Genomic DNA, 55,643 nt, shown 5'->3' with positions numbered 1-55,643 from the left:
CGGATTGGCCCCCGCCACCTTGCGCATCAGGCGCCGCAACGCCGTCGCATCCTGGTAGCCGACCGCCTCGGCCACCTGCTCCACCGTCATCCGGCTGCCCTCCAGCAACGCCCTGGCGCGCCGCAGCCTGACGCTCTGCACCAGCGCCAGCGTGCTCTTGCCGGTGGCCTTCTGCACATGGCGCGCCAGCGTGCGCTCGGACATGCAGAAGGCCCGCGCCAGTTCCGCCACCGATGGCGGCGCCGGCAGCGCCGCCTCGACCCTGGCCGCCAGGCGCGCCACCAGGTCGTTGCCGCTGGCCATCGCCTCCGGCACGATGAAGGGCGCCTGTGCCTGGCGGCCGTCGACCAGCAGCATGCGCGCGACCTGCTCGGCCAGCGCGCTGCCGCAGCGCTCGCGCAGCAGGTGCAGCATCAGGTCGGTCTGGGCGAAGGCCGCGCCGGCGGTGGTCACCGGACCGTCGGCGCACACCATGCGGTCGGCATCGACGCGGCACGCCGGCGCCATCGCCTGCAGCAGCGGCGCCAGCCACCACGAGGTGGTGGCGCGCCGCCCCTGCAGCAGGCCGGCATCGCGCAGCAGGAACACCGCCGAGCAGGCGGCGGCCACGGTGCCGCCGGCCGCGGCGTGGCGCGCCAGCGCGGCCGCCACCGCACCCGCCTCGGCGCTGGCCAGGCGCGCCCGCAGCGCCGCCGGCGTGGCCAGCCCGAGCCCGGGCAGCACCCACAGCGAGCGGTCCCGGCCCGCGCGCGCCGGCAGCCGCGCGGTCTGCACCGACAGCCCGCCCTGCAGCCGCACCGGCCCGCCGGCGAGCGAGCACAGGCGCCAGCGCGGCGCGGCCACGCCCGCCCGGGGGGCCAGCGCCGCGGCCGCCGCCAGCATGTCCTGCGTCACCGCGACGCTGCTGGCATAGGCCCCTTCGAGGATCACGACGGTGAAATCGTGCATGTCGGATTTCGCTTGAAACGAGTCATTTCAGACGCTGCCATTCTGCCCCTGCGAACGCTCCAATACAAGCAGCGCGCCAGCCGGCGCGCCCATGCCATCCACCAGGAGACAGACCGATGGAAACGCCCCGAGACCCGCAGGCCGACGATCCGCTCGACGACTTCGAACCGCGCCGCATCACGCTGGACGGCGTGAGCAAGGTCGTGCACGTGACCGGCAGTGGACCCGCCGTGATCGTGATGACCGAGATGCCGGGCATCAGCCCGCAGGTGGCGCGCTTCAGCCGCTGGGTGCGCGCGGCCGGCTTCACCGTCTACATGCCCTCGCTGTTCGGGCGCGACGGCGCGCTGCCGCAGGTCGAGGAGGGCATCGCCACCTTCCGCCGGGCCTGCGTCAGCGCCGAGTTCCGCGCCCTGGCGGGCGGCGCGCCGAGCCCGGCCATGCAGTGGCTGCGCGCGCTGGCGCGGCTGGCGCACGCGCAATGCGGCGGCCCCGGGGTCGGCGCCATCGGCATGTGCTTCACTGGGAATTTCGCCTTGTCGATGATGCTGGAGCCGGCCATGCTGGCGCCGGTGATGTGCCAGCCCTCGCTGCCGCTCGACGACCCGGCCGGCACCGGCATGGCGCCGGACGAACTGGCGGCGGTGCGGAAGCGCCTGGAGCGCGAGGACCTGACCGTGCTGGCCTACCGCTTCGACGGCGACCGCCACTGCCGGGCCCAGCGCTTCGCCGCCTTCCGCGAGGCGCTGGGCGAGCGCTTCGTCGCGCGCGTGCTGCCGGACAGCGCCGCCCATCCGGCCCCGCCGCCTTTCTTCGCCCAGGTGGTGGGCAGCCCGCACAGCGTGGTGACCGCCCACCTGATCGACGAAGCGGGACAGCCGACGCTGCGCGCGCGCGACGAGATCCTGTCGTTCTTCGCACGCCGCCTCGGCGGCTGAGCCGGCGGTGGCGCCCCGGACCCGCCAGCGCTCAGGGCACCGCCGCGGCCTGCCCGGTCGGCCCCGGCAGCTGCGCAAGGAAATCGAGGAAAGCCGCGATGCGGCGCGAGCCGCGCTGGCTGGGCAGGTAAAGCGCAGTGATGGCGGAGGTGGCCTGGTTCGGATTGACCGTCCAGTCCGCGAACAGCGTGCTGAGCCGCCCGGCCTCGATGTCGCCGTCCACCATCCAGTCCGGCAGCAGGGCGATGCCGCTGCCGGCCAGGGCGAGTTCGTGCAGCACCTCGGCATTGTTGCTGCGCGAGCGCCCGCCGACCGGCACCTGGATGGCCTCGTCGCCGCGCCCGAAGGTCCACACCTGCTGGCTGGCCCCATAGCTGAAGCGCAGGCACTCGCGACCGGCGTCGGCCAGGTCGGCGGGCGCCGCCGGGATGCCGTAGCGCGCCAGGTAGGCCGGACTCGCCACCACGCGCCGGCGGAACACGCCGATCTCGCGCGCGACCACGTCGTCGTAGGAGGCCGCGCTGCCCAGGCGGATCGACACGTCGATACGCTCGCGCAGCAGGTCGACGATCTCATCGGTCATGGTCACCTCCAGTTCGAGCTGGGGGTAGCGCGCCATGAACCCGGCCAGGAAGGGCGCGATGCAACGCCGGCCGAAGGCCACCGGCAGCGAAACGCGCAACTGCCCCACCGGGGCATCGCCGCGGTCGGCGACCAGCGCGTCGGCCTCGGCCACCGCCTCCAGGATGCCGCGCGCACGCTGGTAGTAGGCCGCGCCGGCCTCGGACAGCGTGACCTGGCGCGTCGAACGGTTGAGCAGCACCGCGCCGAGTTCCGCCTCCAGTCCGTCGAGCGTGCGGGTGACGGAGGAGGTGGCCACCTCCAGGCGCCGTGCCGCCGCGGAAAAGCCGCGCGCGTCCACGGTTTCGACGAACATCTTCAGGGCCAGCAGTTTGTCCATGTGCGGTAAGGGGGAGGAAAGAAATGCCACCAGGCAGGCGCCTCAGCGGCGGCCGACCAGGGACTGCACGCCCTGCACGCCCTGCGCGCCATAGCGCTCGGCATGCGGCTGGCCGGCCGCGAGGTGGAACACGTCGCCGGCACGGTACAGCCGCTCCTCGCCGGCGGCAAGGAGTTCGATCTCGCCCGACAGGATCAGCGCCTTGGCCTCGAAGGGGTGGCTGTGCTCTGCCAGCGCGCCGGCCTCGCGCGTGACCAGCACGAATTCGCTGTAGCCCTCCTGCGTCAGGGCCTGGACAAAGGCTTCACGTTCCATGGCGATGTCCTCGGACAATGGCGGCGCGCCATCATGGGCGACAGTCTGACAGGTTTCCCTGACCGGTGTCTCAGCCACGTCCTAGGCAAGCTGCTTGTGGAAAAAGGTGGTGCCGCACAAGCTGCCGTCCGGCATCAGCGCGTAGTTCGGCACCGTGCCGACACGCTGCCAGCCGGCGCGCTCGTAGAGCCGCTCGGCATCGCCGCCGGTGACGGTATCGAGCACCAGCACCGACTTGCCGGCCGCGCGGGCCGCCGCGTCGAGCGCCGCCATCAGGCGCCGGGCCACGCCGCGGCGCCGCGCCCGGCGGCACACCAGCATCTTCGCCACGTCAGCGCGGTGGGGCTGGTTCTCCGGCTGCGCGGTGATCAGCTGCACGGTGCCGAGGATCTCGCCCTGCGCGTCCTCGGCCACCAGCAGGATGCGCTCGCCACGCGCCACGCCCTGCGCCACGCCTTGCCAGAAGGCCTGCGCGGTGGCGCGGGAGAGCGGCAGCATGAAGCTGACCGAGGCGCCACCTTCGACGCAATCGATCAGCACGTCGGCCAGCGCGCCGGCGCGGCCGGCTGCCTCCTCGGCGCCGAGCCGGCGCAGGACGATGGATTCCATGGCGGGTTCCCTGGTGGTGTCCATAGTGGGGTCCATAGTGGGTCCGTGGTGGATGCGCAGGCATGGCCGGGGCGATGTGTTGGCGCCGGGTTCTCGCCGGCGCGCCCTCAGCGGCCGCGCGGATCGTGGAAGGGTTGCTTGCTCAGCGCCACCAGGTAGCGCGCCGCCCTGCGCCCGGGATTGTGGAAAACGATGGGACGGTCCAGCCGCATCGCCAGGCAGTCGCCCGCCTCGAGCCGCCACGGCGCGTCGCCGACCCGCAACTCCATCACCCCTTCCAGCATCCAGAGCTGCTGGTGCAGATCGCTGTCACGCATGCCGGTGTCGTAGGCCACGCGCTGCCCCGGCGGGAACTGCACCTCGACCAGCTGGATCGGCGACGGCACGGCAGGCGACAGGTTGCGCCGCACATAGCCGGATTCCGGGTCGGTCCAGAGCGCCTGTTCGCGCGAGCGGGACAGCGGCGACGGCTCGGCCGCCCCATCGTCCGGCGCCGGCTCGAACAACGACGCCAGCGCAACGCCGAGCGCCGTGGCCAGCCGCTCCAGCACCACGGCGGTGGGGCTGCTGGCGCCGCGCTCGATCAGCGAGATGGTGGAGCGGCTTACCTTGCTGCGCTCGGCGAGCGCCTCCAGCGACCAGCCCTGCGCCTCGCGCAGCGCGCGTACGCGGGACGCGATGGTGGCATTGATATCCATGGTTTCCAGTTTATTGGAATAATTATCCAATAAACTAGATGAACTGCCGCTCCGCTGTCAAGATGCCGGGCTCCGTCCGCCCCATGCCATGCCATGCCTGCCCGCGCGCGCAGGACGGGGCCGGCGGGATCGCGGGCGGGCGTGGCGCTACCATGGTACGCCAGCGCCACGCCCGCCTGGCCGCGTGCCATGGCCACGACAGGCGGCGGCAGGCGGCGGCAGGCGGCGGCAGGCAAGAGTTGCCTTCGACGCGTCCTCACCCATACGGACCCTCATGCCCATCGACATCTCCACCGACCGGGATCGCCTCGACATCCCGATGATCCATGACTTCCTGTCGAACCGCTCGACCTGGGCGCGCGGCATCGACCTGGACACCGTGCAACGGTCCATCCGCCACGGGCCGGCAGGTCGGCTTCGCCCGCGTCATCACCGACCAGGCCACCTTCGCCTACCTGGTCGACGTATTCGTGCTCGAAACCCACCGCGGCCAGGGCGTGTCGCGCCGGCTGATGGAGGCCGTGATGGCCTGCCCGGCGCTGGCGCGGCTGCGCCGCTTCACCCTGGTCACGTCGACCGCGGCGGGGCTCTACGCCCGCTTCGGCTTCACGCCGCTGCACGCGCCCCAGGCGCATATGGAGATCCTGCGGCCGGACGTGTACCGCCAGGGCTGAGCCAGGCGTTCAGGGCCAGGCGCGGCAGATCCCCTGCGGCAGGCCGGCCACGGGTGCCCGGAACGCGAACAGGCCGCCGGCCAGCGGCTGCCGCTGCAGGGCCTCGGCGCCAAGTCCCTTGCGCGCGGTGGTGACGTAGACGGTCCGGAGGTCGTCTCCGCCGAAGGCCAGCTTGGTGACCTGGTCGCAAGGCAGGCGCACGGTGCCGGCCAGGCGGCCATCGGCGGACCAGCGCTCGATCCGCGCCCCGCCGAAGATGGCGATCCACAGGCAGCCATCGGCATCGACCGCCATGCCGTCCGGATACCCCTCGCCGCAAGGCCGGGCAAATACCCGCCTGCGCGACAGGGCGCCATCCGGCCCGACGTCGAAGGCATAGACCTGGCGCGCAACGGTGTCGCCGTGGTACAGCGTGCGCCCGTCGGGGCTCATGGCGGGGCCGTTGGTGATGACATAGCCCTGGTCGCGGCACATCAGCCTGGCGTCGTCGCCGAGCTGGTAGAGGGACCCGCTCGCGGCCGACTCGCCATCGTCCATGGTGCCGAACCAGAGCCGCCCGGCGGGATCGACGAAACCGTCGTTGATGCGGTTCCCCGGCAGCTCCGGCTCGACTTCCAGCAGCTTGCGGCACGAGCCGTCGGCCGGATCGAAGCGGTAGAGCCCATGCTGCATGCCGCACAGGAACGAGCCGTCGGCGAACGGCAGCAGAAAGCCCGGCCGGCCGGCGAGCGGCCAGGTCGTGGTGACGCCCGTCGCCACGGCCAGGCGATGGATGCTGCCGCCCAGGATGTCGACGAAGTAGAGCGCGCCGGACTCACGGTGCCAGACCGGGCCCTCGCCGAGGCCGGCAGCGAGCGGCCACAGGCAGGTGGGATGGATGCCGCTCATAGGCCGAATGTCCCTGCGTCGACGAAGTACTCCCGTCCCGAGCAGCAGCCGGCATCGTCCGACGCCAGGAACAGCGCCATGGCCGCCACATGCCGCGGTTCGATGCGCACCGGCAGGCACTGGCCCTGCATCAGCCGCGCCTCGCTCTCCGGCGTCTGCCACAGCTGCATCTGGCGCGGCGTGCGCACCGCGCCGGGGACGATGCAGTTGACGCGGATGCCATCACGGCCGAGGTCGCGCGCCAGCCCGCGCGTCAGGCCCTCGATGCCGGCCTTCGCCGTCATGTAGGCGGCAAGGTCCGGCACGGCCACATGCCAGGAAGCCGATCCCATATTGAGGATGACGCCGGCCTGCGCCGTGCGCATGCTGGCCGCCGCCAGCTGGGCGCAGAAGAACTGGTGGCGCAGGTTGACGGCCATGCAGTCCTCCCAGACGGCGGGCGTGATGGCCTCGACCCGATGCCGGTCGTCCCGGCCGGCGTTGTTGACCAGCACGCCGATCGGCGCGCCGTCGCGCGCGATGCGGGCGAAAACCGCCGCGGTGGCGTCCAGGTCGCGCAGGTCGCAGACGTGGCAGGTGATAGGCAGGCCCTCGGCGGCCAGTGCCTGCCGCAGGCGCGCGGTGTCCGCCTCGCTGATATCGATGCAGTGGACGCGCGCGCCCTGCTGCGCGAAGGCGCTCACCATTTCCGCCCCGATGCCGCTGCCGCCGCCCGTGACGACGACGGTCTTGTCCCGCAGGCCGGGGTAAATCGCATAAGACATCCGACTCTCCACTCTCTCCATGTTTTTCAGGCTCTCCATGCATCGATGCGGCGCAAGCGCAGGCCGGACGCCCGGGGGCGTCCGGCGCACCGGCGCACCGCGCACCGGCGATCCGCCGGCACGCCTCAGTCCTGCCCGGGCGCCGACGTCTTGCCGTCGACGTAGTCGATGCGCGCCGGCGCATAGCCGATGCGCATCGCGTTGACGTGCAGGATCTCGCCCGGCTTCAGCGCGATGACTTCGTTGTCGTAGACGGTCCATGCCTGCGGCACCGGCCGCATGTCGCCGACCTTGGCGAAGCCCTTGCCGAGCATCTCGGCGGCGAGGCGCTCGTAGTCCCAGCTCTGCACCACATGCCGGGGCGGAACCTGCGCGGCGCCCGGGCGTTCGATCCAGTAGCCGATGGATGCCCCCGGCGTGGCGCAGGCGATCCGCACGCCGCCGCCCGCCTCGGCCACCTCGCGGACCTCTGGCAGCGCGGTGGCGGGCGGCTTGTCGCCGCCCAGCCACATCTGCTTGAGCATGTCGCGCTCGGGAATGCCGCCCATGTCGCCATAGCGGGCCGTCCAGTCATGGAAGGCTTGCCGCAGTTCCTCCAGCTTGGCCCGGTAGCGCGGATCGTCCGCCAGGTTGTGCAGTTCCCACGGATCGCGCTCGGCGTCGTAGAGCTCTTCCACCGGCTTGGGCCCGAACCACGCCGCGGTGGCGGCCGGCAGCGTGCCGTCCGCCTTGCGCTGCAGGATGTCGCGCATCATGGGCAGCATCAGGCGGAACTTGAGGTCCTGGTAGTAGGGCCGCTCCGGCATGTAGTTGTAGAGATAGCGGTAACGTCCGTCGCGCACCATCCGCACCCGGTCGTACTCAGTATCCATGCGGTCGCGCGCGGCGAACACGTAGCGGCGCGCCACCTTGGCCCGCTGCGCGCCGAGGAAGGCCTGGCCCTGCATATAGGCCGGGACCGGCACGCCGGCGAGAGAGAGCACCGTGGGCGCGAGATCGACCCCGCTGACCAGCTCGCGGGCGCGCGTGCCGGCGTGCGCGCCGCCGGGAAAGCGCACGATGAGCGGCACATGCGTGCCGCGCTCCAGGATCTCGCGCTTCATCCACGGCAGGTTGCCGCCGTTGTCGGAGAAGAAAAAGATGATGGTGTTGTCGTACAGGCCATCTTCCTTGAGCATCCGGATCAACTCGCCGACCTGGTCGTCCATCATCCGGATATTCGTGTACATGCGGGCGATGTCGCCCCGCACCGCAGGCGAGTCCGGAAAGATCGGCGGCACGGCGACCTGGGCGGGATCCACGCGCAGCGGATCCTTGCGCAGTGCCACCATGGACTCGTGGGTCAGGAAGAAGTTGAAGACGGAGAAGAACGGCTTTCCGGCCGGGCGGTTGCGGAAGGAGGCGGCGGGGCCGTTCTCGTCCCACACCGTGACCGGCGCTTCGAACTGGTAGTCCTGCTTCTGATTGTTGGAGGTGTAGTAGCCCGCCTTGCGCAGGTACTCGGGGAAGGCCTTGACCTGCTCGGGCAGCACCACGGAATAGGTCGCCGGTATGCCGTCCGGCTTCGGCGCCATGGCGCGCCCGGGAATCTGGATTTCACCGGGGCCCGTGCGCATGTGCTGCGCGCCCACCGAGGTCGGGTACATGCCGGTGATCAGGGCGGCGCGCGCGGGCGCGCACACCCCCGCGGCCTGGTAGGCGCGGGTGTACAGCACGCCCTCCCTGGCGAGCCGGTCGATGTTCGGCGTCATCGCTTCCCGGTCGCCGTAGGCGCCGAGGAAAGTGGTGATGTCTTCCACCGTGATCCACACAATGTTCGGCCGGGCTGGCTGCGGGCCTGGCTGCGCGGGCAGCGTGCCGGCATGCGCGGCGGGCAGCAGCATGCTGCCCAGGGCCAGGACCAGGCGCAGGACGCCCTGGTGCGTTCGTTTCGGTAAGGGCATAGCGCCTCCTCGAGATTGAGACGGTGCGGCGGGCGGGGCCCTGCCGCGTTGATGCGGGGGTTGATGCGGGGACTGATGCGGGCTCAGGGCATCGCGGCGGCCAGCACGGCGGGCGCTGCGGGCGCGCTGGCCGGCCGCGCCGGATGCCAGGCCTGCTGGTCCATCACCAGCCGGAAGCCCAGGTGCGACATGCTGCTGTACGGGTCGGTCCCGCGCCGGGCACTCGGGCGATAGCTCAGGCAATAGTCCTGGTTGCACAGGAAGGAGCCGCCGCGGATCACCCGCCGGGGCGCGTGCTCGGGCACGCCGGGCTCGGAAGGATCCCAGCTGTCGCCGGGGCCGTGCGGATCGACCGCGGCCGCAGCGTCCGCCGCGGCCCGCGCGAACTGGTCGGCGCGGTACCAGTCGGCCACCCATTGCCAGGCGTTCCCCGTCATGTCGTAGAGTCCATAGCCGTTGGCGGGGAACGTGCCGGCGGCGCTGGTGCCGGCGGCGCCGCCGGCCTTGGGACTGATCACGGGAAAGGGCTGCGCCTGCTGCCCTTGCCAGACGTTGGCCATCTGCCTGCCGTCCGGGGCGAAGCTGTCGCCCCAGGCGTAGTTCGCCTGCTCCAGGCCTCCGCGCGCCGCGAACTCCCATTCCGCCTCGGTCGGCAAGCGCTTGCCCGCCCACCTGGCATAGGCCTCGGCGTCCTCATAAGACACCTGCACGACGGGGTGGTCGCCCTTGCCCTCGATCGAGCTGCCCGGTCCCTGCGGATGGCGCCAGTCCGCGCCTGGCACGTAGCGCCACCAGCGCGAGTAGTCCTGCAGCGGCACCGGGTGCTCCGTGCCGACGAAGACGAGGCCGCCGGGCACCAGCGCACCGGTGGGCGGAGGCGGCGTGCCCGGCGGCAGCTGTACCTTGATCGTGTCCCAGTCCGGTGTCCTCTGCGCGGTGGTGACATAGCCGGTGGCCGCCACGAAGGCACTGAACTCGTCGTTGGTCACGTGGTGCCGGTCCATCCAGAATCCGTGCACGCGCACCGTGTGCGCCGGACGCTCGTTGTCCTGCGCGAGCGGGCTGTCGCTGCCCATGCGGTAGGCGCCGCCGGGTACCCAGGCCATCCCGCGCGGGCCATGGACGCCATCGCCGAGGATGACCTGGGGCGCGGCCCCGGCCGCGGCGGGCGCCGCCGTGCCGGCTCGCGTGGCGAACATGGCGGCGGCCGCGCCGGCCGCTGCCAAGACGATGGCGGCGCCGATCCATCGCGCCGGGCGTAGCTGCCTGGAGAACATAACGTTGCGGTTTCCGTGTTGCATGATGTCTATCCTCGCGGCGCCCGGCCTGCCGCGTCAATCGAGCCGATCGAGCCCGCCGCGCGAGCGATGGCCCGCATACCATGTCCTTCCCCGCCCATTTCAATGATTCAGTGGACTAGAACTTGTGGCGGATACCCATGGCCGCGCCGATCTGGCTGTTGCTGCCCGGCGTCAGGTAAGCGCCGTTGGCAAAGCTGATTGCCGCCGAATCGAAGTTCAGGCCGGAGTTCTTCACATAAGCGACCGTCAGATAGACGTCGGTGCGCTTGGAGAAGGCGTAGTCCGCAATCAGGTTCACCTGCCACGGGTTGACCGGATTGAGCGCCGGCTGCACCGCGTTCGTGCGCAGGATCTTCTGATTGTCGTAGTAGTACGCAAGGCTCAGCGACAGCGCCGAAGTCAGGTCGTGGTTGACACCGACCCACCAGAAATCGTCGCGCAGCAGCGTGTTGCCGCCCGCGTCCTTGTTCTGGCCCCAGCGGTAGCCTGCCACGAACTTCGTGCGCGGCAGGTAGTAGGCGAAGGCCAGCGCCGCCTTCTTCACCGTGCCGGGGCTGCCGGCCGTTGCGGCGGGGTTCCACTGGTCATAGCTGGCCGTCACGCCGAAGCGGTTGTCCAGGTACATCGCGCCCGCGCCGTAGGCGGTGTTGTCCCTGGCGTGGCCCGGCGTCTCGCCCGCGCCCTGCCCCGCGAGCGGCGTCAGCCCGAAGGCCGGTGTGCCGACGCCGAAGCTGTAGTGGGCCTTGACCGTCACCGGCCCCTTGACCGCCTGGTAGCTGATCACGTTGTCCTGCCCGTAGGTCGTGCCCAGCAGCGCAACGATCGGCTCGAACAGCAGGGCATACTTGCTCGGCGAGAAGTTGCCCAGCATGGTGAACATGGTCGTGTCCTGCCGGCCGAGCGCGATCTGGCCGAGACGGTCGCTCTGCAGGCCGACATAGGCCTTGCGCCCGAACAGGCGCCCGCCCTGCAGCGACTGGCCGGTGTCGGCACCGAAGCCGCTCTCGAGCACGAACAGCCCCTGCAGGCCGCCCCCGAGATCTTCGACGCCGCGCAGGCCCCAGCGCGACCCCGACAGCCCGCCGTTGGTCTCCATGCCGAACTTGTTCCCGCCCGGCTTCGATGTCACGGCGCCGGTGACCGGGTTGATCGTCGGTGCGCTGCCGGCCAGGTGATTGATGTATTCGATCGGCACGTCGATCACACCGTACAGGGTCACGCCGGACTGCGCGTGCGCGACGCCGGCGGCCGATGCCAGCAAGGCCGCGCCGGCCAGGGACTTGGGCCACTTGCGCGATGCGGGCGATGCGGGCGATGCGGGCGATGCGGGCGACTTCGTGGACTGGGGAAACCTGATGATCGTCTTCTGCATGATTCTCCTCCTCTTGCTTTGTTCTGGTATGTGCGGGCCCGGCGTGGCGGCGGCGCGCAGGGCGCGGCACCGCCGCCATGGGACTCAACGGCCGAAGGTCCGCCCCTCGAGCTCGGCATCGCCATGCAGGACGAGCTCCCCGGCCGAGCGCCCGAGCGCGAGGCGGTAGCGGCCGGCGTCGATGCGCCAGTGCGCCTCGGCGGCCTGGAAGCGCGCGAGCAGGCGCGCATCGGCGCGCACGCTGACGCGCGCGGACTCCCCCGGACGGAGGAAGACGCGCTGGAAGCCGAGCAAGCGCATGCGCACGTCGCCGGCCGCTTCCGTCAGGTACAGCTGAGGCACGTCCGCACCCTCGTGCGCCCCGGTGTTGGTCACCGTGAATGTCGCCGTGACGGTCTCGCCGGCATCGATGCGCAGGTCGGCGTAGGCGAACCGGGTGTAGCTCAGTCCATGGCCGAAGGCGAACAGCGCCTGCCTGTCCGTGCGGGCGAACCAGCGGTACCCGACCTCGGCGCCCTCGTGGTAGTGCACGCGGATGGGCGTGCCCAGTTCGACGTCGGCACCCGGCAGGCGCGGATGGGGGGTCTGCTCGACGCTGGCCGGGAACGTGACCGGCAGGCGCCCGGACGGGTTGACGTCGCCCGCCAGCACCTCGGTCATGGCCTGCGCTCCCGCCTGCCCCGGATACCAGGCCTGCACGATGGCCCGTACCTTGGCGTGCCACGGCATCGCCACCGGATTGCCGGTCTGCAGCACGACGATGACGTTGTCATGGACGCTCGCGAGCGCGTCGATCAGGGCGTCCTGCCCGAACGGCAGGGTCATGTCCGGGCTGTCGAAGCGCTCACCCTCGTGCCGGATCGCATGCACGATGACGGTGTCGCAACGCCTGGCCAGCGCCACCGCCTCGGCGATATGCGCGCCGCTGTCGTAGGAGACGGCCGCTTCCGGGAAGCGCTGGCGCAGCGCCGCCAGTGGCGACGGCCCGAACAGCCGCATGGTGGTGGGCCCCAGCAAGGGATGGCTGCGTGCGGGGATCTGCGCCGCATAACCGGCGGGCGGCATGACCTGGCTCGAGCCGTCGCCGGACAGCACGCCGGCCTGGGCATAGCCGCCGATCACGGCGATCCTGCCCTTGCCCGGCGCCAGCGGCAGCGCCTCCCGCTCGTTCTTCAGCAGCACGATGCCCTGGCGCGCCGCTTCCAGCGCCACGCCGTGATGCGCGGCGAAGTCGACCGGCCCGCAGGGGCGTTCCTGGTCGATGCCCACCGCATAGTAAGAGCGCAGCATGCGCCGGACCATCTCGCTGATGCGCGCCTTGGGCACCTTGCCATCCTCGTACGCTTGCCGCAGCGGCCCGTTGAACCATTCCTGCGCATCGAGCTGCGCGCCGGAATGCTGGTCGAGCCCGTTCAGGGCGAACTCCCAGCCGTACACGGCCAGCCAGTCCGACATCACCCAGCCCTTGAAGCCCATCGCGTCCTTGAGCGTCTCCTGCAGGAGGGCGCGGTTGCCGCAGGCATAGGCGCCGTTGACGAGGTTGTACGCCCCCATCAAGGCACCCGGCTCGCTTTGCTCGATGGCGATCTGGAAGGCCAGCAGGTCGCTCTCGCGATGCGCGGCCGGATCGATGACGGCATCCAGGAAGAACTTGTTGGTTTCGCTGGCGTTGAGCGAGACGTGCTTGAGCACCGCGAGCACGCCTTCCTCCTGCGTGCCGCGGACCATGCCGGCCCCCACCAGGCCGGACAGCAGGGGATCTTCGGAGACGTATTCGAAGTTCCTGCCGTTGCGCACCTCGCGCACCAGGTTGATGCCGCCGCCCAGCGCCACGTTGAAGCCGCGCGCACGCGCCTCCTTGCCGATCACGCAGCCGATGGTCCGCGCCAGCGCCGGATTGAAGCTCGCGCCCAGCGCGAGACCGGCGGGAAAGGCGGTGGCACCGTCGCCCTGGCCGCCGGTGTGGCGCAGCCCCAGGCTCGCATCCGCCATCTTCAGGGACGGGATGCCGAGACGAGGCACGCCGCTGGTGTAGCCCGCGATGACGGGCAGTTCCGCCGGCACGCGCGGCTCCCTCTCGGTGCGGCCGAAGACCCGCACCATCAGGCTGTACAGCAGCGAGAAGCGTTCGTCGTCGGTCATGCGCGACTCGGTCTCGCTGGCGCGCAGGTCGGGATCGGCGCGGGAGGAGCAGGAAGCCGCGGCAGGCGGGGACGACGGCATGGCTTCCCTGCCGGGAGGATGAAGTTCGGGCATCGGGTGGTTCCGGGTTGGAATGGCTGCGCCAAGGGCGCGAGAGTCCGAGCGCGCGGCGGGGACCGCGCGGTCAACGAAGAAACGGAGGTTCAGGGGAAGCTCGCGGCGATCAGGGCGCGGCGCCGGCAGCGGCCCGGCGCCGCCCCAGTTCGTGCAGCAGATCCCGATGCATGCCCGGCGTCACCGGGTAGAAGTAGGCGAACACCATGCCCACCACGAGCAGCGCCATCGGCCCCTGCCACAGCATGGCCCAGATGCCGTCGAGGGTCGCCGGCGCCTGGGCCTGGTTGGCGGCGAAGCCGAGCGCGCCGAGCAGGTGGCCGACGCCGCCGACGGCGATGGCGAGCGCGCCCTTCTGCGCGAAGGCGATCACGCCGAAGATCGTGCCTTCGCCGCGGATGCCGGTGCGCCACTCCCCGTACTCCACGGTGTCGGGAATCATGGCCCACGACGCCAGCAGGGTGGCGGCGCTGGCGAAGCCGATCACGCCCAGCAGCAGCAGCAAGGCGGGAACACCCGGCGTGCCGAGCGCGCCGAGCACGGCATAGGCGCCGATGGCAAGCCCGCCGCCGGCCAGGGCCACCAATCGCTTCGACGTGCGCCGCATCAGCCATGCCCACAGCGGCACGGCGATGAAGACCTGGAGTGCGACCACGCCGAGCGCGGTGCCGATCAGGTCTTCCCGGTGCAGGGCGTACTTCAGCACATAGGGCAGTGTCTTGGACAGGAAGGTACCGGCGGCCATGAGCGCGACCGACATGCCGCAGACCAGCAGGAAGGCGCGGTTGCGCAGCACCACCGCCAGGGCGTCGCGCACGGAGAGGGTGTGCGCATCGGCTTGCACGCGCTCCTCGGTGGAAAGGAAGGTCAGCAGGAAGACCGGCAGCGACACCACCGCGTACAGGGTCATCACCGCCAGGAAGCCCTGCTTCTCGTCGCCCGCGCCGAACCCATGCACCAGCTTCAGTGTCAGCAGCGCCACCAGCAGGCCGGCGCTGCTGGCGCAGACCATGCGGGCGGCGGCCAGGCCGCCGCGCTCCTGGCTGCTGCGCGTCAGCGTCGCCATCAGCGAGTTATAGGGCATCGACAGGACGGTGTAGGCGGTGCGGAACAGCATGTGCGTGCCCAGCACCAAGGCGAGCAGGCGATCGCCGGTGGCCGCGCTCGGATAGAACATCGCGATGAAACTGAGCGCGAGCGGGATGCAGCCGAACAGCAGGTAAGGCCGATAGCGGCCCCAGCGGGTGCGCGTGCGGTTGGCGAGGAAGCCTGCCACCGGATCGCACAGCGCGTCCCACAGCATGGCGGCGCCGAAGATCCACCCCGCCGTGGCCGCGGACAGCCCGACGACGTCCGTGTAGTAGTACAGGAGGTACAGGGTGGTCGCCTGCCAGTACAGGTTGAAGGCGAAATCGCCGATGCCGAAGCCGAGCTTCGCGCGCAGCGTGAGCCTGTCGCCGCCGGCCGGCACGGCGGCCGGGGCCTCCGGCCGGGCCGGCGACGTTACCGAGTCGAGATTTGCAGCCATCGTTCCACGCCCCTCGCCCGCAAGCGATCCCGGCGAGCAGCGTCTCCCCCTGGAAACCGCTGCGCCATCCGCCGTAAAATTATCCACTCGGATAATTTATCAACGGCGCGCCGGAAGCGTCAAGCGAGCGCGGCTCAGTACAATCCCTGAAACGACGCCGTGCGGCGCCACGCGATACGCTCCAGGCCGCGGCGCAGATCGCCTGGACGATCGCGCCATCCGGCGTGAACCCCTGAGGAATCTGTAGATGCGCACTGCCAGGCAGGCACAACAGGAACGAAGTGAACAGACGCGAGCCCAGATACTCGGCATCGCCCTGGAGCAGTTCTCGACACGTGGTTTCGATGCAGTCAGCCTGCGCGAGATCGCGGAGATGGCCGGCGTCAACCACGCCATGATCCGCTACTACTTCGGCGACAAGGAAAGCCTCTGGCGCGAGAGCGTCACCTACCTGTTCGAGCGCTTCGCGCAGGAACTGGAACCGCCCCGGCCCGGTCCGCAGGGCTACGCCCTGGAGGCGGTGCAGGAGTACATCCGCAACTATGTGCGGTATTGCGCGCGCCATCCCGAGCACGCGCGCCTGATGATGCAGGAGGCCAATCGCGACTCCGAGCGCTTGCAGTGGATGGCGCAGGCCTTCATCCGCCCGCGCCACGACCTGACCGTGCCGCTGATCGAGGTCGTCAGCCGGCAGACCGGCGGACTCGCGCGGATCGATCCGGTGATGCTGCTGTACATGGTGACCGCCATCGCCCAGGTTCCCTACCTGCTCACCGCCGAAATGAAATATGCGCACGGCATCGACGCCTTGCGCGAGAAGACCATCGAGGCGCATTGCGAGGCCGTGCTGGCCTTCATCTTCCGCTGAAGGCCGGCGCGCACCGGCGCGGGCCGGCGCGGGCTCAGGCGCGGCTGCCCGCCGCCGGCGCCGCCGGGGAGGCGCCGGCATCGATACCCAGCGCGGCGATCTTCTTGTACAGGGTGGCGCGCCCGATGCCGAGCGCACGGGCGGCTTCCGCCACGCGGCCGCCGGCGGCGCGCAGCGCCTCGGCCAGCAATTGCCGCTCGAAGGCTTGCATCGCCGCCTCGTAGCGCAGCGGCGCGGCCTCGGCGGGCGGCGCCGGTTCGTCCTCCATGGCGGCTTGCGGCAACACCTCGCTGCCGCGCCCGTCGCCGACGAAGCGCGCCAGCGCGCGCGCGTCGATGCGCTCGCTGTCGGACAGCATCACGGCACGCTCCAGCGTATTGCGCAGCTCGCGCACATTGCCCGGCCAGCGATAGGCGCACAGCAGCCGCAACGCGGCCTCGTCCAGTTCCAGGTGGCCGGCCTCGCGCTGGGTGGCGAGCTTGTCGAGGATGGCATAGGACAGCGCCTCGATATCGCCCGGACGCTCGCGCAGGGGCGGCACGTGGATGGTCAGCACGTTGAGGCGGTAGTACAGGTCGGCGCGGAACCTGCCCTGTGCCACCAGCGCCGGCAGGTCGGCCGAGGTGGCGGCGATGATGCGCGCATCGGCGCGCACGATGCGGTTCGAACCCAGCGGCTCGAACTCCTTGTCCTGCAGCACGCGCAGCAGCTTGCCCTGCAGCGGCAGCGGCATGTCGCCGATCTCGTCGAGGAAGAGCGTGCCGCCGTGCGCCAGCTCGAACTTGCCGACCCGCCCCTTGCGGTCGGCGCCGGTATAGGCGCCGGCGGCCGCGCCGAAGAACTCCACTTCGAGCAGCGCGTCGGGGATGGCGGCGACGTTGACGGTGACCAGCGGCTGGTCGGCGCGCGCCGAGGCGCCGTGGATCGCATGCGCCAGCAGTTCCTTGCCGGTGCCGGTCTCGCCCAGCAGCAGCACCGGCGAGTCGAGCTGCGCGGCGCGCCGGGCCAGGCGCTTGGTCTCCAGGCTGGCGGCGCTGGTACCGACGAAGCTGGAGAAGGTGTACTTGGCGCGACGCGCCTGCGCCAGCGACTGCCGCGTGGCGATCAGCTCGGCCTGCAGGCGCGAGTACTGGCTGAACAGCGGCGTCAGCGCACGCAGCTCGTCGAACAGAGCGAAGCCGACCGCACCGATGGTCTGGCCCTGGCCGTCCTTGATCGGCAGGCGCGTGACCACCAGCGGATCGCGGCCGCTCTCCAGGATGTCGAGCAGGATGGGCTCGCCGCTGGTCACGACCTCGCGCATCAGGCTGTTGGGGATGACCGCCTCGCAGTCGCGGCCGATGGCGTCGCGCGGGTCGGTAAAGCCGAAGCGTGCGGCGTAGAGCCGGTTGATCCAGACGATGCGCGCGTCGCGGTCGACCACCACGGTGCCCTCGCTGGAACGGTCGAGCGTGTCGAACAGCGTCTGCATGGCCAGCTTCCTGACGTGGCCGTAGTCGGCCAGCAGCGTGCCGCTGTCACCGCCGGGGTCGATGCCGATGCTGCCGTCGGCGCCGCTGGCGGCGTCGTTGCGCGGAAGATCCATTGTTTTGTCTCGAAGGGGGTCGCGTATCGCTGGCGACCTCGAATTCTCTGGTTGGAGACAATGCGGTCTCGATAGCGAGACAGCATTGCAGCCCTGTCATGCGGGAGACATGGCGGGCTTTTAGGCTTCATCGCGTGCTTCGCGGCGGGGCCCCGCCGCGCGGCGGGGCTGCGGGTGCGCCGGTGGACGTCTCCATTTGGAGACAAATTGTACCTGCCGCCGGCCCGCGCCCCGCGCGCGCGGCCGCCGGCAGGCGCCGAGACACCGCCCCGATGCCTGCCAGGCCGCGCCAGGCAAGGCTTTGCGGGCAAGTGGCACGCTTCGTGCGATGCCACGCCGCCGCACGGCGCGACGTACGCCGCGTGCCATCCCTTCCCCCGACAACGTGTCCGCACGGACCATCCGATTGGAGACAAGATGTCCTTCATCATCGTGATCGCCGCCCTGGCGTTCCTGATGCTGGTCGCCTACCGCGGCTATAGCGTGATCCTGTTCGCCCCCGTCGCCGCCCTCGGCGCCGTCCTGCTGATCGACCCCGGCGCCGTGGCACCGGTGTTCTCCGGCATCTTCATGGAGAAGCTGGTCGGCTTCGTCAAGCTGTACTTCCCGGTGTTCCTGCTGGGCGCGGTGTTCGGCAAGGTGATCGAACTGTCCGGCTTCTCCGAGTCGATCGTCGCCGCGGCGATCAAGTACATCGGCCGTTCGCGCGCCAACGCGGTCATCGTGGCCGTGTGCGCGCTGCTGACCTATGGCGGCGTGTCGCTGTTCGTGGTGGTGTTCGCGGTCTATCCCTTCGCCGCGGAACTGTACCGGCAGAGCAATATCCCCAAGCGGCTGATGCCGGGCGCGATCGCCCTCGGCGCCTTCAGCTTCACCATGGATTCGCTGCCGGGCACGCCGCAGATCCAGAACATCATCCCCACCACCTTCTTCAAGACCACCGCCTGGGCGGCGCCCCTGCTGGGCACCATCGGCGCGGCCTTCATCGTGGTGGTCGGCCTGTCCTACCTGGAATGGCGCCGCCGCGCGGCGGCCGCGCGCGGCGAAGGCTATGGCGATTCGCTGCTGAATGAACCGGAGCGGGTCGATTCGACCGACCTGCCCAATCCGGTGCTGGCGATCGCTCCGCTGATCCTGGTCGGCGTGGCCAACTTCGCGCTGACCAAGCTGATCCCGCAGTGGTACGGCGACCAGTACACGGTGGATCCGTCGATACTGCCGGGCGTGCACGCTCCGCTGAACGTGTCGATCAAGGGCGTGGTGGCGATCTGGGCCGTCGAGGGCGCGCTGCTGCTCGGCATCCTGCTGGTGATGCTGACCGCCTTCGGCCGCGTGCGCGACCGCTTCGCCAACGGCACCAAGACCGCCGTCTCCGGCGCCCTGCTGGCCACGCTGAACACCGCGTCCGAATACGGCTTCGGCGGTGTCATCGCGGCGCTGCCGGGCTTCCTGGTGGTCGGTGACGCATTGAAGAGCATCCCGAACCCGCTGGTCAACGCCGCCGTCTCCGTCTCGACCCTGGCCGGCATCACCGGCTCGGCGTCGGGCGGCATGAGCATCGCGCTGGCCGCGATGTCGGACACCTTCATCAAGACCGCGCAGGAAATGCAGATTCCGCTGGAGGTCCTGCACCGCGTGGTCGCCATGGCCAGCGGCGGCATGGATACGCTGCCGCACAACGGCGCGGTCATCACCCTGCTGGCGGTGACCGGCCTGTCGCACCGCGAGTCCTATCGCGACATCTTCGCGGTCACGCTGATCAAGACGCTCGCCGTGTTCTTCGTCATCGCCACCTTCTATGTGACCGGCCTGGTCTGATCACGCACAGGATCCCCACCCTCATGACTACCTCCCCCTCTTCCGCCCCGCTCGCGGGCAAGACCGCCCTCGTCACCGGCTCCACCAGCGGCATCGGCCTCGGCATCGCCAAGGCGCTGGCGCAGGCCGGCGCCAACCTCGTGCTGAACGGCTTCGGCGACGCCGCCGGCGCACTGGCGCAGATCGAGGCGCTGGGCGTGCGCGCCGCGCACCACGGCGCCGACATGAGCCGCCCCGCCGAGATCGAGGCCATGCTGGCCTTCGCGGCGCAACGCTTCGGCGCCGTCGACATCCTCGTCAACAACGCCGGCATCCAGTTCGTCGCCCCCATCGAGGACTTCCCCGCCGAGCGCTGGGACGCCGTCATCGCCATCAACCTGAGCGCCACCTTCCACGCCATGCGCGCCGCGCTGCCGGCGATGCGCCAGCGCGGCTGGGGCCGCGTGATCAACATCGCCTCGGTGCACGGCGTGATCGCTTCGGCCGGCAAGTCCGCCTACGTGGCGGCCAAGCACGGCGTGATCGGCTTGACCAAGGTGGCCGCGCTGGAAACCGCGCGCACCGGCATCACCGTCAACGCGATCTGCCCCGGCTGGGTGCTGACGCCGCTGGTGCAGCAGCAGATCGACGCCCTCGCCGCGCGCGAGGGCCTGACAGTGGAAGCAGCCTCGGTGAAGCTGCTGGGCGAGAAGCAGCCTTCGGCGCAGTTCGTCACGCCCGCGCAGATCGGCGCGCTGGCGGTGTTCCTGTGCTCCGACGCCGCCAGCGAGATGCGCGGCGCGGAACTGAAGATCGACGGCGGCTGGACCGCGCAGTAAGGCAGGCGGCTGCAGCAGGCGGGCGCGCGCCGCGCGCTCCCTGCCTGCCGCGCACGCCACCCGGCAGGCGCATGCGCTCGGTGCAGTTGATGTAGCCCTCGATGCACACCGGCGCTTCCCCCCGCGCTTGCGCGACCTGATCCTCTCTCCCCGCCCGCCGGGCGCACACTGCGCCCGCGCAGGCATCCTCGGCGCACCTCGCCTCCCTCCCCGAGTGCATGAAAAAAACGGCGCCCCCGACCCGGGGGCGCCGTAAAGCGGTGCGGGGAAGCACTTACGCTATGCCGGCCAGGCCGGCACCCGTGCAATAACGGCCGGCACCGGGCCGCATTGAGCGCCGAGGCGGCGCCACAGGCCCGCCTGCGGCACGATGTCGCAGGCTGCCGCCACACGAATGCGGCGAGAACGCCGCAATCGCGGCACCGCTTGCCGGAAATTGCCACGGCACCCCGCATCCGCCGTAAATCCCGCCACCCCCCGACCGTTAACCGATGACGACCCTCGCCGCGCAACGCGGCCCGGATCGTCCGCGGGCAGGCCCGTCCGCCCCGCCATCGACAGGACATCGACAGGAGCATCCCCCATGAAGATCCGCGACATGAAGATCGGAACACGCCTTGCCTTCGGCTTCGCGGTCATCCTGGCACTGCTGGTCCTGAACACCGCGTTCAGCGTCTACCGCATGCGCGAACTCTCGCAGCAGACGCGCGCCATGATGAGCGAGCCGCTCGCCAAGGAACGGCTGGTGGCCGACTGGACCTCGCTGGTCGCGGTCGGCATCGTGCGCACCTCGGCCATCGCGCGCAGCAGCGATCCCGCGCTGGCGGGCTTCTTCGCGGAGCAGACCAAGGCCTCCTCGGCACGCGGCGCCGCGCTGATGAAACAGATCGAAGCGCAGGCCGACGAGACCGACAAGCCGGTGCTGCGCCAGGCCGCCGAGGTGCGCCAGGCCTACATCGCCGCGCGCGACGAGATCATGAAGATCAAGGGCAGCGCCAGCGAGGCCGAGATCGAGCGCCTGATGCAGGAGCGCTACCTGCCCAGCGCGAAGGGCTACGAAGAGGCGCTGCGCTCGCTGCTGGACCTGCAGCGGCAATCGATCAACGCCACCGCGCAGCGCATCGACGCGCTGGCCGAACGCACCCGCACGGTGCTGATCGTCACGGCGGCACTGGTGGCGGCCTTCGCCATCGGCTTCGCCTGGTGGCTGACGGTGGGTATCACGCAACCGATGCGGCACGCGGTGCAGGCGGCCCAGCGCGTCGCGCAGGGCGACCTCTCCGGCCAGGCCGGCGCGCAGGGCGGGCCCTATGCGCGCGACGAGTCGGGCCAGCTGCTGCAGGCGCTGGCCGAGATGCGCGGCAGCCTGAACGGCATCGTGCACGAAGTGCATCGCGGCACGCAGACCATCGGCGGGGCCTCCCGGCAGATCGCCGCCGGCAACCTGGACCTGTCCTCGCGCACCGAGCAGCAGGCCAGTTCGCTGCAGGAGACCGCGGCGTCGATGGAGGAACTGACCTCCACGGTGCGGCAGAACGCCGACAACGCGCGCCAGGCCAACCAGCTCGCCGTGTCCGCCTCGGCCGTCGCCAACCACGGCGGCGAGGTGGTGGCGCGCGTGGTGCAGACCATGGAGTCGATCCACACCTCGTCGCACAAGATCGTCGAGATCATCGGCGTGATCGAAGGCATCGCCTTCCAGACCAATATCCTGGCGCTCAATGCCGCGGTGGAAGCCGCCCGCGCCGGCGAACAGGGCCGCGGCTTCGCCGTGGTGGCCGGCGAAGTGCGCGCGCTGGCGCAGCGCTCGGCCAGCGCGGCCAAGGAGATCAAGAGCCTGATCGACGCCTCGGTGGCGCAGGTCGGCGAAGGCAGCGCGCTGGTCGGCCAGGCCGGCAGCACCATGGCCGAGATCGTCGAGAGCGTGAAGCGCGTCACCGACATCATGGGCGAAATCACCGCCGCCACCCAGGAACAGACCACCGGCATCGAGCAGGTCAACCAGGCCATCACGCAGATCGACGAGACCACGCAGCAGAACGCCGCCCTGGTGGAACAGGCCTCGGCCGCCACCCAGGCGCTGGAAGACCAGGCACGCCTGCTGCTGCAGGCGGTCGGCACCTTCCGGCTGGACGCGGGCGCTGGCATCGAGGCCGCGCCGCCGGCGTCCGCGCAGCCAGTACAAGCCGCCCGCGCCGGCAAACCCGAGGCCGGCGCGGGCGCCACGCAGGGCACGGCGCCGCGCTCCCCCCGGCAGCCGGCGCGTCCGGCCCGGCTGCCGGCGCAGCGCCTGGAGCCGGCGATGGCACAGCCGCAACGGCAGGCCGCGGCGGCGCGCGCGGCCGCGGCATCGTCGGACGATTGGGAGCAGTTCTGAGCCGCGCTTCGCCGCGCGACGGACCCGCTCAGCGCATCGCTTCCACCTCCACCTGGGAGCGCGGTATCCCGGTCGACGGCGACGGATCGTCGGCGAAGGGCTTGCAGCCGGCCTGGCGGCCGTCCTCGACGAGCCAGCCAGTCATCGATGATGCCCGTCTTCGTTCTCCATGCAGGCCGCCGGCACGGCGCCGGCCGACGATCGTTGCGGTACGCACGGTGCATGCGGCACACCATCGCCGAGCGCGGCGAAACCGCGCGCCAGGTCGGTGATCAGGTCCTCCACGCCTTCCAGTCCGATATGCAGGCGGACCAGCGGCGTGCTGCCGGACCAGTCGCCGACCGAGCGCGCGCGGGCCATGTCGGCCACCGTGGCCAGGCTCTCGAAGCCGCCCCAGCTGGCGCCGATGCCGAACAGCGACAGGCTGTCGACGAAGCGCTCGGCCGCGGCCAGGCCGCCGCTGCGCAGCGCGAACGACAGCAGGCCGTTGGTGCCGCGGCAGTCGCGCCGCCACAGCGCGTGGCCGGGGTCGCCGGGCAGCGCCGGGCAGTACACGCGCGCCACCTCGGGCCGCGCCTGCAGCCACTGCGCCACCGCCAGCGCGCCGGCCTGGTGCTGGGCCAGACGCGCGCCCAGCGAGCGCATGCCGCGCTGCACCAGGTAGGCATCGTCGGCGCTGACCGCCATGCCGAAGGCGTCGGCCAGCGCGGCCAGCCGCGGCCAGGCGGCCTCAGTGGTGCAGACGGTGCCCATCATCACGTCGGAATGGCCGCCCAGGTACTTGGTGGCGGCCATCAGCGAGATGTCGGCCCCCAGCGCGAGCGGCTGGTACAGCAGGCCTGAACCCCAGGTGTTGTCGGCCGCCACCAGCGCGCCGTGCGCGTGCGCCAATGCGGCGATGGCGGGCAGGTCGCACATCTCGTAGGCCAGCGAGCCCGGCGCTTCCACGTAGACCAGCCGCGTCTCGGGCCGCAGGCGGCGCGCGAGGTCGCTGCCGTCGGCGGCATAGAAGCCGGCCGTCACGCCATGCTCGCGCAGGAAGCCGCCGGCCAGGTTGCGCACCGGCTCGTAGACGCAGTCGGGCAGCAGCACGTGCTCGCCGGGACGCAGGCAGGCGAGCAAGGTCATGGCGGCGGCGGCCAGGCCGCTGGGAAAGAGGCGGGTGCGGTAGCCGCCTTCGAGTTCGGTGACCATGTCCTCGAGCGCGAAGGCGGTGGGATTGCCGCGCGCGCCGTAGGTGAAGAGGCGTTCGCTGGCGCGGCGCGCGCGCATCTCGCGCATCTCGGCGGTGGAGGCGAACAGCACCGTGCTGGCGCGGACCACCGGCGGGTTGACCGGCTGCCCGCCCGGCACGTCGGCATGGCGGCCTGCTCGGGCAAGGCGGGTCGGAAGGGTGTGCTTCATGGTTGGCCTTCGGAATGGACGGGCGGAAGTGGTGGGCGGAGGCGGCCGGCGCAAGTGCGGACAGGCGGGGCGCGGCGCGGCCCCGGCGATCGCCTCGCAAGGGCCGTGCCGCCGCGGGGTCTTCAATCCAGGTGCGCGCCCGACAGCTTGACGATCTGCGACCAGCGCGAGATATCGCTCTTGAGCTGCGCGCCGAAGGCCTCGGGCGAACTGGCCACCACGTCGCTGCCGCCTTCGTTGATCTGGCGCACCACGTCGGGCTGGTGCAACACCTGCACCAGCGCGCGGTTCAGGTGCGCCACGCGCTCCGGCGGCGTGCCGGCGGGCACGAAGATGCCGTACCAGTCCTCGAAACGCAGGTTGCGGTAGCCCAGTTCCTCCAGCGTCGGCACCTTGGCGAACACGCCCAGCCGGCGCGGGCTGGTCACTGCCAGCGCGCGCATGCGCCCGGCCTGCACGAAGCCGGCCACCGACGAGGTCGAGGTGATCAGCACGTTCACCTGGCCGCCCAGCAGGTCGTTGATGGCCGGGCCCGCCCCCTTGTAGGGCACGTGCTGCAGCGAGACGCCGGCATCCTTGTCCAGCACCACGCCGACCAGGTGCGACAGCGTGCCGTTGCCCGGCGTGGCAAAGGTGATGCGCTGCGGCTGCGCCTTGGCCTGTGCGGCCAGCTCGGCGAAGGTCTGCCAGGGCGCGTTGGCCGCCACCACGATGGCCAGCGGCGCGGCGTTGATCTGCGTGACGGGCTTGAACTGCTTGACAGGATCGAAGCCCGGCGCGGCGTACAGCGTCGGGTTGACCGCCATCACCGAGACCTGCGAGGTCAGCAGGGTGTAGCCGTCGGCCTTGGACTCGGCCACCGAGCGCGTGCCGATATTGCCGCCGGCACCGCCGCGGTTGTCGACCACCGCCGACTGCCCCAGCACCTCGGCCAGGCGGCTGGAGACGATGCGCGAGACGGCATCGTTGCCGCCGCCCGCCGGGAATGGCGAGACGATGCGCAACGGCTGCGCCGGGTAACCGCTCACCGGTGGCAGCGGCGCCAGCGGCTGCGCGACCGCGGCCAGCGCCACGCTGCCGGCGGCGCCGCACGCCCCGGCCAGCGCCGCCAGGCGCGCCAGCGTGGTGCGCGCACGGCGCCGGACCGGCTGGCAGTGCGCGGGCGGGCCGCCGGACCCGGGGGTATGCAGCGGCGCGCGCAGGGACAGCGGCCGCGCGGCGAGCACGTGCGGCGCCGGCTTCCGGGCGGGCTTCAGGGCGGGCTTCAGGGCCGACGACAGCGCGCGCAGCAAGCGGGCGGAACGGCCTGGCGAGGGAAAGCGGAACATGAGACCTCCTGGGGGCGGATGGGTGAGTCCTGGCAAGGCGCGGGCCAAGGCCCGGCCGCGTGTCTGCACCTTCGAGCAAGGCGGGGAATCGTGGCCGCGCGACTCTGTCCGGCCCGGCGCGTCCGGCGTTGCCACGAGGGCGACGGCGCGGACAGCGGGCTCGGCCTGGCGGGGTCGCTTGCGGCGGTTCATGTCAGGCGGGTGGCGGATGGATGCCGGGTCGACGGCCGGTGGATCGCAGGTCGAAGGCCGGACGGCGGTGGTTCAGGCCGCCGGCAGGAAGCGGAACAGCGCCAGTTCCTGCGCATCGAGCTGGGCCACCAGCCCGGTTTCCCAGGCCAGGTAGCGGCGCGCCGCCTCCTTGTTGCCGTCATGCCGGTCGTGCACGAAGAACAGGAAGTCGATGCAGCGCGCGTCGGGCAGTGCCTCCGGTGCGCCGTTGCCGCGCCGCAGCGGCAGGCCGGCGGCCTCCCAGGCCTCGATGCCGCCGGCCAGGCGGCGCACGTCGCCATAGCCGAGCGCGGCGAGGTCGGCCGCCGCCAGCGCGGCGAGGTCGGCCTCGCCCACGATCACCAGCGTGGTGTCGCGCGGCACGCCGGCCAGGTCGGCCGCCAGGCGCGGCCGGATCGACCACAGGCTGCCCGGCACGCGCGCGGCGCGGAAGGCCATGCCGGGGCGCAGGTCGAGCGCGGCCATCTGCTGCGCGGCGAGGCCGTCGCGCAGCTCGCCCGGCGCCACCTCGGCCAGTGCGTTGCCGGCACCGGCGGCCAGCGGTGCCGGCGCCGCCAGTCCGGCGGCGCGTCCGGCCTCGAGGCCGCCCGCCAGCACCACCGCGTCGTGGCCCATCTGGCGCAGCCAGCTCGCCACCACCAGCGCGCGCACGCCTTCCGCGTCGAACAGCACCAGGCGCGCGCGGCGCACGCCGAGATACTGGTCGGTGGCCTGGATCAGCTGGCCGCCGGGCGTGTGCTGCGCGCCGGGCAGCGAACCGGCGGCGAATTCCTCGGGCGTGCGCACGTCGCACAGGAAGGTGCTGCGGTCCGCATCGGCCAGCCATTGCGCGGCGGTGGCGGCATCGATGCGCGGCACGCCGGCGCGGCCGGCCAGCGCCTCGGCGGCCTGCCGCGCGGCCTCCTGCCCGGCCGGCCGGGTGTGCTCGGGATAGTGGGCGGTGCCGCCATGCTCCAGCGTGAAATCGTTCAGGTACCAGCCCTGCGTGCCGTTCTCCAGCGCGTAGACCGGGTTGGGCACGCCGAGGTTGATCAGGGTCTGCGCGCCGATGATGCTGCGCGTGCGGCCGGCGCAGTTGATCACGATCGGCGTGGACGGATCGGGCACCAGGTCGCGCAGGCGCCAGGCCAGCTCGCCGTTGGGGCAGCAGCGCGCGCCGGGAATGTTCATCTTGCGGAATTCGCCGAGCGGACGGCCGTCGAGCACCACCGGCGCTGCCGCGCCCGCCTGCAGCGCGGCCAGCTCGGCGGCGCTGACGCGCGGCGTGCCGTAGTGGTGCTCGGCCAGCTCGCCGAAGGTCTTGGACGGCACGTTGACGCCGGCGAACAGCACGTAGCCGGCGGCCTGCCAGGCGGGCACGCCCCCGGCCAGCGTGAAGACGCGGCGGTAGCCCAGGGCCGCCGCGGCGCGCGCGGCCAGCGCGGCCACGCCGTCGCCGTCGTCGGCCAGCACGATGCGCGTGGCCAGGCTGGGCGCGAGGCGGCCGAGGTCGAGCTCGAAGCGGCTGTAGGGCAGCGGCACGGCGAGGAAGGGATGCCCCTCGCCGTACTGGCCGTGCTCGCGCACGTCGAACAAGGCGATCTCCTCGTCGTCGTGCAGCCAGGCCTTCAGGGTGCGGGCATCGATGGTTTCCGCCGCGGGGCGGTTAGCGGGCGTGGACATAGGGTGTGTCGGGCAAGGTTCGGGCAGGTCGCCGGCCAGCACGAGAGGGACGACGCTGGAGGCAACCGGCAGAAAACGGGCAAGAAAGCAGGCAAAAGGAGAAAAAACGGGCAAAAGCGGGCCCCGACTCTCCGCGCGGGGAGGCTCGATCCGCAAAGGTCCGATCAGGCGTGTGGCGATGGCGGCGGCGTGCCGGCACGGCAGTCCGTGCCGGCACGCCGCTCAGGCGCGCGGCAGGTTCAGCGCCGCGTCTGCACGCCGACCTGCATCACCTGGCAGGTGCCTTGCTCCAGGTCGAAGCTGAGGCGCTCGGTCAGCGTCTCCAGCGCGCGGCCGTACATATGCAGGTGGCGGATGACGTCGTCGCCGCGGATCTCCACCGAGTGGATGTCGTCCGGCAGCAGGGCGATGCCGGTGCCGGGACCGACCTCGACGGTATGCGAGTGCGCCAGCGTGCCGAAGCCGGGACGGCTGCCGTCGTCGGTGCGCCGGTAGACGTCGTTGTATTCGATGCCGCTGACCCCGGCCACGCAGGCCCAGGTGGTGTGGTTGTGCGGCGGGATGCGCTTGCCGGGGCGCATCACGTTCAGGTAGAGCGCGTAGGTCTGGTCGGGATCCTCGGCGATCAGGTAGCGCGCCTGGCGCTCGCCCGCCTCGGGCGGCGGATAGTCGCCCTCCGACCACAGTTCGGGCCGCGCGGCGAGGTCCTGCACGCGCGCCAGCACCTGGGCCAGCGCGGGACGCGTGACGCCCGCCATCTCTACAATATTCCTGATGGATTGAAGGGTCTCATCCACCGTCGACTTGCGTTGCTGTGCCACCGACATGTCTCTAGAATCCTTATATGGATATGATTTTTTCGTGCGATTTTTCGCATCGGTCATCTCACTGTAAAGAAATCCCTGTGGCGATACCACTTAGCCACCCAAGAAAATCCATTAGCAAACCTGATGAATGGAAACCTTCGATCTTGATCTGCTGCGCACCCTGGTGACCATCGCCGACTGCGAGACATTCGGCGCCGCCGCGGTCAAGCTCGACCGCACCCAGTCGGCGGTCACGCAGCAGATGCAGCGGCTGGAGGAGCAACTCGGCCTGAACCTGTTCGAGCGCCAGGGCCGCAACAAGCAGCTCAGCCGGCACGGCGACAAGCTATTGGAATACGCGCGCCAGTTGCTGGCACTCAACGATGAGGCGCTGCGGGTGATGCGCGAGGGTGACCTGACCGGCTCGCTGCGCATCGGCGCGCCGCACGACGTGGCCGATACGCTGCTGCCGGGCCTGCTGTCGCATATCGCGCGCGCCTCGCCCGCACTGCGGCTGGAGATCCACGTGGGACGCAGCCCCTTCCTGATGGAATCGCTGCGCCGCGGCGAGATCGACCTGACCCTGTCGACGCGCGAGGACAGCGCGCTGGACGGCTTCCCGCTGCGCACCTCGCCCACCATCTGGGTCTGCGCGGCGGACTTCGCCTACGAACGCGGCGCACCGGTGCCGCTGATCCTGGCCGACGAACCCAGCCTGTTCCGCCGGCTGGCGCTGGACGCGCTCAAGGAAAGCGGTGTGCCGTGGCGCGCGGCCTACCTCGCGCCCAGCCTGATCGGCATCAAGGCCGCCATCCGCGCAGGGCTGGGCGTGACCGCGCGCAGCATCGACCTGCTGGGCGCCGACATGCGGGTGCTGGGGGACAAGGACGGGCTGCCGCGCTTGCCCGACGTGACCTACTACCTGTGGGCGCGGCCGAACGCGGTCAATCCGGTGGCGCGCCAGGTGTTCCTGATGCTCAAGGCGACGCTGCAGCGGGGGCTGGGGGCAGGCTGAAGCAGCGACGCTGCGGTGCGATGGCACTGCGGCGGCGGGCCATGCACCCGGCCGCCGCCCATGCCGCCCGCTCTGCTTGTGTCACGCTGGCTTCGGTCGCCCTCGACTCAGTCGCCCTTGAAGCCGGATGCCTTGATGACCGGGCCCCAGCGTTCCGACACGCCGCTGACATAGCGCGCCACCTCCTCGGGCGAGGAACCGGCCAGCAGGTCGTAGCCGGTACGCTCCAGCTTGTCGCGCACATCGCCCATCGCCAGCGCCTTGCGCACCGACTGCTGCCACTGCCCCAGCACAGCGGGCGGCGTGGCGGCCGGCGCATAGAGCAGGTAGCGCGAGGCGGCCACCAGCTCCGGATAGCCGGCCTCGGCAAAGGTGGGCACGGCTGGCAGCGCGTCGGCGCGCCGCTCGCCGGCCACGGCCAGCACGCGCAGCTTGCCGGCGCGATGGTATTCGACGAAGGTGGTGGTGGCATCCATGCCGGCGGCGATCTGCTTGCCCAGCACCTCGGTGACCAGCGGGCTGCCGCCACGGTAGGGCACGATGGTGCTGCCGGTGCGCGCACGCGCGACGAACTCGGTGGCGAGGAAATGCAGCAGCGTGCCGACCGTGCTGATGCCGATCGAGTGAGCCTTCGGCTCGGCCCGCGCGGCCTGCACGAACTGCGCCAGCGTCTTGTAGGGCGCGTCGGCCGGCACCGCCAGGCCGAACTGCACACCCGCCACGTCGGTGATCGCGGTGAAGTCGGTGGCCGGCTGGTAGCGCAGGTTGCTGTAGATCAGCGGCGCGATCACCATGGTGTCGACCGGCGTCAGCAGGACCGTGCCGCCGTCGGCCGGCGCGTGCTTGAGCGCCTCGGCGGCGACGCGGGTGCCGGCGCCGGGCCGGTTGTCGACCAGCACGGTGCGCCCCAGCGTGTCCTTCAGCTTCTCGGCCAGCAGGCGCCCCATGAAGTCCGCCGGGCCGCCCGGCGGGAAAGGTACGATGATGCGCGCCACCGACTGGGCACTCGTGGCGCTGGCGGCGCGCGGCAACGCTGCGCCGGCACAGAGCGCGGCGGCGCCGGCCAGCCAGGCGCGCCGCGAATAGCGGGACGCGCCCGCGTGGTTGTCGTCTTGCATGTCTCCTCCTGGTTGCTGCCTGTGTTTTCGCCAGGCTAGTGGTCGTACGGCTTGTTGTCCTGCTGCGCGGCGGCGCACCGCGCGGCGTCGCACCGCATGCCGTGGCCCGGCGCGCTGCGACCGTCCGGGACGCCGCGCGGCGCCCGCCGCCGTTCAGCGCGCGCTGAACGGCAGAAAGCCTGCCGCCCGCTCGATGACTTCGCCGGCGCGCAGCAGCAGGTCTTCGCGGAAGCGCCACGCCACCAGTTGCACCCCCATCGGCACACCACCGGCCAGGCCGGTGGGCACCGACAGGCCCGGCACGCCCAGGCCGGCGGTGGCCAGCAGCGGGCTCTGCGCCGCCACCAGCGCGCGCATGTCTTCCACGCTGCCGGTATCCATGTCCTGCCGCACCGGGCGCTGCCACGACACCGGCATCAGCACCAGCGGATAGCGCTCGAAGAACACCGCCCACTGGCGCGCCAGCGTCTGGCGGCGCGCCAGGCCGTCGAGGAAACCGTCGCGGTCGGTTTCGGCCATGCCTTCCATCATGTTGTGCAGGCTGCGGCGGATGGCCTCGTCGCCGTGCTCGCGCACGCCCGCGACGACGCTGCGGCGCGCGTCGTCGGTGGTCAGGGTGCGCCACAGTTCGGCGGCCTCGAGGAAGCCGGGCAAGGCAGCCTCCTCGACCACGTAGCCGGCCGCCTGCAGCCAGCCGGCGGCCTGATCGAGTGCCGCGCTCACGGCGGGATCGACGGCAATGCCCGGGCAGTGCCGGAACAGCGCCACGCGCAGCGGGCCCGCCGGCAGCGGCAGTTCCAGCGGCACCGGTACCCATGACGGATCGCGCGCATCATGGCCGGCCATGGCGTGGAAGCCCAGGCGCAGGTCACCCACGCTGCGCGCCAGCGGCCCTTGTACCGACATCAGTTGCGGCGTGATGCTGCGCTCGGCGGTGGCACTCGGGTTGTAGGCGGGGACGCGGCCCACGGTCGGACGCAGGCCGGCCACGCCGCAGGCATAGGCCGGATAGCGAATCGAGCCGCCGATGTCGTTGCCATGCGCGAGCGCGCCCATGCCGGTGGCCACCGCGGCAGCCGCGCCGCCGCTGGAGCCGCCGGGGGTGACGGCTGGGTCCCAGGGATTGAGCGTGCGTCCGTGCAGGCCGTTGTCGGTGAACCAGCGCCACGAATAGGTCGGCGTATTGCTGCGCCCGACGATGATGGCGCCGGCGGCACGCCATTGCGCCACCAGCGGCGCATCCTCGCGCGCGATGTGGTCGCGCAGCGGGATCACGCCGTTGCTGGTGGCATGGCCGGCCTGGTCGACGTTGATCTTGATGGTGACCGGCACGCCGTGCAGCGGGCCCAGCGCGGCGCCCGCGGCGCGCGCGCGGTCGGCGGCATCGGCGCTGGCCAGTGCCGCGTCGGCCAGCACCTCGGTGAGCGCGTTGACGCGCGGATTGCATTGCGCGATGCGCTCCAGCACGCTGGCGGTGACTTCGCGGCAGGACACATCGCCATGGCGGACGGCCGCCGCGACTTCGGCGGCGCTCAGGGACCACAGTGCAGCTTGGGCAGGCATGGTGCAGGACTCCACAAGTTGAGGGTGAGGGCAAAAGCGATCCCCGCCGCCCGCTTGCGGAAGAAGCGGGCGGTCCTGCGTCAGGCAGCGTCAGGCAGCGTCAGGCAACCGTCAGGCAACGATCAGGCAGCTGTCAGGCAGCGGGGCGGAACCCGGCGCGCGGCTGGCCGCGCGCCGGCGGAAACAGTGGCAGCGCGCTCAGTCGCCTGGCTCGGCGCCGGTCAGCAGGCCGGCGCGGTCCATGCGCGCCTCGGCCTCCAGCGCCAGCGCCTCCGCGCATGCCATGTGCTCGCGCATCAGCTCACGCGCGCGCGCCGCGTCGCGCGCACGGAAGGCGTCCATCAGCCCGGTGTGGCTGTGCAGGACGTCCTCGTCGAAGCGGTCGAAGCCATCCTGCGCGTGGCGCACGATGATGACGCGGCGGATGATGTCGTTGAGCAGGCGGCAGAACAGTGCCAGCATCGGGCTGTCGCAGGCGTCGGCGAGGCGGTCGTGGAACAGCAGGTCGGCCTCGCGCCGCGCGTTCCAGTCGGCGCTGCCGCCGTGCGCCGGATGGCTGAGGCCGATCAGCGCCTCCAGTTCCGCCAGGTCGGCCTCGCTCAGCCGGGTCGCCACGTTCGCGGCCAGTTCGGGCTCAACGGCGCGCCGCAGCGCGTACAGCGTCCTGATGTCGACCGGCTGGAAGTAGAGATAGCTCGACACCGCATCCAGGCAGCGCTCATAGGAGGGCGGCGTCAAGGTGGCGCCGCCGTTGGGCCCGGTGCTGACCGACACCAGGCCCTGCACCTGCAGCGCGGCCAGCGCCTCGCGCACGGTACCGCGCGAAACGCCGAGCTGCTCGATCAGCGCCGCTTCCTGCGGCAGCCGGTCGCCGGCCTGCTGCTCGGTATCGACGATCCAGCGCTTGATGCCGGCCACCACCTGGTCCGAGCGCTTGATGCGCTTGCCGGCGGGGAGCGGGGGCTTGGGAGGAAGGCTCATCGGCTTCGGTCTATTTATGATGATAAATAGGATAAATAGCACCGGGCATCGATTCGATCCAGTGAGGGTGTTCCCTTAGCCGGCGGCGCGGCCGCTCCGCCGCCAGCGCGAAGGATTCACCTTGCATTTCGTATCGATCGATATAGTATGTTCTGTATCGATCGACATAAAACAGTGCGCGCGCTGCCTGCCTCATGCCAAGACCCCGCGAATTCAACGAAGCCGATGTGCTCGACGCCGCCACCGACGCGTTCTGGGCACACGGCTACGAAGCCACTTCGACGCGCGACCTGGTGCGCGAGACAGGACTGACCCAGCCGAGCCTGTACAACGCCTTCGGCGACAAGCGCGCGCTGTTCCGGCGCGTGCTGGAGCATTACCTGGAGCGCTCGCTGCGTGAGCGCATGGCACGCCTCGAAGGTGCGCACGCACCCGCCGAGGCGATCGCGGCCTTCTTCGGCGAGACCGTCGAGCGCTCGCTGAACGATCCGCTGCGGCGCGGCTGCCTGCTGGTCAACTCGGCGCTGGAGGCCCGGCCCGAGGATGCCGAGCTGAGCGCCGCCATCGCGCAGGAGATCGGGCAGATCGAGGCCTTCTTCGTGCGTTGCCTGCGCGCCGCCCAGGCCCGGGGCGCGCTGCCGGCGGCCACCCCGCCCGAAACCGGCGCCGCCCACCTGCTGGCCGTACTGCTGGGCGTGCGGGTGCTGGCGCGCACACGCCCGGAGCGCACCCTGATCACTACCGCCGCGGCGAGCGCGCTGCGCTTGCTCGGCCTGCCGCCGATGCCACCGATTGCGCCGGCCGGCGACGCCGCCGCCGCCGCACCCTCCGCGCCGCGCGACTCGCCGCGCCACCGCTAGGCGTCTGCGTGCCGCGCCGGGCACCAGCGGACGCGGCCCCCCACCCTGCCATCCCCGCCGCCGGCGCCAGCGCCGGCCGGCCCCTCTGCGACCCGCGCCACCGTTGCCGCGCGCCGCCAAGGACCCGTCATGCCTGAATCCAGCATCGCCACCGCCGCGAGCGGGGCCGCCAGCCCGGCGGCGAGCCCCGCCGCAAGCCCCGCGGCCGGCAACGTCGCCCTCGCCATCCTGGCCGGCTTCAGCGCCAGCCTGCTGGCCATCGGCCTGGCCCGCTTCGCCTACACACCGCTGATCCCGCCGCTGATCCAGGCGCACTGGTTCACCGCCGCGCAGGCCGTCACGCTGGGCGCGGCCAACTTCGCCGGCTACCTCGCCGGCGCCCTGCTCGGCCGCCCGCTGGCGCGCGCCGCCGGCAACCGCGCCGCGCTGCGGGCGATGATGCTGCTGGCTACCGCGGCGTTCTTCGCCTGTGCCTATCCCCTCTCGGTCAGCTGGTTCTTCCTGTGGCGCTTCGCCTCCGGACTGGCGGGCGGCGCCATCATGGTGCTGGCCGCCTCGGCGGTCCTGCCGCACATCCCGGCGACCCGGCGCGGTTTTGCCGGCGGCATGATCTTCGTCGGACTCGGCGTCGGCATCGCCGCCTCGGGCACGCTGATTCCGCGCCTGCTGCAGCAAGGCCTGCAGCAGACCTGGCTGGGCCTGGGCGTGCTCGCCCTGCTGCTGACCGCCGTGAGCTGGTTCGGCTGGCCGGCGGACCCACCTCCGGCAGCCGCCGCTGCGAGCCCGCATACCACCGCGCACACCACCCCGCCCCACGCCGCGCCGGCTCCGCGCAAGGCACTGGCGCTGCTCTATGCCCAGTACGCCGCCAACGCCCTCGGACTGGTGCCCGTCATGATGCTGCTGGTCGACTACGTGGCACGCGGACTCGGACGCGGCGCCGCGACCGGCGCCGCCTGCTGGGTGCTGTACGGCGCCGCCGCCATCGCCGGCCCGCTGGCCTGCGGCTACATCGCCGACCGCATCGGCTTTGCCAAGGCCTACCGCATCGCCCTGGCCCTGCAGGTCATCGGCACGGCCCTGCTGGTGCTCAGCAGCAACGCCATCGCCATCGGCCTGGCCACGGTCATCCTGGGCGCCCTCACACCCGGCGTGGTGACGCTGGTGCTGGGCCGCGTCAACGCCCTGCTGCCGCACGATCCCGCCGCCCAGCGCGCGGCATGGAGCCGCGCCACCACGGCCTTCGCGCTGTGCCAGGCGGCCGGCGGCTATGGCTACGCATGGCTGTTCGCCCGTTCGCACGGGCATTACACGCTGATCTTCGCCTGCGGCACGGTCGCGCTGGTGCTGGCGTGGGTGGCGGATGTGGTGGGGGGAAGCGCTGCGGGGGAAGGCCGCTTGGCGGCTTGAACAGGCATCGCGCCGCCGGGCCCGTGGCGCCACCGCCGACGGGCGGCGGCCGTGGTTCTCCTCAGTGCGCCGTGCCCGGCTTGCAGTCCTCGACCCACCCCGCCACGCGGTTCTCGCTCATCAGCGGCCGCCATTCGCCCGCGCTGCGGATTTCCACATTGGTGCCCGCCTGGGCCCGGCGCAGGCTGATCAGGTAGAAGTAGCGGTAGTCGGCGCTCTCGGCATAGCCGACCCGCACGTCGACCTTGCCCGGTTCCGGGTAGGCGACGATGCTGGCGTCCTGGTCGAGCCGTGCCTTCAGGCACAGCACGAGGTCGCTGGTACTGGCCGGCGAGTGGATGCGGCGGGGTTCCTTGGCCTGGATGTAGTCGGCGCTGACGCCGTTGGCGCAGGCGGCGAGCAGGGGTGCGGCGATGGCGCCGGCCAGCATGAGCCGAGCTTTGGACATGCAATCTCCGATGGTGGATGGATCCGCACATGGTACACGCCGGCGGCGGGCCGGCGCGGGGCCGGCGGGCGCTGCCGGGCGGCTGTCGGGCGCAACCGCCGGACACTGCAGTCAGACGCTGCCGGCGAAGCGGCGCAAGCCGGCGAAATCGGTGATCTCGATGGAGCCGCGCGCGCAGTGCAGCAGGCCGCGGCCTTCGAGGTCCTTGAGGATCTGGTTGACGGTCTGGCGCGAGATCGACAGCATGGCGCCGAGCTGGTCCTGCTGCACGCGGATCACGCGCTTGCTGCCGTCGCTGCGCGCGCCGTAGCCGCCGGCGATGGCCAGCAGGCGTTGCGCCAGCCGCAGCGGCGCGGGCAGCAGCACGGTGCCTTCGATGGCCTGGAAGGCCAGCCGCAGCTTCTGCGCGATCAGTTGCCCGAAGGCCTGCCAGTGGGCCGGGTGCCCGGCCAGGAAGGCGTGCAGTTCCGGATGACGGATCTGCAGCAGCAGGGTGTCGGTGTCGATCCAGGCGTCGTGCATATGGGGCTGGGGATCGAACAGGGCCACCTCGCCGAACCATTGCGGCGATTCGGCGATGGCCAGCAGCGCCTGGCGGCCGTCGGCCGAGGTATTGGTCATGCGGATGGCGCCGTCGACGACGAAGTACAGGCCGTCGGGCAGGTCGCCGCGCCCGAACAGGCGCTGCCCCGCCACGAGCGCGCGCGGCCGCGCGGTCTGCGCGATCCACTGCTGCAGTTCAGCGCCGAGGCCGGCGAACCAGGCGCTCGAGCGCAGCGCGGCCTGCCGGGCTTCCGGGGTGGACAAGCGGGACATGGCGTCGAGCGGCGTCAATCGCTGCCTTATGTCGGGAAGACGACATTGTAATCGGGCCTTCCCTGCAAAGATCGTCGCCACTCCGTCCTGTCGCAATCCCTGCCAGAAGGAACCTGCCCATGGCCACCGCGCTCGCCCCCGATCCCTACAAACGTGACTTTCGCACCGCTTTCACCGCGATCCGCAAGTTGCTGCAGAACGGCCACGACACCGCCCAGGTGTTCCTGATCATGCGCGCGCTCAACGGGCCGTCCATGCCGAAGAACTACGCCCGCCTGCTGAGCACGCCCGAGGGACGCCGGCTGGCCTACCGCCGTACCGAGCTGGCCGAGCGCCTCTCCGATCCGGCCTTCATCGCCAGCTTCGCGCCCGGCACGGTCGGCGCGGCCTACCGCGACTTCCTGGAGGCGACCGGCTACAGCGCCAACGGCCTGGCCGAGGTGTCCAACCTCAACAACGAGCCCCTGATCGAAGACGCCTACACCTGGTTCGGCCGGCGTACGCGCGACGTGCACGACATCTGGCACGTGATGACCGGCTACCGCGCCGACGAGAGCCTCGGCGAAGCGGCGCTGGTCGCCTTCAGCTACGCGCAGACGGGCGGCCTGGGCTGGGCCTTCATCGCGGTGGCGGCAGCGCTCAAGAGCCTGCGCCTGACTGGCAGCGCCGCCTTCGCGCGCGCCGTGTGGGAAGGCTACCGCCTGGGCCGGCGCGCCCGCTGGCTGCTGGCCGAAGACTACGAGACGCTGCTGCACGAGCCCATCGAGGCGGCGCGCGAGCGCCTGGGCATCAGCCAGCCGGCGCGCTACCTGGCCTGCAATCCGATGCAGGAGTGGCACGCCTGAGAGGGCGGCCGGTGCGCTGGCGGTGCGATCCGACCGATCGACCTGGTCAGCCGGGCCGGCCTGATGCCTGCCCGGCCGCCGGCGGCCAGCCCGGCCATGCCGGCTGCGGCGCGTGGCGCTTGGACCAGAGATCGATCTGGTCCAGTACCTGCAGCAGTTCCAGGCCGCTGTCGCTGATGCCGTAGGCCACCCCGCGCGGGAAGGTCTGCAACTGGGTCCGCTCCACCAGGCCGCGCCGCTCCAGGCCGTCGAGACGCACCGACAGCACCTTGGGCGCGATGCCCGGCAGGCAGCCCGCAAGTTCACCGTGACGCAGCGGCCCGGCGCCGCGCAGATGCCACAAGATCAGCGCGTTCCAGCGGTGGCCGAGGAAAGCCAGCCAGTCCTCGACCGGGCAGGCGGCCGGCCGGCGCAGGGCGGGCAGATCGGGCTGCATCTGCGGCTGTGCCGCGGCGGCAGCCGCGCCGCCACCCCGGGCATCGCCAAGGCCATCACCGGGGCCATCGCGAAAGCCATCGCCAAGCGGCCCGCCGAAGGCATCGGCCTTGCCGGCCGCATCCTGTCCTGCTCGCAACACCCTGCACTCCTTCCCGTTTGGATAGCGCTGGCGCGCCGTGGTCTGATCGCGGCCCGATCTACCAGGAAAGCCGAGCTTCCCCACCATGTCCGCCCCGTTCCAGGTCATGACGCCCGCCGCGATGAATGAAACCTTCGCACGCGCGTTCAACAGCCGCCGCCTCGAAAACCTGCTGGCCCTCTATGAGCCCGACGCCATCCTGAAGACCGATGGCGCCACGCCCGCCTTCGAGGGCGCGGGCCAGATCGCCGGCGCGCTCGGCCAGTTGCTGGTCGTGCCCGGCACCATGCGCTCGCTCAACAACTTCTGCCTGCAGCATGGCGAGCTGGCCCTGCTGCGCGCGGATTATGCCATCCACGACGACAGCGGCGCGCTGGTGCTGGCAGGAAGTTCGGCCGAGATCGTGCGCCGGCAGCCGGACGGCAGCTGGCGCTACGTGGTGGACCACGCCACCGGCGCCAGCCTGCCGCGCGTGGCCTGACGGCCCAATTCCCTGCCGGCGGCGTGGGATCGCGCTGCCGCCGGCAGGATCCGGCCGCCCGGAGTAGACTCGCCTGCCATGCCCGCCGTGGCCGCCGGCCCGGCGCGAACCCGCAGGAGCATCTAGATGAGTCGCCTCTTCTCGCCGCTGTCGATCGGCACGCTGCAGCTCGCCAACCGCATCGTCATCGCGCCGATGTGCCAGTACTCCGCCGAAGACGGCAACGCCACCGACTGGCACATGATCCACCTCGGCCAACTCGCCCTGTCCGGCGCGGGCATGCTGATCCTGGAGGCCTCGGCGGTCTCCCCCGAGGGGCGCATCACGCCCTACGACCTGGGCCTGTACAACGAAGACAACGCCGCGGCGCTGGCGCGCGTGCTGCGCGCGGTGCGCGCCAATGCGCCGATCGCGGTGTCGATCCAGCTGGCGCACGCCGGACGCAAGGCATCCAGCCGCGCGCCCTGGCAGGGCGGCAGCCAGATTCGCCCGGACGAGCCGCTCGGCTGGAAGACGGTGGCGCCGTCGGCGGTGCCGCATGCCGAGGGAGAAGACCCGCCGCATGCGCTGACCCTCGATGAGATGGCGCAGATCCGCGAGGACTTCGCCGCCGCCGCACGCCGCGCCGCCGCGCTCGGCCTGGACGGCATCGAGCTGCATGCCGCGCATGGCTACCTGCTGCACCAGTTCTTGTCGCCGCTGGCCAACCACCGCGACGACGCCTACGGCGGCAGCCTGGAAAACCGCATGCGCTTCCCCATCGAGGTGTTCGACGCGGTGCGCGCCGCCTTCCCCGCCGACAAGCCGGTGTGGGCGCGCATCTCGGCCACCGACTGGGTGCCGGGCGGCTGGGATATCGATGGCACGGTGGCCCTGTCGCAGGCGCTCAAGGCGCGCGGCTGCGCCGCCATCCACGTCACCACCGGCGGCGTCTCGCCGCAGCAGGCGATCAAGCTGGGGCCGGGCTACCAGGTGCCGTACGCGCAGCGCGTCAAGGCCGAGGTGGGCCTGCCCACGCTGGCGGTGGGGCTGATCACCGAGCCGCAGCAGGCCGAGTCCATCCTCGCCAACGACGAGGCCGACGCCGTCTCGCTGGCGCGCGCCATGCTGTACGATCCGCGCTGGCCGTGGCATGCCGCCGCCGAGCTGGGCGCACAGGTCAGCGCGCCCAAGCAGTACTGGCGCTCGCAGCCGCGCGAGTTCAAGGACCTGTTCCTCGGCGCCAGCTTCGGCCAGCGCTGAGCGTCCGCCCTGCCCTTGCGCGACCTTCCCGATCTACCCCGACCTTCCACGGAGCCTGCCTTGCTGTTCGTCTTCCACCTGCTCGACAAACCCGGCGCCGCCGAGCTGCGCCTCAGCGTGCGCCCTGAGCACAGGGCCTACCTGGCCGCCGCCGCCGAGCGCATCGCATTCGCCGGTCCGCTGCTGTCCGACGACGGCGCCGCCATGGTCGGCAGCCTGCTGGTGATGGACTTCCCCGACCGCGAGGCCGCGCGGGCCTGGCTGGCGGCGGAGCCCTTCACGCGCGCGGGGCTCTACGCCTCGACCTCGCTGCTGGCCTTCAATAACCTCTGGCCGCAGAAGACGGGCTTCCCCGCGGCCTGAGCCCGGCGCCCGACCGGGCCGGCCATGCGCGGCCGCCGCCGCGCGCCGGCCAGCCGCGCAGCCAGGCGGCGGCGGCGGCCTCGATCAGCAGGCACACCGCCAGGTAGAGCAGCGCCACCGCCGCGAACACTTCGGCGGCGTGGCCCATGCTGCGGCCGTTGACCTGGGCCGCCACCGTGGCCAGTTCGCTCACGCCCACGATATAGGCCAGCGAGGTGTCCTTGGCCAGCGCCACCCAGGTGTTGGCCAGCGACGGCAGCATGGTGCGCAGGGCCTGCGGCAGCAGCACCGAGCCGAGCGCCCGCGCCGGCGTCATGCCCAGCGCCAGCGCCGCCTGGCGCTGGCCGGGACCGAGCGCGGCGATGCCCGCCTGCAGGGTCTGCGCCACGTAGGCCGCGCCGATGGCGGCCAGCGCCACCACCACGGTCGAGACTTCGCCCACATGCACGCCCGCCACCATCGGCAGCAGGAAGTAGGTCCAGAACACCAGCATCAGCACCGGTACCGCGCGCAGCAGCGCCAGCATGGCGCGCAGCGGCGCGGCCACGCCGCGTGGCGCCAGCTCGAGCAGCACCGCCAGCGCGATGCCCGCCAGCGTGGCGCCGGCGCAGGCCAGCAGGGCCATCCACAGCGTCAGTGCCGCGCCGGCCAGCGGCCCCTGCGGAAACGCGCCCTTGAGCAGGTAGGGAAGCTGGTGCCAGACCAGCGCCAGGCCGGACAGGTCGGTCGACAGGTCAACCATGGCGCGACAGGCTCCAGCCAACCCGCCGCAGCAGCGGCGGCACGCCCGCCTGCAGCAGCAGGATCAGCGCCACGTAGAGCAGCGTGGCCAGGCCGAAGGCCTGGAAGGTCAGCAGGCTGTCGGTCTCGACCTGGCGCGCGGCATAGGAGAGTTCGGCGAAGCCGATGGCCATCGCCAGCGAGGTGTTCTTGATGGTCTGGCAGAACTGGCCGAGCAGCGGACGCGCGGCGATACGCAAGGCCTGCGGCAGCACCACGCGCCAGAACGCCGACGATGGCGTGAAACCCAGCGCCAGCGCCGCCTGCGCCTGTCCGCGCGGCACCGCCGCCAGCCCCGCCTCCAGCTCCTGGGCATAGAAGGCGCTGGCATACAGGCCGATGCCGGCCAGGCTGGCCAGGCACTCCAGCGAGGGCGCCGGCAGGTGCAGGCCCGCCACCGTCACGCCGGGCCACGCCGTCAGCGCGGCGATGGCGGCTTCGCCCAGCAGCTGGGCCGCGCCGAAATACCAGAAGAAGAGCTGCACTAGCAGCGGCGTGCGGCGCAGCAGGCCGACCGCCGCCCCGGCACCCGCGCGCAGCGGCCGCCAGCCGGCGCGGCGCAGCGCCAGCCAGCCAGCCGCCAGCGTGCAGCCCAGCAGGAAGACCGCCGCCGACAGCGCCACGGTCATGCCGAAGCCGGCCAGGATCCAGCCGGCATAGCGTGCCGGCAGGGCCTGCAGCAGGATCGCGGCCTGGCTCATGGCGCACCACCCGGCACACCCGGCGCACCGGACGCGCCGCCGTGGCGACCGGCCCGCCTCACTTCAGCGCACTGCCGATGGTGAAGTCGCGCGGCAGCGGCGCCGCGCTCTTGGGGCCGAACCATTTGTCGTAGATGCGCGCGGCGGTACCGTTCTTCTCCAGGTCCAGCAGGATGCCGTCGATGGCGGCCACCAGCCGGGTCTCGCCCTTGGGAATGCCGACGCCCATGTACTCGCGGGTCAGCGTGAACGGCGAGATCTCGAACTGCTCCTTGCCGGGCAGCGTGGCCAGCAGCGCGCCGAGCTTGGCGCCGTCCTGGGCGAAGGCCTGGATGGCGCCGCTGCGCAGGGCCGCCAGGGCCAGCGGGGAGTCGTCGTAGGCGATCACGCGGGCGTCCGGGTAGCGCTGGCGCAGCGTGCTCTCCTGCGTGGTGCCCTTGTCCACCCCCAGGCGCCAGGACTTGAGGTCGTCGGGCTGCTTGAGCGTGCCTTTGCGGGCGATGAACTGCAGGCCGCTGGCGAAATAGGGCGTGGAGAAGTCGATCTGCTGGCGGCGCTCGTCGGTGATGGTGAAGTTGGCGGCGACGATGTCCACCTTGTGCGAGGCCAGCAGCGGCAGGCGGTTGGCGGGGTTGGTGGCGCGGTACTCGATCTTGACGCCGAGCCGGCGCGCGATCTCCTCGGCATAGTCGACGTCGAGGCCGACCGGGGCCGCCTTGGCATCGACGAAGCCGAAGGGCGGGTTGGCGTCGAACACGCCGACGCGCAGCACACCGGCCTTGCGGATGTCGTCGAGGCGATCGGCCAGGGCCTGTCCCGGCACCAGCGCGGTGCCGGCGGCCAGGGCCGCCAGGGCGGAGAAAACGGCGATGCGGCGCGACAGCCGTGGCGTGACGCGGAAGAAACCAAGGGCAGCAAAGGGCGTCCGGGTCGACATGTAACACTCTCGTAAGATGCGATGGAGCGACGATAGCGCCACCCGTGCGCGCCGGGAACGAAGCGTTTCGCAGATGCATATGCCCCACCGGCCGCCTGCCAGGGCGCGCCGGCCGTGGCTCGGCGGCCGGCAGGCAGGCGGCGCCGGCGGCCCGCCGCACGTCCGGGTGGCGCCGGCGCGGCACACATTTGCAGACAATTCTTTACGCTCTCAAATATTTGCTTACAAGACACACAAACCCCGGCGGCAATGGCCTGCTAAGTTGCAGGCTTCGGCGGCCACCGGCTGCCAATATGTAGGAGCCGCCGCATGCGACAAGTCCGCCCAGCCCTCCCTCCGCTACGGCCAGCCGGCCGCACCCGCGCAACCTTTCCGGCCGCCGCCCGCGCGCAGCAGCCGGCCACCCACGGTACCGATGGCAACCATGGCCGGCGCGCGCGCTGATGAAGTGGTCGACCATCGCCCTCGTGCTGGCGGCCTGGCTCGGCAGTTGCATGGCGATCGGCTGGCTGGTCATGGGCTGCTCGGCGCTGCTGTCGCACTGATGGCCGCCGCGTCCCGCCCGCGCGCCAGCCGCGAGGCGCCACGCTCCGCCGCGCGCCCCGCCCCGCGCCTCCTGCCGGAGATCCCGCCCGACGCGCAGTCCGAGGCCCGTGCCGAAGCGCGGCCGGAGGTCCTGCCGGATGCGCGCATGCTGTCGGAGATCGGCTGGCTGCAGCGCTGCAACCATTGCGGCGAGTACTGGCCGGCCGATGGCGAGTTCTTCCCGCGCGACGCGCGCCGCGCCCACGGCATCGAGCTGACCTGCAAGGCCTGCCGCAAGGAACGCCGGCGCGGGCCCGGCCATGCCGACGAGGAAGCGGCCGAGGCCAGGGCGGCCTGAGCGGCCTGGCGGCACCCGCCCGCGCTACGGCGCGGGCGGCACCAGTTCGAGCCGCTCGCGGCTTTCCTTCTCCACCGCCCTGCGCGAGTAGACCAGCGGGAAGGTCTCGCCACGCACCCACAGCGACGCCAGGTCGCGATAGTGCGGGCTGGCCGGATTGCCCGACTGGCCGGGCGCATTGACCGCCCGCGCGGCATCCCAGTTGCCCACGTCCAGCACCATGCGGAAGGACGCGCCGGCGCTGAGCTGGTAGTCGCCGGCGCGGTAGCTGGCGTTCATCGGCGTGAACGACGAGCCGCCGATGGGGCCGGCGTTGACATCGAACTTCTGCCGCGCCGCGGCGTCCAGCACCGTGTCGAGCGGATGACGGAAGACGGCGGCATGCAGCTTGCCCCACTGCCAGCCGGCCGGGTCGGCGCCGAGCTTGCGCTCCATCTCGCCCATGGCCTGCTTCAGCGCGCCCAGCATGGCGTCGTTGCGACGCTCCAGCGGCATCCACGGCTCCGGCCGTTCCAGCACCGCCAGCACGCGCGCGGCGTCGCCGCTGCCAACCAGCCGCGCCACCTCGGCCGGCAGCGCCGCGCGCACCACGGCCGGACGCAGGTACTTGCCGAACCAGACCTCGAACAGCGCCGCCGGCGCGCTGTCGGCGCGCTCGTTGCCATCCCAGCCGCGCAGCAGGTCCAGGCCCCGGCGCAGCTGCGGATCGGTGCTCTGCAGGTCCTTGAGCAGTGCCACCAGGCGCTGTGCCGGCAGTGACACGGTATCGTTCTGCCAGGCGATCGAGTCCTCCAGCGTGGCGTGCGGGCTGGCCGCCACCAGGCTCTTCAGGCGGCGCGCGCGCGCCGTGTCGCTCCACTCGTAGCCCACGCCCAGGCGGGCCGCCGGATGGTTGGGCGGGATGGTGTTCTCGTTGGCGGTGACGACGTAGCCCGCGGCCGGATTGAAGGCCCATGGCAACTGGTCCATGTCGCGGTAGCCGGCCCACTCATAGCGGCCGTCGCCGGGCACCGGCATCAGCCCGTCCCAGTTCGGCCGCACCGGGGTCAGGCCGGCGGGCAGCCAGCCGATATTGCCGGCGCGGTCGGCATAGACCTGGTTCTCGCCGGGCGCCCCCCAGCGGTTCATGGCGGCGCGGAACTGGTCCCAGTTCTGCGCCCGCATATAGTCCATCGAGCCGAAGTAAGGCGCCATGCCGAGGTCGAGCCAGGCCGCGCGCAGCGCCCAGGCGCGCCCGCCCTTGGCATCGGCGAAGAGCACGGGGCCGTGGCGCGTGAAGTCGATGGCGACCTTGCGCGGCACCGCCTCGCCGCGCACCGCGATCTCCTCGGTGACGCTCTCCATCGGCTCCCAGCGGCCCTTGTAGCGGTACTCGTGCGGGTTGGCCGGATTGGTCTCGTAGCCGTAGACGTCTTCCTGGTCGATGTAGAAACGCGTCAGGCCGAAGGCGATGTGCTCGTTGTGGCCGATCGAGATGCCGGGCAGGAAGGGCTCGCCGGCGCCGATCACCGACAGCCCCGGCGCATTCAGGTGGCTGATGTAGCGCAGGCTGGGCGCGCCATGGGCGCGGTGCGGGTCATTGGCCAGGATCGGGCGTCCGGTGGCGGTGCGGCTGCCGGCGATGACCCAGTTGTTCGAGCCCAGGCTGCGGCCCATGTCGCTCGCCATGTCGACGGTGGCGTAGAGCGCCGCGGGCGGCAGCGCGGCGGCGGCGTTGCTCCACCATTCCTTGGGGAAGCGCGGCGGCGCGGTGGCCAGGTCGTAGGCGCGGCGCAGCTCCGCCACCGGCACCGAGCAGGGATCGAGCCCCTCCGGCACCCTGGGCTCGACCTGCGGGTCGAGCTCGCGGCGCAGCCAGTCGGCGCGCGCGGCCCCGGCGCGCGCATGGCAGTAGAGCTGGGCGCGGTCCAGCTCGCCGGTGAAGTTGGTGGTGAGGCCGTGGTGGCGGATGCGCACGATGTCCTCGGCGCGCCAGCGCGCGGGCTTGTAGCCGAGCACGCGGAACTCCGGCGGCAGCAGCTCGGGGCGGGCCTCGGCCAGCGCCACATAGGCATTGATGCCGGCGACGAAGGCCTCGGCCACGCGCTTGGCGTCGGAGCCGTAGGCCAGCCATTCGCGGTAGAGGTCGCCGCGGAACAGCACCGCGCGCGCCATGCGGTCGCCTTCCACGTAGGCGGGGCCGAAATCCTTGGCCATCTGGCCCAGGCCGCGCTTGCGCCACAGATCGATCTGCCACAGGCGGTCGCGCGCGGCGACGAAGCCCTGCACGGTGAAGGCGTCGTACAGGGTGTTGGCGTAGATGTGCGGCACGCCCCAGCGGTCGACCAGCACGCTGGCCGGCTTCTCCAGCCCCGGCACCGCGAAGCGCTCGCCGCCGGTGGCTGCCGTGCCGGCATGCGTGGCGGCGGACGGCACCGCCCGCGCCGGCGCGGCGCCCAGCGCGAAGCCGGTGGCCAGCGCCAGCATGGCGGCGCGCAGCAGGCGGTGGGCGCGCGGGCGGCGCCGGGGATGACGGTTCATGGCGGAGCGGACGGAAAAAGGGAGGATCGGCAGGGGCGCGGCAGCCTGCAAGCATAGCGGAAGCCGGCCGGTTCCGGCGCCGCCTGCCGGCGCGCCGCGGCCGGCCTGCCGGTTTCATCCGGCGAAACTTTGATGCATCGCAGAATGACGGCACCAGCGAAGGCGCCTATAACAACGTCGTTGCACAGTGGATTTTCCACACCATCGCGGTGAGAAGCCGGCGCCGAGCCGAATCCAGCCGTTTCATCCAGCAAAACCCAACCGAAACCGAGCGCCGGAGCCCCGCTTGCCCTCTCCCCCCAGTTCCTCCCTGCAGAAGGCCTGCCGGCTGTTGCGCGCCCTGTCCGACGCCCGCAACACGCGCCTGACCGACCTGGCCGGCGCCGCCGGCGTCGACAAGGCCTCCGCGCTGCGCCTGCTGGAGACGCTGGCGGCCGAGGGCCTGGTCCAGCGCGACCCCGACACCAAGGCCTTCAGCCCCGGCACGGAGTGGCTGGCGCTGCGCGCCGCCGCCCTGCACCGCATCGACCCGCGCGCCCTGGCCCGCCCGGCGCTGATCCGGCTGGCCCAGCAGTTCGAGGACACCGCGCTGCTGTCGGTGCCGAGCGGCTGGGAATCGATCTGCATCGAGCTGCGCCTGGGCAGCTTCCCCATCCGCGCCAACTACCTGGACATCGGCAGCCGCCGCCCGCTCGGCGTCGGCGCCGGCAGCCTGGCCCTGCTCGCCGCCCTGCCCGACGCCGAGGTCGAGGCGGCGCTGCAGTGCCTGGCGCCCGCGCTCAATCGCTACCCGCGCATCAGCACGGCGCTGCTGCGGCGCGAGGTGGAGGCCACGCGCGAGCGCGGCTACGCCGTGCTGCTCAACGTGGTGGTGGAGCGCATGGGCGGCATCGCCGTGGCGCTGCCCGATCCCGACGGCTATCCGCTCGCCGCCCTCAGCATCGCCGCGCTCAACGAGCGCATCAGCGAACGCGAGACGGCGCTGGCACGCGCGCTGCGGCGCGAGGCCGACGCCGTGTGCGCCGCCTGGGCCGGCGGCGTGCCGCGGCCGCGCCGGCGTGCCGTGCCGGCGGCGCGCGCCGCGGCCCCCGGCGAGGCCCTGCCCGCCACTCCTGCCGTGCCCGGCATGCCCCGCATGTCCGGCACCTGAGGCACGGCGCGATACGCAGCCCTTCCACCCATATCGACCATGGAGACTACACGCATGCGCTGGAAACAACGTCCGCCCGGATCCAACTGGGGCGACTTCGGAGCCGACGACCAGCTCGGCCGCGTCAACCTGATCGGCCCGGAGCAGGTACGCAAGGGGGCGCAGGAAGTGCAGGCCGGGCTGAGCTTCTGCCTGTCGCTGCCGCTGGACTATCCGGGCGGCAACAAGCTCAATCCGCGCCGCCACCCGCCCGTGCTGCGCCCCACCTTCCGCGACGGCGCGCCCTACGTCAACTTCCCGCTGGCCAAGGTCGACCCCGCCGCCACCGATGTGATCAGCGACGACCAGGTGCTGCTGTCGCTGCAGTACTCCACGCAGTGGGACTCGCTGGCCCACGTGGGCGCGCTGTTCGACGCCGACGGCGACGGCCGCGCGGAGCGCGTCTACTACAACGGCTACCGCGCCAACGAACATATCGTCGGCCCGGTCGACTACGCCGAGGACGACCACTTCGCCGCGCACGGCTGCGGCCACGAACACAGCGAAGCGCGCGCGCTCGGCATCGAGAACTTCGCCGTCAAGGGCATGCAGGGCCGCGGCGTGCTGGTGGACCTGGCGCACCACTACGGGCGCGAGTTCCGCACCGTCGGCTACGACGACCTGATGCGCGTGATGGAAGCCGACCGCGTCGAGGTCGAGCGCGGCGACATGCTGCTGCTGCGCACCGGCTTCGCCGAGGTGGTGCTGTCGATGCAGCGCGAACCCGACGAGACGGTGCTGCACCATAGCTGCAGCGCCCTCGACGGCCGCGATGACAAGCTGCTGCAATGGCTCACCGATTCCGGCGTCGCCGCGCTGATCGCCGACAACTACGCGGTGGAACGCTACCCCGCGCGCCCCGCGCCGGACGACGGCGGCCACCATCCGCTGCTGCCGCTGCACCACCACTGCCTGTTCAAGCTGGGCCTGCCGCTGGGCGAGCTGTGGTACCTGCACGACCTGGCGCAATGGCTGCGCGCGCACGGCCGCTCGCGCTTCCTGCTGACGGCGCCGCCGCTGCGGCTGCCCGGCGCGGTGGGATCGCCGACGACGCCGGTGGCGACGGTATGAGCCCGGCAATATCGGCAGGCCGCTGCTAGTGGAAGCCAGCGGCATGTTGAGGGATATCGCCACCGCGAGTGCCTACCCTCACCCCCAGCCCCTCTCCCACGCAGTGGGAGAGGGGAGCAGACCGCTTGCACTGGCGCAAGCCTTCGCATCACCGACTGCTGTCTCCCCTCTCCCGCTTGCGGGAGAGGGGCCGGGGGTGAGGGCCAGCGCCCGCAGCCGCGACGACACACGACACACGAACCCAAGAAGCGAAAACGCCACACCCAGCCTGAGCAAGGAGGAGATCTCATGCCAACCCGTCCCGCCCAACCCAGCCGCCTGCGCGCCACGCTGACCGCGCTGGCCCTGGCCCTCAGCGCCGCGCTGCCGCTGCACGCAGCCGCGCAGGCCCCCGCCGCCGCCCGCATCTCCGACGACATCGTCAAGATCGGCCTGATCCTCGACATGAGCGGCCTGTACGCCGACGTCACCGGCCGCGGCAGCGCCACCGCCGCGCAGATGGCCATCGACGACTTCGGCGGCAAGGTGCTGGGCAAGAAGATCGAGCTGGTGGTGGCCGACCACCAGAACAAGGCCGACATCGCCGCCAGCAAGGCGCGCGAGTGGTTCGATACCGGCCGCGTCGACGCCATCCTCGACGTGGCCGCTTCGGCGCCCGCGCTGGCGGTGCTGGAAGTGGCCAAGCAGAAGAACCGCATCGTGGTGTTCTCCGGCCCCGGCACCGAGCGCATCACCAACGACCTGTGCACGCCGGTCTCGGTGCACTATGCCTACGACACCTACGCGCTGGCCAACTCCACCGCGCGCGCGGTGGTGCAGCGCGGCGGCAAGACCTGGTTCTTCCTGACCGCCGACTATGCCTTCGGCCACACGCTGCAGGAGTCCGCCACCGCGGTGATCAACGACGCCGGCGGCAAGGTGCTGGGCGCGGCGCGCCACCCCATCGGCGCCAGCGACTTCGCCTCCTACCTGCTGCAGGCCCAGGCCAGCAAGGCGCAGGTGGTGGGCCTGGCCAATGCCGGCGGCGACGCCGTCAACGCCATCAAGGCCGCCAACGAGTTCGGCCTGACCCGCGACGGCAAGCAGCGCATGGCCGGCCTGCTGCTCTACATCAACGACATCCACGCCATCGGCCTGAAGACCGCGCAGGGCCTGCTGCTGACCGAGGGCTTCTACTGGGACATGAACGATGCCACGCGCAAATGGTCGCGCCGCTACTTCGAGAAAGTGAAGCAGATGCCGAACATGAGCCAGGCCGGCGTCTACTCTTCGGTGATGCATTACCTGCAGGCGGTGCAGGCCGCCGGCAGCGATGACACCGCGCCGGTGATGAAGCAGATGAAGGCCGCGCCCATCCACGACTTCTTCGCGCAGAACGGCCGCATCCGCGAAGACGGCCGCATGATCCACGACATGTACCTGTTCGAGGTCAAGGCACCGTCCGAGTCCAGGTATCCGTGGGACTACTACAAGGTGCTGGCCACCATCCCCGGCGACCAGGCCTTCATGCCGCCGGCCAAGTCGAAGTGCCCGCTGCTGAAGCAGGGCGGCTGAGGGACGCGCGCACCATGACTGCCATCAGCGCCATGACTGGAATGCGCACCGTCAACACCGCCTACCTGCGCGGCTGCGGCAACACCCGCTTCGGCCGCCTCGAAGGCAGCAGCCCGCTGACGCTGATGGCCGCGGCCGCCGACGCGGCCCTGGCCGATGCCGGCCTGGCCCGGCGCGACATCGACGGCGTGCTGTGCGGCTACGCCACCACGCTGCCGCACCTGATGCTGGCCGACCGCTTCTGCGAGTACGCCGCGCTGACGCCGGCCTACGCCCACGGCATGGCCGCCGGCGGTGCCACCGGCGGCGCCATGGCCATGCTGGCGCGCGAGCTGGTGCGCGCCGGCCGCTGCCGCAACGTGCTGGTGGTGGCCGGCGAGAACCGCCTCACCGGCCAGAGCCGCGACCAGTCGATCCAGACCCTGGCCCAGGTCGGCGAGCCGGAGATGGAGGTGCCCAACGGCGCCTCGGTGCCGGCCTACTACGCGCTGCTGGCCTCGCGCTACCTGGCCGAGACCGGCATGGCGGCCGACGACCTGTCAGGCTTCGCGGTGCTGATGCGCGAGCACGCCGCCGGCCATCCCGACGCCCACCTGCGCGAGCCGCTGACGCTGGCCGAGGCACGCGCGGCACGCGCCATCGCCACGCCGCTGCGCCTGTCGGACTGCTGCCCGATCTCCGACGGCGCGGTGGCCGTGGTGGTATCCGCCGAGCCCGGCGCGGGCCGCCCGGTACGCCTGGCCGGCGCCGGCCAGGCACATCGCCACCAGCACCTGTGCGCCATCGGCAGTGTGCTCGACACCGGCGCGGCCGAGGCCGCCGGGCGCGCGCTGGCCGAGGCCGGCTGCAGCGTGGCGCAGCTCGACTGCCTGGCCATCTACGACTCCTTCACCATCACGCTGGCGCTGCTGCTGGAGGAGATCGGACTGGCCCCGCGCGGCGGCGCCGCGGCGCGGCTGCGGGCCGGCGACTTCGGCCGCGACGGCGCGCTGCCGCTCAACACCCATGGCGGGCTGCTCGCCTTCGGCCATTCCGGCGTGGCCGGGGGCCTGATGCACCTGGCCGAGGCCGGGCGCCAGCTCGCCGGCCGCGCCGGCGCGCGCCAGCTGGCGCGGCGCGAGCGCGCCCTCTTCCATGCCGACGGCGGCGTGCTGTCGGCCCACGTCAGCCTGGTGCTGGAGGCCGCATGAGACCGTCCCGCACCGTACCGCCCGCGCAGTCCTCACGGATGGCGCAGATCACGCAGACCGGACAGACCCGACGGCCCCGGCAGGCCGGGCGAGGCTTCCCTTGCCGGGCGGCAGCGCCCGTCACCGAGGTATCGGCATGACCCAAGCCATCGAACCGGCCGCCGGCCACCCCTACACGGCCGGCCTCGCCGCCGGCGAACTGCGCTACCAGGCCTGCGACGACTGCGGCGCCTGGCAGCCGCTGCAACGCCACGCCTGCCGCGCCTGCGGCAGCACGCGGCTGGGCTGGCGCCGCGCCGGCGGCGGCGCCACCGTCTACGCCGTGACCGAGGTCGCGCGCGCCCCCACCGAAGCCTTCCGCGCGCTCGCCCCCTACACGCTGGTGCTGGCCACGCTGGACGAAGGTCCACGCGTGATGGGCCACGCCGAGCCGGGCGTAGAGATCGGCGCGCGCGTGCGCGCCGGCTTCCTGCGCCACGGCGAACAGACCCTGCTGCGCTTCCAGCGCGAATAGGGCGCACCGGGCCCGGGCATGCCCGGGATGCGCGGCGGCTACGCCGCATCCGCGCCGGCAGCGCCGGCACGCACCACCCCATGGAGAGATCCGATGACACCGAAGCTCCGGCGTCGGCGGGCCGCGCTCGCCCCGCTGGCGGGCACGCTCGCCCCATCGCTGGCCTGGCTGGCCTGGCTGGCCGCCCCCGCGGCACAGGCCCAGCCCCAGACCGCATCCCCGCCCCAGTCCTGGCCCACCCGCCCGGTGCGCCTGGTGGTGCCCTATCCGCCCGGCGGCCCGACCGACATCGTGGCGCGGGTGGTCGGCATGAAGCTGCCGGAGCAGCTGGGGCAGCCGCTGGTGGTGGAGAACCGCCCGGGCGCCGGCGGCAACCTCGGCGCGATCGAGGTGGCGCGCGCCGCCCCGCCTTTTCCGCCCCCTTCCCCGAACCCGCTGCGGGCCCGCCCGTCCGGCCAACCCGCGAACTCCAAGGCCACACCATGCAAGCCAAGCTGCAAGCCCTGCTGACCCCGCGCTCGATCGCCGTGGTCGGCGCCTCCGACCACATCCACAAGATCGGCGGCCGTCCCATCCACTACATGCGCGAGCACGGCTATGCCGGCACGCTGTACCCCGTCAATCCGCAGCGCGACACCATCCAGGGCCTGCCGGCCTACCCTTCGCTCGACGCGCTGCCCGAGGCGCCCGAACTGGCCATCATCGTGGTCGGCGGCGGGGCCGCGGTGCAGGCGGTGCGCGACTGCGCGCGCCTGGGTGTGCAGGCCGCCATCGTGATCGCCTCCGGCTTCGGCGAGGCCGGCGCGGAAGGGCGCCGCCAGCAGCGCGAGATGGTCGAGGCCGCGCGCGCCAGCGGCCTGCGCCTGGTGGGCCCGAACAGCCAGGGCCTGGCCAACTTCGGCAGCGGCGCCATCGCCAGCTTCTCCACCATGTTCATCGAGGTGCCGCCGCAGGACGGGCCGGTGGCGGTGATCAGCCAGAGCGGCGGCATGGCCGCCATGGTCTACGGCCTGCTGCGCGCGCAGGGCATCGGCGTGCGCCACATGCACGCCACCGGCAACGAGGCCGACGTCACCGTCAGCGAGATGGCACTGGCGGTGGCGCACGACCCGGACGTGCGGCTGATCCTGCTCTACCTCGAAAGCCTGGTCGATCCCGCCGTGCTGGCCGAGGCGGCGGCCGTGGCGCGCCAGCGCGGCGTGCCGCTGGTGGCGGTCAAGTCGGGCCGCTCCGACGCCGGCCAGCGCGCCGCGGCCTCGCACACCGGCGCCATCGCCAACGAAGACCGCGCGGTCTCGGCCTTCCTGGAACGCCACGGCATCTGGCGCGTCGACGATGCGCATGCGCTGGCGCGCTGCGCCCCGCTCTACCTGCGCGGCTGGCAGGCGCGGGGCACGGGCCTGGTGGTGGTGAGCAACTCCGGCGCGAGTTGCGTGATGGCCGCCGACGCGGCGCAGCCGCTGGGCCTGGCGATGGCGCCGCTGGGCGCGGCCACCCAGGCCGCGCTGGCCGAGCGCCTGCCGGGCTTCGCCGCCACCGCCAACCCGGTCGACGTAACCGCCGCCCTGCTGACCAACAGCGGCCTGTTCGGCGAGGTGCTGCCGCTGGCGGCGGCCGATCCGGCCACCGACCTCCTGCTGCTCGACATCCCGGTTGCCGGCATGGGCTACGACGTGCCGCGCTTCGCCCGCGACGCCGCCGCCTTTGCCACCGAGGCGGGCAAGCCGATCGCCGTCGCCGCCTGGCAGGCGCCGGTGGCCGAGGCCTTCCGCGCGCAGCAGGTGCCCGTCTACGCCAGCGGGCGCGAAGCGCTGGCGGCGCTGGCGCAGCTCGTCCACCACCAGCGGCGGCTGCGCGAGCTGGAGGCCGCGCCGCCGCTGCCGGCGGCGATCGCCACGGCCGCCACACCCGCCACCGGCAGCGCAGGCGGCCACACCCTGAGCGAGGCGGCCAGCCTGGCCCGCCTGGCCGCCGGCGGACTGCCGGTGGTGGCGCACCGCCTCTGCCGCAGCGAGGACGAGGCCGTGGCCGCGTGGCGCGAGCTGGGCGGCCCGGTGGCGGTCAAGGCCTGCTCCCCCGACGTGCCGCACAAGAGCGAACACGGCCTGGTCGCGCTGCGCCTCGACGACGCGCAAGTGGTCGCGCAAGCCTGGCGCGCGCAAAGCGCCGCGCTGGCGCGCCTGGGCGCGCGCGCCGAAGGCGTGCTGGTGGCACGCATGGCGGCCGGGGCCCACGAGTGCATGGTGGGCGCGCACTGGGATCCGGTCTTCGGCCCCGTGCTGGTGGTCGGCGCCGGCGGCAAGTATGTCGAAGCGCTGCACGATACCGCCGTCCTGCTCGCCCCTTGCCGCGAAGCCGACGTGGCACGCGCCCTCGCCGGCCTGCGCATCGCGCCGCTGCTGGCCGGCGTGCGTGGCGAGGCCGCCGCCGATGTGGCAGCGCTGTGCCGCGTCGCGGCGGGTGTCGGCGAAATGATGGCGCGCGGCGGCGGCGCCATCCGCGCGATCGACGTCAATCCGGTGATGGTGAGCGCGGAGGGCGTGGTGATCGTCGATGCGTTGATTGAAATGGCGGCGTAGCGGCGTAGCGGCGTGCGGGGTCGGGGGGTTGGCGAGGGCGCTCGTGCTGGCCAGCGCCTGCCCTCTCCCCCGGCCCCTCTCCCGCAGGCGGGAGAGGGGCGCGAACCGGTGCGATGCGCGCCGCATCGCTCCAGACCACACCGGACCGTCACGAACCAAGCCCGGCCGTCAGTACACGTCGCGCCGGTACCGCCCCGTTTCGCCCAGGCGCGTCAGCGTGTAGTCGCCCAGCGCTTCGGCCAGCGCCGCGTGGACGCCGGCGGCCATGCCCTGCAGGCTGCCGCAGACGTAGATGGCGGCCCCGGCCTCGATCCAGGCGCGCACGTCGGCGGCGTTGGCGCGCAGCGCGTCCTGCACGTAGCGCAGCGGTCCGCCATCGCGCGAGAACACGCGGTCCAGCCGTTCGAGCGTGCCGTCGGCCTGCCAGGCGGCGAGTTCGTCGGCGTAGAGGCTGTCATGGGCGGCGGTGCGTTCGCCGAACAGCAGCCAGTTGCGCCGGCTGCCGGCGGCGGCGCGGGCTTTCAAGTGGGCGCGCAGGCCGGCCAGTCCGGTGCCGTTGCCGACCAGCAGCAGCGGCACTTCGTGCGCGACCGGATGGAAGGCGCGGTTGCTGCGCACGCGCAGCGCGATGCGCGCGTCGGCCGGCGCGTGCTCGGTGAGCCAGCCGGAGGCGAGGCCGAGGCGGCCGTCCGCATGGCGGGTCTGGCGCACCAGCAGTTCGAGGCGGCCGTCGGCCGGCAGCGAGGCGATGGAGTACTCGCGATGGGGCAGCGCCGGCAGCGTGTCGACCAGTTGCTGCGGCGGCAGGCCGCGCATGGTGTCGAAGGCGGCTTCGGGCAGCGGCAGGCGCGTCGCCAGCGCCGCCGCCAGCACCGTGTCCTCGCCGTCGCAGCGCACCGGCGTCGCCGCCTCCAGGCCGAGGCGCGCCAGCAGCGCGTCCACTTCGCCGGGTGCGCGGCAGGGGCCGATCTCGGCGATGTCGCCGGCCTGCCAGGCCAGGGCCCCGGGCGTGCCGGGCACTTCCGGCGCTTCCGGCACCAGCGCGAGGTGGAAGACCGGCTCGCCGGGACTGCCGGGATTGAGCAAGCGCCGCTCGGCCAGCCGCCAGCGCGCGTAGCGCGGGCGTTCCCAGTCGGCGATCTCGGCGCCGCCGCCCAGCGCGGACAGGTGGTTCTGCCAGTGGCGCAACGCGCCGGCGTCGCCGTTGTCGACCTCGACCATGTCGAACAGCGGCTGCGCCTGCTGCTTGTGCAGCCAGGCCTCGAGCGTGCGGCCGAAGCCGCAGAAACGCGCATAGCTGCTGTCGCCCAGCGCGAGGATGCCATAGCGCAGCGGGGCCAGTCCCGCCGCGCCGGCACCGGAGAGGAAGCGGCGCATGAAGCCGGAGGCGCTGTCGGGGGCGTCGCCCTCGCCGGTGGTGCTGACCACGAACAGTGCCTGCCGGCAGGCCGCCAGGCCCGCGCCATCGAGATCGGCGAAGGACAGCAGGCGCACCGGCTGGCCGGCACCGCGCAGCGCCTGCGCGGTCTGCTCGGCGATCTGTTCGGCAAAGCCGGTCTGGCTGGCATAGGCCACCAGGGTCGGCACGGTGCCTTCGCCGTCCGCACCGCCGCGCGCGGCGGCCCTGGCCTGCCGGCGCGCCAGGTGGCGCGCGGCGATCACGCCGCAGAAGCCGGCATAGGCCAGCACCACGCCGGCGGCGGCCACGCCGCGCGACTGCGCCAGGCCGGCCAGCGCGACGCCGGCGGACATGGCCGCGGCGGACCATGCCGCCGGCGCAAGCACAGGGAATCTCATGACAGCATGGCCTCGAAGGCCGGGCTGAGGCGCTCCTCGAAGCCGTGCGGCGTGCGCAGCAGGAAGCGCGCCGCGAGCTGCCGGCCGCGCGCGAACGCCAGGCCGGCTTCCGGGCCC

Annotated in this window: 50 protein-coding genes (2 of these 50 running past the window's edge); 21 read left to right on the top strand and 29 right to left on the bottom strand. The window is 72.0% G+C overall.

What is annotated here, in order from left to right; all coding sequences use genetic code 11:
- Positions 1 to 948, bottom strand: the 5' portion of a protein-coding gene (locus tag BKK81_RS23105) for a GlxA family transcriptional regulator (protein ID WP_071018031.1). The gene continues 33 nt to the left of window position 1, outside the view; only the first 948 of its 981 coding nucleotides appear in the window; it begins with the start codon at positions 946 to 948; its stop codon lies off the left edge, out of view.
- Between the two features lie 116 nt (positions 949 to 1,064).
- Between BKK81_RS23105 and BKK81_RS23100 the strand changes: the two genes are divergently transcribed.
- A complete protein-coding gene (locus tag BKK81_RS23100) occupies positions 1,065 to 1,886 on the top strand; it encodes a dienelactone hydrolase family protein (RefSeq protein WP_071018029.1) in 822 nt (273 codons plus the stop codon).
- A 31-nt stretch (positions 1,887 to 1,917) separates the two neighbouring features.
- On the opposite strand, the gene BKK81_RS23095 is transcribed toward BKK81_RS23100, so the two are convergent.
- The 4 genes from BKK81_RS23095 to BKK81_RS23080 all read right to left on the bottom strand — a co-directional run bounded on the left by BKK81_RS23095 (position 1,918) and on the right by BKK81_RS23080 (position 4,469).
- Positions 1,918 to 2,847, bottom strand: a complete 930-nt coding sequence (locus tag BKK81_RS23095) for a LysR family transcriptional regulator (protein ID WP_071018027.1) — start codon at positions 2,845 to 2,847, stop codon at positions 1,918 to 1,920.
- 42 nt (positions 2,848 to 2,889) lie between these two features.
- Positions 2,890 to 3,162, bottom strand: coding sequence for a cupin domain-containing protein (locus tag BKK81_RS23090; RefSeq protein ID WP_071022111.1), 273 nt, complete (start codon positions 3,160 to 3,162; stop codon positions 2,890 to 2,892).
- Between the two features lie 81 nt (positions 3,163 to 3,243).
- Positions 3,244 to 3,771: a GNAT family N-acetyltransferase gene (locus tag BKK81_RS23085; RefSeq protein ID WP_071018025.1), complete on the bottom strand. Its 528-nt coding sequence runs from the start codon at positions 3,769 to 3,771 to the stop codon at positions 3,244 to 3,246.
- 107 nt (positions 3,772 to 3,878) lie between these two features.
- Positions 3,879 to 4,469, bottom strand: a complete 591-nt coding sequence (locus BKK81_RS23080; RefSeq protein WP_071018023.1) for a helix-turn-helix domain-containing protein — start codon at positions 4,467 to 4,469, stop codon at positions 3,879 to 3,881.
- A gap of 326 nt (positions 4,470 to 4,795) precedes the next feature.
- Between BKK81_RS23080 and BKK81_RS23075 the strand changes: the two genes are divergently transcribed.
- Positions 4,796 to 5,143 (top strand): GNAT family N-acetyltransferase, encoded by a 348-nt coding sequence (locus BKK81_RS23075; protein ID WP_335582887.1) that lies wholly within the window; start codon positions 4,796 to 4,798, stop codon positions 5,141 to 5,143.
- Positions 5,144 to 5,152: 9 nt separating this feature from the next.
- Here BKK81_RS23075 and BKK81_RS23070 read toward each other — a convergent pair whose 3' ends face one another.
- The 7 genes from BKK81_RS23070 to BKK81_RS23040 all read right to left on the bottom strand — a co-directional run bounded on the left by BKK81_RS23070 (position 5,153) and on the right by BKK81_RS23040 (position 15,195).
- Positions 5,153 to 6,031 (bottom strand): SMP-30/gluconolactonase/LRE family protein, encoded by an 879-nt coding sequence (locus tag BKK81_RS23070; protein WP_071018021.1) that lies wholly within the window; start codon positions 6,029 to 6,031, stop codon positions 5,153 to 5,155.
- Complete coding sequence (locus tag BKK81_RS23065) at positions 6,028 to 6,795, bottom strand: SDR family NAD(P)-dependent oxidoreductase (RefSeq protein WP_071018020.1); 768 nt, start codon at positions 6,793 to 6,795, stop codon at positions 6,028 to 6,030. The genes BKK81_RS23070 and BKK81_RS23065 overlap by 4 nt, the downstream gene beginning before the upstream one ends.
- A gap of 125 nt (positions 6,796 to 6,920) precedes the next feature.
- A complete protein-coding gene (locus BKK81_RS23060) occupies positions 6,921 to 8,738 on the bottom strand; it encodes a sulfatase family protein (protein ID WP_083384372.1) in 1,818 nt (605 codons plus the stop codon).
- Positions 8,739 to 8,821: 83 nt separating this feature from the next.
- Positions 8,822 to 10,039, bottom strand: coding sequence for a formylglycine-generating enzyme family protein (locus BKK81_RS23055; RefSeq protein ID WP_156811426.1), 1,218 nt, complete (start codon positions 10,037 to 10,039; stop codon positions 8,822 to 8,824).
- Between the two features lie 115 nt (positions 10,040 to 10,154).
- The gene (locus tag BKK81_RS23050; protein ID WP_083384371.1) at positions 10,155 to 11,411 is read right to left on the bottom strand and encodes a porin; all 1,257 of its coding nucleotides are present in this window, start codon (positions 11,409 to 11,411) and stop codon (positions 10,155 to 10,157) included.
- A gap of 84 nt (positions 11,412 to 11,495) precedes the next feature.
- Positions 11,496 to 13,667, bottom strand: a complete 2,172-nt coding sequence (locus BKK81_RS23045) for a beta-glucosidase family protein (RefSeq protein ID WP_197524045.1) — start codon at positions 13,665 to 13,667, stop codon at positions 11,496 to 11,498.
- A 109-nt stretch (positions 13,668 to 13,776) separates the two neighbouring features.
- A complete protein-coding gene (locus tag BKK81_RS23040) occupies positions 13,777 to 15,195 on the bottom strand; it encodes an MFS transporter (RefSeq protein WP_083384370.1) in 1,419 nt (472 codons plus the stop codon).
- 247 nt (positions 15,196 to 15,442) lie between these two features.
- Between BKK81_RS23040 and BKK81_RS23035 the strand changes: the two genes are divergently transcribed.
- A complete protein-coding gene (locus tag BKK81_RS23035) occupies positions 15,443 to 16,063 on the top strand; it encodes a TetR/AcrR family transcriptional regulator (protein ID WP_071018014.1) in 621 nt (206 codons plus the stop codon).
- 34 nt (positions 16,064 to 16,097) lie between these two features.
- Here BKK81_RS23035 and BKK81_RS23030 read toward each other — a convergent pair whose 3' ends face one another.
- Complete coding sequence (locus tag BKK81_RS23030) at positions 16,098 to 17,534, bottom strand: sigma-54 interaction domain-containing protein (protein WP_071022101.1); 1,437 nt, start codon at positions 17,532 to 17,534, stop codon at positions 16,098 to 16,100.
- Positions 17,535 to 18,065: 531 nt separating this feature from the next.
- On the opposite strand from BKK81_RS23030, the gene BKK81_RS23025 reads away from it, so the two are divergent.
- The 3 genes from BKK81_RS23025 to BKK81_RS23015 all read left to right on the top strand — a co-directional run bounded on the left by BKK81_RS23025 (position 18,066) and on the right by BKK81_RS23015 (position 22,661).
- Complete coding sequence (locus BKK81_RS23025; protein WP_071018012.1) at positions 18,066 to 19,466, top strand: GntP family permease; 1,401 nt, start codon at positions 18,066 to 18,068, stop codon at positions 19,464 to 19,466.
- A 23-nt stretch (positions 19,467 to 19,489) separates the two neighbouring features.
- Positions 19,490 to 20,284 (top strand): 3-hydroxybutyrate dehydrogenase, encoded by a 795-nt coding sequence (locus tag BKK81_RS23020; RefSeq protein WP_071018011.1) that lies wholly within the window; start codon positions 19,490 to 19,492, stop codon positions 20,282 to 20,284.
- Between the two features lie 583 nt (positions 20,285 to 20,867).
- Positions 20,868 to 22,661, top strand: coding sequence for a methyl-accepting chemotaxis protein (locus BKK81_RS23015; protein WP_071018009.1), 1,794 nt, complete (start codon positions 20,868 to 20,870; stop codon positions 22,659 to 22,661).
- Positions 22,662 to 22,802: 141 nt separating this feature from the next.
- On the opposite strand, the gene metC is transcribed toward BKK81_RS23015, so the two are convergent.
- From metC to BKK81_RS22995, 4 genes are all read right to left on the bottom strand, one after another.
- Positions 22,803 to 24,065, bottom strand: coding sequence for a cystathionine beta-lyase (metC, locus tag BKK81_RS23010; RefSeq protein ID WP_083384368.1), 1,263 nt, complete (start codon positions 24,063 to 24,065; stop codon positions 22,803 to 22,805).
- Positions 24,066 to 24,187: 122 nt separating this feature from the next.
- Positions 24,188 to 25,393, bottom strand: a complete 1,206-nt coding sequence (locus BKK81_RS23005) for a Bug family tripartite tricarboxylate transporter substrate binding protein (RefSeq protein WP_335582886.1) — start codon at positions 25,391 to 25,393, stop codon at positions 24,188 to 24,190.
- Between the two features lie 264 nt (positions 25,394 to 25,657).
- On the bottom strand, positions 25,658 to 27,286 hold the full coding sequence (locus tag BKK81_RS23000) for a rhodanese-like domain-containing protein (protein WP_071018007.1): 1,629 nt from the start codon (positions 27,284 to 27,286) through the stop codon (positions 25,658 to 25,660).
- Positions 27,287 to 27,525: 239 nt separating this feature from the next.
- Positions 27,526 to 28,113 carry a cysteine dioxygenase family protein gene (locus BKK81_RS22995; protein ID WP_071018005.1) on the bottom strand — a complete coding sequence of 196 codons (588 nt, stop codon included), beginning with the start codon at positions 28,111 to 28,113 and terminating at the stop codon, positions 27,526 to 27,528.
- A 127-nt stretch (positions 28,114 to 28,240) separates the two neighbouring features.
- Between BKK81_RS22995 and BKK81_RS22990 the strand changes: the two genes are divergently transcribed.
- Complete coding sequence (locus BKK81_RS22990; RefSeq protein ID WP_071018004.1) at positions 28,241 to 29,107, top strand: LysR substrate-binding domain-containing protein; 867 nt, start codon at positions 28,241 to 28,243, stop codon at positions 29,105 to 29,107.
- A gap of 107 nt (positions 29,108 to 29,214) precedes the next feature.
- On the opposite strand, the gene BKK81_RS22985 is transcribed toward BKK81_RS22990, so the two are convergent.
- The 3 genes from BKK81_RS22985 to BKK81_RS22975 form a co-directional block, all read right to left on the bottom strand.
- Positions 29,215 to 30,225: a Bug family tripartite tricarboxylate transporter substrate binding protein gene (locus BKK81_RS22985; RefSeq protein ID WP_071018002.1), complete on the bottom strand. Its 1,011-nt coding sequence runs from the start codon at positions 30,223 to 30,225 to the stop codon at positions 29,215 to 29,217.
- Positions 30,226 to 30,378: 153 nt separating this feature from the next.
- On the bottom strand, positions 30,379 to 31,788 hold the full coding sequence (locus BKK81_RS22980) for an amidase family protein (protein WP_071018000.1): 1,410 nt from the start codon (positions 31,786 to 31,788) through the stop codon (positions 30,379 to 30,381).
- Between the two features lie 198 nt (positions 31,789 to 31,986).
- Complete coding sequence (locus tag BKK81_RS22975; RefSeq protein WP_071017998.1) at positions 31,987 to 32,769, bottom strand: FadR/GntR family transcriptional regulator; 783 nt, start codon at positions 32,767 to 32,769, stop codon at positions 31,987 to 31,989.
- 194 nt (positions 32,770 to 32,963) lie between these two features.
- Between BKK81_RS22975 and BKK81_RS22970 the strand changes: the two genes are divergently transcribed.
- A complete protein-coding gene (locus tag BKK81_RS22970) occupies positions 32,964 to 33,629 on the top strand; it encodes a TetR/AcrR family transcriptional regulator (protein WP_071017996.1) in 666 nt (221 codons plus the stop codon).
- A gap of 129 nt (positions 33,630 to 33,758) precedes the next feature.
- Positions 33,759 to 35,039 carry a YbfB/YjiJ family MFS transporter gene (locus BKK81_RS22965; protein ID WP_071017994.1) on the top strand — a complete coding sequence of 427 codons (1,281 nt, stop codon included), beginning with the start codon at positions 33,759 to 33,761 and terminating at the stop codon, positions 35,037 to 35,039.
- A 61-nt stretch (positions 35,040 to 35,100) separates the two neighbouring features.
- On the opposite strand, the gene BKK81_RS22960 is transcribed toward BKK81_RS22965, so the two are convergent.
- Together BKK81_RS22960 and BKK81_RS22955 are read right to left on the bottom strand one after the other, a co-directional pair.
- A complete protein-coding gene (locus BKK81_RS22960; RefSeq protein WP_071017992.1) occupies positions 35,101 to 35,487 on the bottom strand; it encodes a hypothetical protein in 387 nt (128 codons plus the stop codon).
- A 111-nt stretch (positions 35,488 to 35,598) separates the two neighbouring features.
- Positions 35,599 to 36,303 (bottom strand): Crp/Fnr family transcriptional regulator, encoded by a 705-nt coding sequence (locus BKK81_RS22955; protein ID WP_071022097.1) that lies wholly within the window; start codon positions 36,301 to 36,303, stop codon positions 35,599 to 35,601.
- A gap of 119 nt (positions 36,304 to 36,422) precedes the next feature.
- On the opposite strand from BKK81_RS22955, the gene BKK81_RS22950 reads away from it, so the two are divergent.
- Entirely contained in the window at positions 36,423 to 37,148 is a 726-nt protein-coding gene (locus tag BKK81_RS22950) for a Coq4 family protein (protein WP_071017990.1), read from the top strand.
- Positions 37,149 to 37,194: 46 nt separating this feature from the next.
- On the opposite strand, the gene BKK81_RS22945 is transcribed toward BKK81_RS22950, so the two are convergent.
- The gene (locus BKK81_RS22945; RefSeq protein ID WP_197524044.1) at positions 37,195 to 37,722 is read right to left on the bottom strand and encodes a winged helix-turn-helix transcriptional regulator; all 528 of its coding nucleotides are present in this window, start codon (positions 37,720 to 37,722) and stop codon (positions 37,195 to 37,197) included.
- Between the two features lie 88 nt (positions 37,723 to 37,810).
- Here BKK81_RS22945 and BKK81_RS22940 point away from each other — a divergent pair, with 88 nt between their 5' ends.
- From BKK81_RS22940 to BKK81_RS22930, 3 genes are all read left to right on the top strand, one after another.
- On the top strand, positions 37,811 to 38,206 hold the full coding sequence (locus tag BKK81_RS22940) for a YybH family protein (protein WP_071017988.1): 396 nt from the start codon (positions 37,811 to 37,813) through the stop codon (positions 38,204 to 38,206).
- A 126-nt stretch (positions 38,207 to 38,332) separates the two neighbouring features.
- The gene (locus BKK81_RS22935; protein ID WP_071017986.1) at positions 38,333 to 39,448 is read left to right on the top strand and encodes an NADH:flavin oxidoreductase/NADH oxidase; all 1,116 of its coding nucleotides are present in this window, start codon (positions 38,333 to 38,335) and stop codon (positions 39,446 to 39,448) included.
- A gap of 60 nt (positions 39,449 to 39,508) precedes the next feature.
- Complete coding sequence (locus BKK81_RS22930; RefSeq protein WP_071017985.1) at positions 39,509 to 39,811, top strand: YciI family protein; 303 nt, start codon at positions 39,509 to 39,511, stop codon at positions 39,809 to 39,811.
- Here BKK81_RS22930 and BKK81_RS22925 read toward each other — a convergent pair.
- The 3 genes from BKK81_RS22925 to BKK81_RS22915 are packed head-to-tail and all read right to left on the bottom strand — an operon-like array spanning position 39,768 to position 42,229.
- Positions 39,768 to 40,553, bottom strand: a complete 786-nt coding sequence (locus tag BKK81_RS22925) for an amino acid ABC transporter permease (protein WP_083384367.1) — start codon at positions 40,551 to 40,553, stop codon at positions 39,768 to 39,770. The two genes, BKK81_RS22930 and BKK81_RS22925, sit on opposite strands and share 44 nt — an antisense overlap.
- Positions 40,546 to 41,292, bottom strand: coding sequence for an amino acid ABC transporter permease (locus tag BKK81_RS22920; RefSeq protein ID WP_197524043.1), 747 nt, complete (start codon positions 41,290 to 41,292; stop codon positions 40,546 to 40,548). Before BKK81_RS22920 ends, BKK81_RS22925 begins: the two co-directional genes overlap by 8 nt.
- A 58-nt stretch (positions 41,293 to 41,350) precedes the next feature.
- Positions 41,351 to 42,229 carry an ABC transporter substrate-binding protein gene (locus BKK81_RS22915; RefSeq protein WP_083384366.1) on the bottom strand — a complete coding sequence of 293 codons (879 nt, stop codon included), beginning with the start codon at positions 42,227 to 42,229 and terminating at the stop codon, positions 41,351 to 41,353.
- A gap of 544 nt (positions 42,230 to 42,773) precedes the next feature.
- Here BKK81_RS22915 and BKK81_RS22910 point away from each other — a divergent pair.
- Positions 42,774 to 43,112 carry a hypothetical protein gene (locus tag BKK81_RS22910; protein WP_071017983.1) on the top strand — a complete coding sequence of 113 codons (339 nt, stop codon included), beginning with the start codon at positions 42,774 to 42,776 and terminating at the stop codon, positions 43,110 to 43,112.
- Positions 43,113 to 43,136: 24 nt separating this feature from the next.
- Here the strand turns inward: BKK81_RS22910 and BKK81_RS22905 are convergent, their stop codons facing one another.
- Positions 43,137 to 45,632, bottom strand: coding sequence for a penicillin acylase family protein (locus BKK81_RS22905; RefSeq protein WP_231908200.1), 2,496 nt, complete (start codon positions 45,630 to 45,632; stop codon positions 43,137 to 43,139).
- Between the two features lie 286 nt (positions 45,633 to 45,918).
- Here BKK81_RS22905 and BKK81_RS22900 point away from each other — a divergent pair, with 286 nt between their 5' ends.
- From BKK81_RS22900 to BKK81_RS22870, 7 genes are all read left to right on the top strand, one after another.
- Positions 45,919 to 46,782, top strand: coding sequence for an IclR family transcriptional regulator (locus tag BKK81_RS22900; RefSeq protein WP_071017981.1), 864 nt, complete (start codon positions 45,919 to 45,921; stop codon positions 46,780 to 46,782).
- 54 nt (positions 46,783 to 46,836) lie between these two features.
- Positions 46,837 to 47,892, top strand: coding sequence for a cyclase family protein (locus tag BKK81_RS22895; RefSeq protein WP_071017979.1), 1,056 nt, complete (start codon positions 46,837 to 46,839; stop codon positions 47,890 to 47,892).
- A gap of 288 nt (positions 47,893 to 48,180) precedes the next feature.
- Complete coding sequence (locus BKK81_RS22890; RefSeq protein ID WP_071017978.1) at positions 48,181 to 49,446, top strand: ABC transporter substrate-binding protein; 1,266 nt, start codon at positions 48,181 to 48,183, stop codon at positions 49,444 to 49,446.
- Positions 49,447 to 49,460: 14 nt separating this feature from the next.
- Positions 49,461 to 50,636: a thiolase family protein gene (locus tag BKK81_RS22885; protein WP_442873416.1), complete on the top strand. Its 1,176-nt coding sequence runs from the start codon at positions 49,461 to 49,463 to the stop codon at positions 50,634 to 50,636.
- A gap of 136 nt (positions 50,637 to 50,772) precedes the next feature.
- Positions 50,773 to 51,150, top strand: a complete 378-nt coding sequence (locus BKK81_RS22880; protein WP_071017974.1) for a Zn-ribbon domain-containing OB-fold protein — start codon at positions 50,773 to 50,775, stop codon at positions 51,148 to 51,150.
- Between the two features lie 93 nt (positions 51,151 to 51,243).
- The gene (locus BKK81_RS22875) at positions 51,244 to 51,660 is read left to right on the top strand and encodes a Bug family tripartite tricarboxylate transporter substrate binding protein (RefSeq protein ID WP_071017973.1); all 417 of its coding nucleotides are present in this window, start codon (positions 51,244 to 51,246) and stop codon (positions 51,658 to 51,660) included.
- A complete protein-coding gene (locus BKK81_RS22870) occupies positions 51,633 to 53,729 on the top strand; it encodes an acetate--CoA ligase family protein (protein ID WP_071017972.1) in 2,097 nt (698 codons plus the stop codon). The genes BKK81_RS22875 and BKK81_RS22870 overlap by 28 nt, the downstream gene beginning before the upstream one ends.
- A 168-nt stretch (positions 53,730 to 53,897) precedes the next feature.
- Here BKK81_RS22870 and BKK81_RS22865 read toward each other — a convergent pair whose 3' ends face one another.
- The gene (locus tag BKK81_RS22865) at positions 53,898 to 55,526 is read right to left on the bottom strand and encodes a sulfite reductase subunit alpha (protein WP_071017971.1); all 1,629 of its coding nucleotides are present in this window, start codon (positions 55,524 to 55,526) and stop codon (positions 53,898 to 53,900) included.
- Positions 55,523 to 55,643, bottom strand: the final stretch of a protein-coding gene (locus BKK81_RS22860; RefSeq protein WP_071017969.1) for an FAD:protein FMN transferase. The gene runs 950 nt beyond the window's last position; 121 of the gene's 1,071 nt are visible here — the last part of the coding sequence; its start codon lies beyond the right edge, outside the window; it ends in the stop codon at positions 55,523 to 55,525. Before BKK81_RS22860 ends, BKK81_RS22865 begins: the two co-directional genes overlap by 4 nt.

It is taken from the genome of Cupriavidus sp. USMAHM13, assembly GCF_001854285.1.
GTDB lineage: Bacteria > Pseudomonadota > Gammaproteobacteria > Burkholderiales > Burkholderiaceae > Cupriavidus > Cupriavidus malaysiensis.
Note: the sequence above shows the minus strand (reverse complement) of the source record. Positions and strands in the feature narration are given on the sequence as shown.

Bases quoted from the DNA above. Each gene is read 5' to 3' on its own strand.
- BKK81_RS23015 (WP_071018009.1), top strand. From the start codon at position 20,868: ATGAAGATCCGCGACATGAAGATCGGAACACGCCTTGCCTTCGGCTTC.
- BKK81_RS23045 (WP_197524045.1), bottom strand. From the start codon at position 13,667: ATGCCCGAACTTCATCCTCCCGGCAGGGAAGCCATGCCGTCGTCCCCG.
- BKK81_RS22895 (WP_071017979.1), top strand. From the start codon at position 46,837: ATGCGCTGGAAACAACGTCCGCCCGGATCCAACTGGGGCGACTTCGGA.
- BKK81_RS22955 (WP_071022097.1), bottom strand. From the start codon at position 36,303: ATGTCCCGCTTGTCCACCCCGGAAGCCCGGCAGGCCGCGCTGCGCTCG.
- BKK81_RS22925 (WP_083384367.1), bottom strand. From the start codon at position 40,553: ATGGTTGACCTGTCGACCGACCTGTCCGGCCTGGCGCTGGTCTGGCAC.
- BKK81_RS23100 (WP_071018029.1), top strand. From the start codon at position 1,065: ATGGAAACGCCCCGAGACCCGCAGGCCGACGATCCGCTCGACGACTTC.
- BKK81_RS23040 (WP_083384370.1), bottom strand. From the start codon at position 15,195: ATGGCTGCAAATCTCGACTCGGTAACGTCGCCGGCCCGGCCGGAGGCC.
- BKK81_RS22985 (WP_071018002.1), bottom strand. From the start codon at position 30,225: ATGCAAGACGACAACCACGCGGGCGCGTCCCGCTATTCGCGGCGCGCC.
- BKK81_RS22920 (WP_197524043.1), bottom strand. From the start codon at position 41,292: ATGAGCCAGGCCGCGATCCTGCTGCAGGCCCTGCCGGCACGCTATGCC.
- BKK81_RS23085 (WP_071018025.1), bottom strand. From the start codon at position 3,771: ATGGAATCCATCGTCCTGCGCCGGCTCGGCGCCGAGGAGGCAGCCGGC.
- BKK81_RS23035 (WP_071018014.1), top strand. From the start codon at position 15,443: ATGCGCACTGCCAGGCAGGCACAACAGGAACGAAGTGAACAGACGCGA.
- BKK81_RS23070 (WP_071018021.1), bottom strand. From the start codon at position 6,031: ATGAGCGGCATCCATCCCACCTGCCTGTGGCCGCTCGCTGCCGGCCTC.
- BKK81_RS23080 (WP_071018023.1), bottom strand. From the start codon at position 4,469: ATGGATATCAATGCCACCATCGCGTCCCGCGTACGCGCGCTGCGCGAG.
- BKK81_RS22935 (WP_071017986.1), top strand. From the start codon at position 38,333: ATGAGTCGCCTCTTCTCGCCGCTGTCGATCGGCACGCTGCAGCTCGCC.
- metC (WP_083384368.1), bottom strand. From the start codon at position 24,065: ATGAAGCACACCCTTCCGACCCGCCTTGCCCGAGCAGGCCGCCATGCC.
- BKK81_RS23055 (WP_156811426.1), bottom strand. From the start codon at position 10,039: ATGCAACACGGAAACCGCAACGTTATGTTCTCCAGGCAGCTACGCCCG.
- BKK81_RS23020 (WP_071018011.1), top strand. From the start codon at position 19,490: ATGACTACCTCCCCCTCTTCCGCCCCGCTCGCGGGCAAGACCGCCCTC.
- BKK81_RS23050 (WP_083384371.1), bottom strand. From the start codon at position 11,411: ATGCAGAAGACGATCATCAGGTTTCCCCAGTCCACGAAGTCGCCCGCA.
- BKK81_RS22990 (WP_071018004.1), top strand. From the start codon at position 28,241: ATGGAAACCTTCGATCTTGATCTGCTGCGCACCCTGGTGACCATCGCC.
- BKK81_RS22880 (WP_071017974.1), top strand. From the start codon at position 50,773: ATGACCCAAGCCATCGAACCGGCCGCCGGCCACCCCTACACGGCCGGC.
- BKK81_RS22905 (WP_231908200.1), bottom strand. From the start codon at position 45,632: ATGAACCGTCATCCCCGGCGCCGCCCGCGCGCCCACCGCCTGCTGCGC.
- BKK81_RS23075 (WP_335582887.1), top strand. From the start codon at position 4,796: ATGACTTCCTGTCGAACCGCTCGACCTGGGCGCGCGGCATCGACCTGG.
- BKK81_RS22965 (WP_071017994.1), top strand. From the start codon at position 33,759: ATGCCTGAATCCAGCATCGCCACCGCCGCGAGCGGGGCCGCCAGCCCG.
- BKK81_RS23030 (WP_071022101.1), bottom strand. From the start codon at position 17,534: ATGCAGACGCTGTTCGACACGCTCGACCGTTCCAGCGAGGGCACCGTG.
- BKK81_RS22865 (WP_071017971.1), bottom strand. From the start codon at position 55,526: ATGAGATTCCCTGTGCTTGCGCCGGCGGCATGGTCCGCCGCGGCCATG.
- BKK81_RS22940 (WP_071017988.1), top strand. From the start codon at position 37,811: ATGTCCGCCCCGTTCCAGGTCATGACGCCCGCCGCGATGAATGAAACC.
- BKK81_RS22975 (WP_071017998.1), bottom strand. From the start codon at position 32,769: ATGAGCCTTCCTCCCAAGCCCCCGCTCCCCGCCGGCAAGCGCATCAAG.
- BKK81_RS22885 (WP_442873416.1), top strand. From the start codon at position 49,461: ATGACTGCCATCAGCGCCATGACTGGAATGCGCACCGTCAACACCGCC.
- BKK81_RS22915 (WP_083384366.1), bottom strand. From the start codon at position 42,229: ATGTCGACCCGGACGCCCTTTGCTGCCCTTGGTTTCTTCCGCGTCACG.
- BKK81_RS22875 (WP_071017973.1), top strand. From the start codon at position 51,244: ATGACACCGAAGCTCCGGCGTCGGCGGGCCGCGCTCGCCCCGCTGGCG.
- BKK81_RS22980 (WP_071018000.1), bottom strand. From the start codon at position 31,788: ATGCCTGCCCAAGCTGCACTGTGGTCCCTGAGCGCCGCCGAAGTCGCG.
- BKK81_RS22890 (WP_071017978.1), top strand. From the start codon at position 48,181: ATGCCAACCCGTCCCGCCCAACCCAGCCGCCTGCGCGCCACGCTGACC.
- BKK81_RS22870 (WP_071017972.1), top strand. From the start codon at position 51,633: ATGCAAGCCAAGCTGCAAGCCCTGCTGACCCCGCGCTCGATCGCCGTG.
- BKK81_RS23065 (WP_071018020.1), bottom strand. From the start codon at position 6,795: ATGTCTTATGCGATTTACCCCGGCCTGCGGGACAAGACCGTCGTCGTC.
- BKK81_RS22995 (WP_071018005.1), bottom strand. From the start codon at position 28,113: ATGTCGGTGGCACAGCAACGCAAGTCGACGGTGGATGAGACCCTTCAA.
- BKK81_RS22970 (WP_071017996.1), top strand. From the start codon at position 32,964: ATGCCAAGACCCCGCGAATTCAACGAAGCCGATGTGCTCGACGCCGCC.
- BKK81_RS22960 (WP_071017992.1), bottom strand. From the start codon at position 35,487: ATGTCCAAAGCTCGGCTCATGCTGGCCGGCGCCATCGCCGCACCCCTG.
- BKK81_RS23095 (WP_071018027.1), bottom strand. From the start codon at position 2,847: ATGGACAAACTGCTGGCCCTGAAGATGTTCGTCGAAACCGTGGACGCG.
- BKK81_RS23000 (WP_071018007.1), bottom strand. From the start codon at position 27,286: ATGTCCACGCCCGCTAACCGCCCCGCGGCGGAAACCATCGATGCCCGC.
- BKK81_RS22910 (WP_071017983.1), top strand. From the start codon at position 42,774: ATGGCCGCCGCGTCCCGCCCGCGCGCCAGCCGCGAGGCGCCACGCTCC.
- BKK81_RS22950 (WP_071017990.1), top strand. From the start codon at position 36,423: ATGGCCACCGCGCTCGCCCCCGATCCCTACAAACGTGACTTTCGCACC.
- BKK81_RS23025 (WP_071018012.1), top strand. From the start codon at position 18,066: ATGTCCTTCATCATCGTGATCGCCGCCCTGGCGTTCCTGATGCTGGTC.
- BKK81_RS23005 (WP_335582886.1), bottom strand. From the start codon at position 25,393: ATGTTCCGCTTTCCCTCGCCAGGCCGTTCCGCCCGCTTGCTGCGCGCG.
- BKK81_RS23060 (WP_083384372.1), bottom strand. From the start codon at position 8,738: ATGCCCTTACCGAAACGAACGCACCAGGGCGTCCTGCGCCTGGTCCTG.
- BKK81_RS23090 (WP_071022111.1), bottom strand. From the start codon at position 3,162: ATGGAACGTGAAGCCTTTGTCCAGGCCCTGACGCAGGAGGGCTACAGC.